Source organism: Ekhidna lutea (assembly GCF_900188325.1).
Classification (GTDB): domain Bacteria; phylum Bacteroidota; class Bacteroidia; order Cytophagales; family Cyclobacteriaceae; genus Ekhidna; species Ekhidna lutea.
In genome coordinates, this window is the sequence record NZ_FZPD01000004.1 from 423186 (window position 1) to 480856 (window position 57671).

Genomic DNA, 57671 nt, shown 5'->3' on the forward strand with positions numbered 1-57671 from the left:
AGACAAAATCAGCAAAGTAGCTGCTGACATTGAACGTGAAGGAGGTATTGTGAAATACATAGTACATGACGTCTCCTCTGAGGAAGGGTGGAAACATATAGCGAAAAGAGCAATCGAAGAGTTCGGTAAAATTGACATTTTGGTCAACAATGCAGGAATTCTCGGTAATGTTATGGTTCCTTTGGAAGAAAGGACAAGTGAGGAATTCAAGAAAGTTCTCGATGTGAATCTTCTTGGTCAGTTTTTAGGTGTCAAAACAGTAGTACCATGGATGAGAAAAATTGGTGGTGGATCAATCATTAATATTTCATCGGTCGGTGGCATTACCGGATCTTCAAATGGTACAGCATATACTGCATCTAAAGGCGGATCCAGAATCTACACCAAGGGTGCGGCCGTAGAGCTTGCTAAAGACAACATACGAGTCAACTCTGTACACCCTGGATATGTAGCTACTCCTATGACTAAGAATATGGAGGGCGCTGATGATTTTGAGAAAGGCGCACTGAGCATTACTCCAATGGGGAGAGGTGCAGAATACAATGAAATAGCCTACGGTGTGCTATATCTGGCATCTGATGAATCTTCATTTATGACAGGTTCAGAGCTAGTGATAGATGGCGGTCTTACCGCACTCTGATTACTCTCTAAAATTGGTTAATAAACCTTGTGGAATCTTTCCTACAGGGTTTATTGATCAATAAAATCCTTCCATAATATTTTCGTATCTTACTACTACACTTGTGATAAATATCACCTCTGGGATTACGAAACACATGCCCATTGTACATAGAGTTCACGAAGGGTATGGCAGACGAATGAAGTTTTTTTAAAAAAAAAGATTAGAAAATAAAAAATTATTGCCATGACAATCAATCAAACTTCATCGATCAATGGCTTTTTTGCTATACTATCAGGATTATTTATTGTAGTGTTTTCAATGGATCCGATTCCAGCTATTAAATATGTGCTTATAATATCCCTTTTTGGATCTTGCATTTTTTCACTGCTTACTACCTATAAGGTCCAAGGGAATAGAATTGGATTTATGGATTATTGGATGACTGCTGCAGTTTCTGTAGTGTACGCATTGGCACTAGTTTTTCATGTAAGAAGTTTGCAAGAATTTATTACAACATCAGCAGGCTTTATATTCCTATATGGTTTAACTCAAATTATTTTCGCTATTCAGGCATTGAAACTCAAGGAACGAGCATACCTCAATATCATGGCCATAAAAGGTATTGGCGGATTATTATGTTTAATTACTTCAGCATTAATTTTCGGTACATCTATTCTGGGTTCCGAATACTCCCTTTTATTCATTGGTATCCTACAAATTATCATAGGGAATAGCTTTATAGATATATCAAAATATTACGAATAAACTTCACAAGGAAGTTCACTCCTCGTAAAATTGCACTCAGTACTTTCTAATAGAGGTAGGCCTTAGAAGTATAACATCGAAGCTATGCAGAGGGAGCGGCACCAATCACTATAGTTTGTACGACCGGTACATAACAAAGGGTGTCAGCCACCTATGTAGCATTCTATCTTTTTTTAATCTCCGTATGTGTGAAGACAGTTCCGCAATAGCTAAAGCCTGATTGGAATCCTGTTGAATTAGCTGCTAAAGATAGCTGACCAATATCGTCATGCAAATTTTCCGAATCTTACAACACCTCTTCTGAATAGTGTTACCTGTTGAGCTAAATAAATTTTGACATTTGTATAAAAAAATGAGATCATGAAAAATAGAACAATTATCATAACAGGAGCCGGAATGGGTCTTGGTTATGCAGCAGCTAAAGAATTAGCGTCAAAAGGAGCCAATCTGGCATTGGTTGATTACAATGAGGAAAGCCTGAGCAAAGTAAAGGCAGAGCTTAATGAATCTTTCCCGGAAAGTAAGATTATCACTGTAGTTGCAGATGTTTCGAACGAAGAGGCAGTTAAGAATTATGTTAATCAAACAGTCAAAGCTTTTGGTAAAATTGACGGCCTTTATAACAATGCAGGAATTGAAGGAAAACAGGCGAGTATCATAGATTATGATATCAATGTCTTCAAAAAGGTAATAGACATCAATCTAATGGGTGTTTATTATGGATTGCGCTATGTTATTCCGGTGATGCAAGAGCATGGATTTGGTCGTATTGTAAACGTAGCATCCGTTGGCGGAATTCGCGGTGTACTAAACCAAATGCCATATGTGGCAAGTAAGCATGCGGTATCTGGCATGACAAAAAATGCCGCCCTCGAATACGGAAAGGATGGAATTCTCACTAATGCAATAGCTCCAGGGGCAATCCTTACCCCAATGGTGGCTGAAGCATTCAAGCAGGTTAACCCTGATGACCCTAAGGCCGCTGAAACCGAGTATGCTCAAAGAAATCCAACAAGACGACTAGGACAGCCGCAAGAAGTAGCCAAGTTGGTTTCATTTCTTTTAAGCGAAGATAACGGATACGTTAGCGGTCAAACCATTGCAATCGATGGGGGTGAATCAAATATTTACGGAAATTCATAACTAATTTGATGGTTGGTCAATTAAGACATGAATCTATCTACCATTTTAAAAAATTTTAATGGACAGAAGTAAATTTCTTAAGTTATTAGCATTAACACCATTAACCGGATTTGCGATGAAGTTGAAAGAATTGGAAAAGATTACAGAATCACTTGCTACAAGTTCAAAGATGCCTGTATTGTTCTTGGGGCATGGCAGCCCCATGAATGCAATTGAGGAAAATGAGTTTGTACAAGGATTTCGAATGGTCTCCGGAGAAATTGAACCTCCGAAGGCCATTCTGTGCATTTCAGCACATTGGGAGACGCAAGGGACGATGGTTACTGCCATGGAGCATCCACCGACGATTCATGATTTTGGTGGATTTCCACAAGAACTGTTTGAAGTTCAATATCCAGCCCCCGGTAGCCCCGAATTGGCAAAGCACACCAAAGATTTGATTACCTCAACTGATGTACAAGAAGATCATAAGTGGGGGCTGGATCACGGGGCTTGGTCCGTAATCAAGCATATGTATCCTAAGGCAAATATTCCGATAGTTCAGATGAGTCTGGATTATACGAAAAATGCACAGTACCACTATGATCTGGCTAAAGAAATTGGTAAGCTAAGAGAACGAGGCATTCTCATTGTCGGCAGTGGTAACATGGTTCATAACCTCCGTCAAATAGACTGGAGGCGGTTAAACGAAAAATATGGACATGATTGGGCGATCGAAGCGAATGACAAAATGAAAAAACTCATTTTGGATGGCAATCACAAAGAGCTCATTGACTATGGCAAGCAGGGTCGGGAGTTTAATCTTTCAATACCTACGCCTGAGCACTATCTTCCTTTATTATATGTGATGGCACTACAGGAAAACAATGAGAATCTCAATATTTTCAATGATGAATCTGTTGCGGGATCTATTTCCATGACTTCAGTGAAAATCGGTTAACAGCATATCATGACAAACCCACCAGATCTATACAATCAAATATTGAAGAAGTCTTTCGACCTTTTTAAAGTGTATGGCCATAAAAGTGTAAGCATGGATGATGTAGCCAGCACACTACATATTAGCAAAAAAACCCTTTATCAATACTTTCAGAGTAAGGATGAACTATTGGCAGCAGGTGTAATGCAATTGATCAAGACCCTAATGGATGACTTTGATCGTATCATGAATTCTGCCGAAAAGCCACTTATAAAACTCTCAAAAATTTATTGGCTTATCCTGGATGAGTTTTATAATATGGAACTGGTGCACATCTACAGCATTAATAAATTCAATTCCAAAGCATTAGAGGAAATAGTCACTTTTCGTAACAAGCTTTATTCTCAATTTACTGCTCCCTTATTATCAGAAGCAATGAATCAGGGTGGTCTGAGAAAGGATTTAAATATTGCACTGTTTGTCAAGACACGTCTGACTAACATAGATCAACACTACCTGAATCTTGCCGGTCAGTCACCCAATTTAAGTTTCAACGAAATTTTCAAACACCTAGTAGTGTATCAGATGTTAGGGGTTATCTCAGAAAAATACAGGAAGGAATACGAGGAAAAGATGGATTCTTGGATAGCTTGAAAAGCAATTAGATTATCGTTGATTGATAATTTCATATTTCAATACGGCACTTTACATTCCAGTGATAGGCTTTTCAAGAATGAGGCAGGGTTTATTGGAATATCATTCTCGTTTCTTGGGGTGGACTATTTAGGCTGCTGGATTGGTCACATTTTCTTGATCTTGGATATGATTCCATTTAAAGGAAATACGCACCAAATTCTAATTTCACACCTCTCATAATCATTCCAATACCCATGATGGCCAGTATCAATCCCATCATTTTTCCAACAACTGTTATCAGATTATTTCCAATTCTTTTTATAATCAAGTCACTCAATGAAAAAGCCACAAAATTCATGTAAGCAATCAAAGCGAAAATTAAAATAACAATGGCTATGTGTATATAGTCACTATCTGTAACGAAGTTCATCCCTGTAACAATTGTACCCGGTCCTGCGAGTAGTGGAATAGCCAATGGAGTAATAGCGATGCTGGTATCAGGTTCAAGGTCTTTCTGATGTTGAATTGAAGACTGCTTTGATTGCAGCATTTCAAATCCTACATAAAACAACAGAATCCCGCCTGTAATTTTAAATGCTGGAATTGTCAAGCCGAAAATCTCAAACACATATTTACCCAACAATACAAAAAATACCACAATCAGAAATGCAGCTCGTGTTGCAATTTTGGCTATTTCTTTTTTCTGTTCCTTATTTCTTCCTTTGACCAATCCTAAAAATGCAGGTACTCCTGAAATTGGATTCATTACTGCAAAAAACCCTGTAAATACAGAAAGAGAAAATGTCAATAGGTTTCCAGACATAACTACTTATTTCTTTGTTCATGAGCCTTTATCATATGAATCCTAATTCTGATAAGATTATGCTTTCATTAGCTCGCCGTAACTGCTCACATTCAATTTATTCAGCTAATCCTGCTTTTAAATTCATTGATAATCCCACCTTTCAAAAGAACGTCTATCTGACGATCACTTAAGGAATGCTTGGTATCGAATGTTAGTTTTTTACCGGATGCTTTGCTGACATTAACTGATATGGGATTTCCATTTCTAATGTCTTCAATGAGGTTATCAAAACTTACAATATCTCCTTGCTCAATCTCTTTGTAATCTTCAAGGTCAATGAACTCAAGGGGTATTATTCCAAAATTCACGAGATTCTGCCAGGCAATCCGGGCGTAAGATCCAGCAATAACTGCAACCTGCCCTAAGTACTTGGGGGCCAGGGCTGCATGTTCTCGACTTGAACCTTGTGCATAGTTTTGACCTGCTACTACTACATGCCCTCCGTATTTTGATTTAGCCTCCATCGCCCTGTCATAAAAGCTATCATCGATTACCGTGTATGAGTACTTACTGATTTCTGGTAGATTACTTCTCAACGGCAATACATCTGCCCCAGCTTTCAAAATTTCGTCAGTCGATATATTGTCACCCATCTTTAGCAAAACAGGCACCTTGTAGCTGTCAGATAATGGTTCAATGATCGGCAAGGTTTTGATATTAGGTCCCTTCACTATTTCAATTTTAGACCCGTCTTCAGGGGGTGCTACTAACATGTCTGTATTAATTATCTCCATGTCTGGATTTTCATATTTTGGATAACTCATGGTGAACAATGATTCTAGATCCCTGGGATCAGTAATTTTTCCAGTCAATGCAGATGCTGCAGCTGTCTCAGGACTACATAAATAAACTTGATCATCTTCCGTCCCCGATCTACTTGGGAAGTTTCTAGGCATTGTTCTTAAGCTTATGGTGTTCGTAGCTGGAGCTTGTCCCATGCCGATACATCCCATACAGCCGGACTGGTGAAACCTTCCTCCCGCCTTGATCAAGTCAGCAAAAGCCCGATTATTTATCATATTCTGAATGATTTGTCTAGAGGTAGGGTTGATGTCAAAAGACACACCACTATTAATGGATCTACCCCTTACAATGGCGGCTGCAATCCAAAAATCACGCAATCCAGGATTTGCAGATGATCCGATGACAACTTGACCAATAGCCCTTCCTGCCACCTCTGTGACTGGAACGACATTGCCTGGACTGGTAGGCAAAGCGATAAGAGGTACAAGTTCATCCAAGATAATCTCTTCATGGAAGTCGTACTCGCAACCTTCATCCGCCACTAATTCCACCCAGTCTTTCTCACGGTCTTGTGACTTCAGAAAACGTTTGGTTTCATCATCACTTGGGAAAACGGTTGTAGTCGCACCCAACTCAGCACCCATGTTGGCAATGACGTGTCGATCCATTGCGCTCAAATGCTTTAAGCCATCTCCATAGTATTCAATAATTTTCCCAACGCCTCCCTTGACATCATGTCTCCTTAACATTTCAAGAATGACATCTTTAGCACTTACCCAGTCAGGTAGCTTTCCAATGAGCTTGACACCCATAACCTTTGGCATCTTTACAAAATAAGGCTGACCGGCTATGGCAGCAGCTACATCCAAACCTCCTGTTCCAATCGCAAGCATCCCTAAAGAGCCTGCAGCACAAGTATGGCTATCTGATCCAACCAACGTTTTCCCGGGTTTCCCAAATCGCTCCATGTGAACCGGATGACTGACACCATTCCCAGGTCTGCTATACCACAACCCAAAACGCTGAGAAGCAGAAAGTAAGAATGAGTGGTCATCCGCATTTTTGTTGTCTGTCTGTAGCAAATTATGGTCTACATATTGGACAGCAACTTCTGTTTTTGCTTTTTTCAAACCCATTGCCTCTAATTCGAGCTGGACTAATGTTCCTGTAGCATCTTGTAGCAATGCCTGATCTATTCTAATTCCTATTTCCTTTCCAGGCACCATTTCTCCATGAAGAAGGTGTTCCCCGATCAATTTTTGGGTGACATTTAATTTGGACATAATGATCTTATTTAAATTCTTTTAATAGTAAGTTAAGTATTTGATTTTCAACAAATTTGGTCTGCGTTTTCAATCCTTTTTGAGAAAAATTATCTCAAATAAGAATTGAGCATCCAAAGGGTTTTTTCAGTTTCAGAAATGTAGTCACTCATTAAGGCTACTGTTCCTTCGTCGTTTGCATTTGAGGCTATTGTAAGTATTTGGCGCTCTTTGTCAATCAAAGTCCCAAAGTTTCTTATGACAATTTCAATACCTTCTTTTCCGTCTACTATGTTTGTTTCTTCTTGAATCTGGGCGTTTTTCAAGTAGTCAGAATAGGCATGAAGTGGCTCACCCTCAAGTGTCAAAATCCGCTCAGCTATTTCATCAATTTTGATAAAGGCATCTTTGTAAAGCTCTTCGAATTTCTGGTGTAACTCGAAGAACTCTTTACCTACAATATTCCAGTGTAGTCCCCTCAAATTCTGATAGAACAATTCATAATCTGCCAACAGAATATTGAGTTCGTTTACCAATTTGTCAGCCTTTACCTTTTCAATTCCAATTAAGTTTTTCATATTTTGGTATTATAATATTGTGTCGAATTTCTTTTGCTAAATCAATTATTAGACTGGGCTCGATACAATAGGCATGCCAACAAAAAAACACTATCTATGTTGCTTAAATGAGGTTATTGAGGTGAGATGAGATGTTTAGACTGGTACTTAATTACCCGGTTGGGTCATTTTGTATCGTCTTTTTGGAGTAACTTTTGACGAAGGGTTTTTCGATTGATTCCTAATATTCTGGCTGCTTCCGTTTTATTATTATTAACAAATTCCAGAACTTTTAAAATATGCTGGTACTCTACTTCCTCTAAAGTTCTAAGTGGGCTTTCTACCTTGGCTTTTCGGGAGGAATTTCGGATGTATTCAGGTAGATGAGATTCTTTAATGATCGCATCTGATAAGACCAATGCTCGTTGTATAATATTCTCCAATTCCCTAATATTTCCAGGCCAGCTATGATTTTCAAGAAGCACACGGACCTTTTCTCCAAGAGGCTCATTCGATTTCCCAAATTCATGTGCGTATTTATCTAAAAAGTGGTTAGCTATCAATCCAATATCATCCTTTCTATCACGGAGAGGTGGAACGTTTATTGAAATTACATTCAACCTATAGTATAGATCTTCCCTGAACGTACCCCCTTGCTGACTCATTTGAAAAAGATCACTATTTGTTGCTGCTATTACCCTTACATCAATTTTTTTCGGATTGTTTTCTCCAACCATCAAAACCTCCTTTTCCTGAATAACTCTTAGCAACTTGGTTTGTACAGATGCAGATGCATTTCCTATTTCGTCTAAAAAAATAGTACCACCATCTGCTGCTTGAAAAAACCCAGTACGTGTCTCATGAGCACCGGTAAATGCTCCTTTTGTATGGCCGAAGAGTTCACTTTCAAGCAAATTTTCAGGGATTGCTCCGCAGTTAACGGCAATAAACGGAGATTTACTGTGACTCCCACTATAGTGAATGGCTCGAGCTACCAACTCTTTACCTGTGCCACTTTCTCCTGTTATTAGTGTGGTTACCCGGCTATTCTTTACTCTTTCAATGAGGTCTATGAGCTCTTGATATGCTGGAGATTGACCAATAATTCCAAAATAGTTTGCCGGCGCTTTGGACTCATCAGTTTTCGAATCTGCTTCCTTTTCACTTCCATATCTGTGCATCAGCACTTTTTCTACTGCTACTTTTAGCTCTTTTGAGGTGAAAGGCTTTACCAGGTATTCCAATGCGCCTGATCGCATAGCTTCTACTGCACCATCCACAGATGGAAATCCTGTGATTACAAGAATGGGTATTGATGGAAATTTTTGTGCGCTATATTTTACCAGTTCCATACCGCCAATACCAGGCATTTGAAGATCGGTGATCAAAAGGTCTACAGCAGAGCTCTCTAAAATATCAATAGCATCAGGCACTGCTGAAGCTTGAAATGTTGGGTAATTCAAAGAAGATAATTGTCTTTGAAGTACTTCTAGCATATCAAAAGAATCATCGACTATCAGTATTCTCTTCCTATTCATTGTTCTTGTCTCAATGGTATATCAACGATAAATGTAGTGCCTTCATTCACCCGGGAATTGACTTGAATTGATCCCTTATGGCTTTTTACGATACCATGAACTACGCTTAATCCAAGTCCCGAACCTTCACCTTTAGGCTTTGTTGAAAAAAATGGTTCAAATATTTTATCTCTGATGGCATCTTCTATTCCATGACCTTGATCAGTGATTGACAGTCTGCATGAGTTCGAATCAGCTTCCAGCTTTATCAGTATTACTTTCTCAGGATTTGATGCGTGAATTGCGTTGATCAGAAGGTTAAAGACTACCTGGGTGTATTGTACAGGATCTACATGTGCATCAATATTATCCTGTGTGGAAGAAAAATCGACCGAAATGTTGGCGTTTCTCAAAGTAATTTTCAGCAAATTCAGTGCTTCTTCTACCAGTTTATTAATAGATACAATGCTCATCTGCTGAGGCATCTCACAAGAAAAGAACATTAGCTTTTTTACGATCTCACGAGAGTGCATAACGGAACTTATAATCTTCTCAACATCCTGATCAATTTGATTGTCTTTGTTCCGTTCCTGAATCAATTGAGAAAAACCTAGAATATTTCCTAAGGGTGTGTTGAGTTCATGTGCAATCCCAGCTGTTATTTCTCCCAAAATGGCTAACCTATCACTATGTTGTAGCCTACTATTCAAAAGCAGCTCACGTTCCTTTTGTTCATTGCGTTGCACAATTCCAGCCACCTCTTGAGCAAGTGTCTTTAAAAGCTTTTGTTCTTCAGATAGAAATGAAGATTGATCGTGATTAGCAGCATCATAATGCATAGCTAAATACCCACGTTTTTTATCCTCTACAACAAGAGGACTATGCTGTGATATACTTTCATTTTGAAGTTGACCAGATGTGTATTGCTTATCGTCAAGGGTGATCTCCGCAATTCCTTCGTCTTGATGTTTCCATGCCCTGGGCAAATAGTTGACGATTGACTGCAACTGATCTTCCAAACTTAAAGAACCATCTACAGCTATATTGGAGATTTCGTATAGGCAGGTAAGCTCTTTTATTCGTTCCTGAAGTGCTTCTATAGGGTTATCACTTGCCATCAATGTGTTTTGTCTAGAAGAATAGTGAATCTAGCCAATTTTCCAATACGACAGTGTGTTTAGCCATTGGGGTCGTTAGATAGAATACGAATCATCTAATTTTAATCAGGAAAATAGAAGAGTTATGATACCGGCAGAGGTTATAGAAAAATACAATCCAACTAAGCTCAAGCTACCAGCAGATACATTCCTTTTTATGGAAGGTGATTTGCCAAGGTTTTATTATCAAATCATCTCCGGTCAAATCAAAATGATAAATATCAATACTGATGGAAAGGAGTTTATGCAAGGACAATTTGGAGGGGGGCAGAGCTTTGGTGAACCTCCGATATTTCATAACGCACCATATCCTGCTTCCGCAAAAACAGTTGGTCCGACTGTTTTATACAAGCTTCATAGAGACAAGTTTTTTCAACTCCTAAAAGAGCACCCTGATTTACACTTGGAATTGACTTCTATTCTTACAAAACGAATGATGTATAAAGCCATGATTATGAAAGAAATGTCTAATCATGATGCCCAGCACCGTATTCTCACATTTATTGATTACCTAAAGAAGGAGTATGGCACTAATAATGAGCCTTTTCTTGTAAACCTCACTCGTCAGCAACTATCCAATCTTCTTGGAATACGGGTAGAAACCGTAATTCGAACCGTAAAGCAACTGGCGGAAAACGGTGAAGTTGAACTAAGGGGCAGAAAAATATTCCGCTAATTATTTCTTAATATGATCCATGTCATAAACTGATGATGGTCCTTGTGATATCCTTGTCATGTGAAAAGAGACATTGAATCGAGAGAAGATGTGGCCAAACTGGTTGAAGCTTTTTATACTAAAGTTCGGCAGCATCAGGACATTGGTCCATTCTTTAATGAGACTATCATTGATTGGCCGGCTCACTTGCAAAAGCTAACAGATTTTTGGGAAACCAACCTTTTCTTCGTCAACGCATATAAAGGCAATCCACTGAAAGCTCACATTGATGTTGACCAAGAATTCAATCACAGCATAGAACAAGCTCATTTTGGAAACTGGCTGGAGCTATGGTTTAGTACAATAGACAACATGTATGAAGGGGAAAATGCCCATCTAGCTAAAGAACGGGCAAGAAACATGTCCCACATCATGTACATCCGAATTTTTCAGGCCAGACAAAATAAAAATATTGCTCTTAACTAAAATTAAAAGGTTATGGAAACTCATATGCATTCATTTTCAGTTCGAAAATCAATTTCAAGGTCTACCTCTAAGTCACCCTTCTCAAAGTTTATTGCGTGGGCTGACCGAATGGATCATGACCGGCTAATCATATTAGTAGCCACTATTCTTATTCAAGGTTGTGTGACAGTTCCTTTTGCCATGTGGTCAATGAATGCTGTTTGGGTATACAATGAATTACAAATGACGATTATTACAATTGGAGCCTTTTCCGTTTTGGTAACGAATCTTGCAGTTATGCCGATGCGTTTTACTATTCCGACTTTCATCATTTGTACAATGGCTCAAATAGGAATTATCGTATTAAATATTATTTATTTGATTTAAAGCAGCATTGGTCTAAGAATCTTGTTACGGAATGTCCGTGACCAAATTATGTCCGTGAGTAGAAAATGAGAAGCTACGATTACCGATTGAAGACAGCATTAAGCATTCAAAAATCGGATCGAATATCTGCTTTTCTTTCCTCCAATCAAACAAGAAATTAGCTCCAGAACCACCTTCTTTATCTAATCTCTCAATTACAATTTCAATCGTTTCCATAGGAGCAACATAAATTGGTGATTTAACATAATTCCGAACCAACTTCCCACTTGTTTCGAAATATTCGGCACTTGTAAGGAAAATTGTATCGTTCCGGTTTGGGTTTTTTATACTTATCGTAGCTCCTAGTGGAATTCTCTCTTTTTCTGTGTTTATATAGATTTCCGAATACACCGAAAGATAGGTTTGTCCGGATGATAAAGAATCAAGATTTGATTGTGTAACCAGCCTGTTTTCCCAATCACTAACACCCAATGGTGGTATTATATCCTTATTCGTTACCTTTTCATTGCATGATCCTAGTACTAGAATTAAATAAATGAGAAAAAATCGCATTCTTAAGGTCATGTGTTTATTAGTTATTGAATCAATTTAATCAAATTGGAATTAGTATCTTAAACTATAAAGTTTGGACATGATGCAAAAATTGTTTCTCTATATTCAGATTATAGGCGCATTCCTGCTGGTTGCCATTCCTCTAATATTCATCTTTAGATTTGGAAACCAGATTTCTAACATATCATCCAGCATCAAGGGCATCCAAAGTAGTCATGAACAGGTAATTGAAACAATTAAATCAGACGCTCTAAATGATATACAAATCATGGCTGGCCAGGAAATCTATGTCCCAGCCTATGCGAGCCTTAAATCTTATGAAGGTGAAAAGGAATTCAATTTTTCCGTAACGCTTAGTATACGAAATACCGATCCAGGTCATTCAATAATTATTTCATCTATAGATTTTTATAATAGTGAGGGTGCTAAGTTTCAGCCATTCATTCAGGAACCATTGATAATAAAACCTATGGCAACCAACGATTTCTACTTGTCAAAATCAGAAAGCTTTGGTGGTAGTGGAGCAAATTTCTATGTAGAATGGGTGGCCGATACATTGGTGAATGAACCGGTAATAGAAGCTATCATGTTAGGGGCTGCACCTCATGGCTACTCTATCGTGAGTCCCGGAAGAGTTGTTAAAAACATATTGCCATAAGAAGTAGTAGGTCTTAAAATATCAATAAAAAAGCGGCTGTTCCAATTGAAACAGCCGCTTTTTAATAAATTTTATCACAATTTAGATTTACGTTTCTTATTTTTCTTCTCTTCCAATTTACGAAGAATCTTTTCTTGTTTAAGTGCTTTAATATCCCTCGTTGGAGATTTTAAACTTTTCTCTCTGGCCATAATCATAAATTTTTAGGTAACAGCCGATATGCCTCATGGACTAACATGCGAAATTCCATACAACGAGTAATGTCGCGTATGCCAACCGGTAATCAGCTTTAAATTAAATATGAAATCAGGATGTAATGAAGCACACTCGTGGGTGCTTCATAGAGAGAGGAAGATGATTTTATCTTTACTGAAATCAGTGTACATTTTATTCAATTTAGAGGTTGAAACAAATTGCTGCTTTCATGATCAATTTAACGTCGTTTAAGTAAATAGGTAAATAGTGATTATTCCTGATTTTATCTGCGATAAATACGGAGATTCATAGAGGATTGTCCTTTTTAGATTACCTCATACTAATTATTTGATTGTTGTAATAGTCGTTACGATCTAGTTTACAATGCTCGAGATATAAATCAAGGGTATCTGAAATTCTCATTATTTTGTTGATAGTTTAATTCAAAAACGTGAACCTAATGCAGGTAAAACAGCCTTGAGCTAGCGGCTGGTAAGCGGCTGCAATGAACGGAACGCAGTGGAGTGGTTTGCGGTCCGTCTGTGCGGCGAGCCCCCGCGAGTGCGAGGGAAGCCTGACAGGTAAAGGCCGATCCCGATAGCTATCGGGAGAGGACGACTGGCAGTGTGGATCAGCTTTGGTTCCCGCAAGGGTCTGCGGGACAGGTGCGGGTTGGTTGTGCGGCTGATCCAGTCTGACCGAGCTTAGCGGGCGAGCATAAACACTGGGCAGTGATGGGCTGGCATGTGGCTGGGCGTTGAAGGGCATAGCTGATTTATGAATTTGGATGGGTAACTAGGAGGCATTCATAAATGGCTATGCAAGGGATGGCCGGAAAGCCTGATGCCAGCACAGAAAAACTGCCCGTGAGGAAGAGGACAGCCAAAACAGGAGGCATGACAGACTACCGCACTAGCGGTACTGTAAGCGACAGGTCTTTACTGCAATCCGTAGGATGATAACAACTCTGCAGTAATGACCTGGAGGTCTGGCGTGACTGCTGAAAGGCAACCGATGACGAACGCCGCTTTACCTGCTTATTTTTTCTTTTTGTAGCTACCTTTTGAATCTGCAGCGATTGCTAACTTCTCACCCTTTACTTTTCCTTGCAAATAGGATTTTATTACCTCCTCTTTCCTTTTGTCAACTCCATCAATGACCTTCTTAGCAGCTTCAATTTTGGCTTCTAATTTTGAAAATTTGGTAACATATTTCTTTTGCTCAGTTAGACTATCTGGGATTGGAATCTCAATAGCCTTCATCTTCGTGGCGTTAATATTTGATTGATTGATTGATTTAGATGCTTGAGATTTAGCATAAGTCTGAAATTGATCCGAATTCATCAAATGATTGACATATTCAGGAATTGCCTTTTTTCTATCAACCTCAATTCGTATTAAGTATGATGCATAACAATAATTGCCATCCAAATTGAACAAGCCAGTCTTTCCTACATGTTCTATCGAGTTGGTACGATTAAAAAGTATATTGCCCTTTGACAATTTGTATTTCTCAAACTCTTCTTTCGGGATATCCACATGTTTCATATTTCCGTTATCGAACATGTATCCCTGGATGATCTCATTCATCCTGAAAATTTTATACCCTTTACCGTGAGTATTCATGCTGTCATTTATCCCATATTGAATTTTTTCACTCAGACTATCTATCGATTTCAAAGGAAAACCTGATGAATATATTGTCAAGTAAATTCCCTCCATTTTTTTAATTGAAGAGGCAATTTCCTTTTCAGCTTGATCCTTCTCAGAATCAATTGACGAGCACGACTTTATAAGCTCCCTCTGAGTTTCTAATGGAGGTAAGGGGATTTTAAAATTCCTGATGTCAGTGGTATTTATTTCTTTGTATTTGGTTCCCGAAGGCACTATTGACAAGATTTCTGACTTCAAGTAGTTTAGGACATAATAAAGATATTCATAATCAATTTTTTGTGGATTGCAGATGAAATTCTTATAACCTTGATTGGTCGCTAATGGAATCTTGTTAATGGAAATTTCACCTATTGTTGCTCGACTTGAAAAAATCACCGAATTAATCGGAAGGAGTTTAGCACTACTATTCTCAAGTCCTTCTTGAGTGATTTTCTTAGTCGTTTCATGTATATACTTCTGCTTGGTATCAACAAGAGTTGCCCAATTAATAGACCCATTATTCCAATAAGATGAAATCTTAGTGTTTGGTGTTCCTCCGCTTTCAACATCAGCCACACTTTCCAATTTAACGAGAGGCCAAACAGTATCTATGTTAACTGAGATACTCGGAATCAATGCAATCGATTTGTTAAAATCAGCTCTTCTAAAATCAATAAGATCAATAAGTGATGAATGAAAAACACTCTCTGAAAGATCTCCCGGTATTAGAGGGTTCAATAAGTTGTAATTGTTAATTATCAACTGATTTATCTTTTCTGGATTGTACTTATCATTCGGGTCATAGAGTGGAGTTGTGATATTATTAAGATTGAAGATATTGCTCAGCACTCGCTTATCCTCATCATCCAAAACCACATTTCCCTCATCCTCGTCATCGCCTTCCAATTTATCCAAAGTGACTCCACCGAGATACTTTATGCCTTCATTTCCCTTCGCCGCGCTCCATTCATAGCCCAAAAATTCTTTCATTTGAGAGGTTGTGTTAGGGCTTTTTACAATGAGAACTTTCTGTGGGTTGGTGTTTGCAAGAACGAAATAGTATACCTTGTCTTTTTCGTTTTCGGTGACGTAACCAAGGAAGCGCTTTTGTAACTCAGCTTCCTTCTCTTCTTTGGACAAATCTTTGAATGACTTCCTTTTCTTTAGGTTTTTGATTTCAGCCCACTTCTCAAATTCTTTTCGGTATTCTATAAATATTTCAGAATTCAATAGAGAGTCATCTGGCTCTCCCTTTAGTAAGGTTTGGTAGTCTTTAAAATCAAACTCCAGGTGTTCACAATATTTTTTGAGCAGGTTCTCATCTTCGAATAGTCCATCCTTGGATTTATCGTAATTGAACCATGCGTTAACCCTATTCATGTAATGATCGGCTGGTGCAGGATTTTCCTTTTTCCTTCTTAAAAAAAGCGTGACTGTATTAGTCCCTGTCTTGCCAAATGTTCCACTTCCAAACTCTGAGATAGCTACGATATCAAAATATTTCAAAAGAATCTCCCGAGTAGCAACATAAATGTTGGTCGATTTGGATGTGCTCTTAGCTTTACCTTTTGAAAGGATGGAAGATGGAACGATAATACTCGCAACACCTCCTGGTTTAAGTAATTGTTTCGCTCTTTCCAGGAAGAAAGTCTCAATACTGTTGTTATTAGGATAGCTCTTCTCTCCAACAGTTTCTATCAAATCGAATTTCTTTCTTTCTACATCAGACAGAGTTTCCAAATAACCCTTTACGCTATAAGGAGGATTAGCCACCAAAACTGAAAAACTCCCGTCCTTAATATTTCGATCATTCATCTCCTTACCAGAGGAAAGTGCATCAGCATATACAATATTGATGTTATCCTGCCCATACATAAAGGCCGATACCTTAGCCACTTTAGATAGCCGGTATTCCTTCTCCACTCCATAAACGTTTTCATAGAAGTCACTTAGCTTGGCTTCCTTTTCTTTCTCGACGATAGGCTTGATTTCTTTTGCATACTCGTTCAAAAAATGACCTGCTCCACAGGCAAAATCAATTACTTTAGGAATTTCATCTCCTTTGGTTATTATTGATTCAAGTGGCAAAGACTTCAGGATAAACTTCACGATAGGCATTGGTGTGAAAAACTGACCCTCCGACTGTTTTACACCCTGATCCAAAAAACCCTCGAACATATCTCCCAAGAACTGATTCTCTTCACTGGCTGATTCACTGTCTGTCTTCAATCTTATGTCTTGAAGCATCTGAACTATCTTCAAAAGGATTGAGGTATTTTGAAAGAACAACTTTTCGTTGTGGACGTCTATGAAACCAAAATCATTGTTATTGAAAAACTTGAGCTCCTTGAAATATTTTTTAATTGTGTCTTTAGTCGCATCAGGATCATTCTTGAAGAAATCAAAAGCCTTGTCTATCTGATCCGTACTTATATAAACTACATCCTCGCCCAGGAATCTTTGCATACCTATTTGATACAATCGTTGGAGCCTGTCAATGAGACTGAATTGATCATCATATGCAATTCCTTTCCAATAGAATTTGAGCTCTTCAGGAAATTCGGTCTCATCCACAATTTTGCATAGAAACAGATTTACTAGCTTATCAAATGCATTTTCCCTCCCTGACACATTATGCTGTCTAAGTATAGTTGCAAACTCATGATACTTGCCCTGGATATCAGTACTCGAAATCGTATTTAGATCTTTGATTGTATACTTTGTTTTTCCAACCTCATACGCCGGGATGTCTTCTTCGAAAATTCCCTTTGTCGCATAGTCTTGACTGTAAGTTTCTTTCCAGGCTTTGAAAATATCTTCAGCATCAAGTCCTTTGGCCTTTTCGTAAGAAAGCGGTGACTTACTGGAAAGCTCATCAAGTAATTTGATGTTGTCTTTGAGTGTGATGAGATAGTAGTAAGGAGCCACTTTTCCATCTATAAAATCAGATGCATACAAACAAATAAACTGTGTGCTTCCAGCTTGCTTTGCATAAGTGACAAGTTGACCTCCATTGGTCAGAGTCTTTTTCCAGGCAGTATCAAACTCCTTACCAGCTGTCTTGCATTCAATAATTAGCAACGACTTTCCAGTATTGTCTTTGATCATTATATCAGCTCGCCCACCACTAGCTCCATGTCCTACTTTCCACCTAGGTTCGAGCTCAATGTGTTCTGGCTTATAACCCTTCTCCAATAACCTGTGAACACATTCAAAAACGACAAAATTTTCATCATCGGAGAAATTGCAAGTTTGGCGTTCGTTGACTTTTAGTCCTTTGTCTTCAGGGTAGATGATTTTTTCATTCTTAAAATCGACCTTTAGAATTACATCTAGTTCCTTAAATTCTTTGATTAGTAAATCGTCAGATTCAGTAAATCCAAGAATCAATAGCGTGTCCTTAAAGTTGTTCTTTGTAATCATCTAGAGTTTTGAAATAATTTCTTCTTTTAACCAATTAAAAGCAGCGTCCTGGTCATATTCAACCCCTGGTCTTATCAATCCTTCCATGTCACCCAGGAAATCTTTATCCTCTTGCTTTTGCTCTATATTTTGAAGGAATTGCTTAGCTGAAGGTGGGTGATCTACTGAAAATTCCATGTACTTGTGATAGCACACAATTAGTTTATCAAGATCCAACTCTGTGTTTTGAGATGCATAATACAAGTCAAATAAATCCCTCCCCTTACGCCGCTGGTACAGTGCCCTAAGTTTGGTTCCAAGTAATTCGTTGATGTCATAGGTTGTGATTTCTGCATTGCCTGAAAACCATGGATTCTCTAACTCAAACGGATATTTTTTCCATCCAACCACAGTAAAATGCTCCCTACAGTTGATCTCAACTTTTAGACGCAACCTAATCTCCGAATACTCGGCATTGAACCGATATAGGATTGTGTTATTATTGGCTTTCTGCTTTACAACTCTGTCCTCGTCAAAAAAAGTTATAGACTCAGCAAGTGCATCAAGAATGGGTTTGATTGGTCCTGGGTTTATCTGAACCAAATCAATATCTTCTGAATAACGAGGAGCCGGATCCAGGTAGAGTTTATGCAATGCTGTACCTCCTCGAAATGCCAGATTCTCTTTGAGGAAATCATTATTGAAAATGTCAACCAATGCCCTACAAATGATCAGGTCTTGTTCAACATCATCCATTGATGTCCACGGAGCATAATCCTTCCATTCTGCAATATGAGATTTAGGTATCATAGGTCGCTTTCGAGTTCAATGTTTGCATCCACCTTCCATCGATTTCCAGTGCTGCCTGCTTTTATCCCTTTCCTTGCGCTAAGCAAGACAGGATAAAAATCTTCATTCTGTAAACGAGTATAGATTGATTCAGCTAGCTGTCCATTCCATCCTTCAGTTTCAAATAAATAGCCCATGCGTTGTAAGACGCTTTTATTGGAGTACCAACTCAGCAGATTATTAAGATCTGATAATTCGATGGATTCCGATAACTCCTCAAGGATTGCCAACATTCTGTTCATTCCACCCAAGTTGTGTTGGTTTTCAATTAAGTCGACCATGGTCAATGCCGGTGATGAAACCATGAAAAATCCTGCGTCCGACTTTCGTTGAATGATATTATTAGCCGGCCAATTGGTGAAATTGAAAAACTTGATTTTGATGTTTCCTTTTGAAATGTCCCTTAAAGCAGGTGGTGTAGTAATCACATAATCCTGCTGCACACGCTGATGAGATGCACCGTAATAAGCGGCTGCTGAATAAAATCCCACGTAATACGCTTTGTCCAGGTAATTGAATAATTTATCAACGTATAGATCGATAGGTATCTTCTTAAAGTGTTGGAAGCTGGGTGGTATAATCACATAAAACCCTTTTCTAAGATTTATTAGTTGATTATCGGAGACCAATCGCGCGAGTTCCTTTTTAATCGAAGAGTCTGGAGCAGCCGTCTTTTCGAGCAATTCTGCCCGTGAAAAAGCATATTGCTCATAAGATTGTAATTCGCGGATAAATGATAAAACAGCTCCCATGGTTAGTTTTCTGTTGCGAAAGGTACCAGAATTTGGAACTGTTCGCAATGAAAGACTAATATTTTTCATCTTCTCTTGTCATAGCATCCACGGTCAAATGAAATCAAATTCATCATCTCTCTCAATCTACTCCTGACTCTTGATCCATACAATTTCTCGATTTCATCACTATCCAGATTGGTGGTGATATGAGTGAGCATCTTATGCGAAATGAAATAGTCGTATCGAGAGAGGAGGATCTCAGTCATCACGTTACAGTCATTGCCGAAATACTTCAGACTGTTCTCAACGCCTAGATCATCAAAGCAGTAATGCTTTGGAATCCACTCGTCTGTTTTGAATTTGAATGACCGGTCGCTGTATTTCTCAATCACCTGGTAACCATTCTGAATGAAGTCATAGGAGATTTTTCGAGTGGATATTATCAGATGTTGATCATGCTGAGAACGAATGAATCGCATGATATTCATGAGTGAGGTTTTGCCACAACCAATCGGACCCATGAGGAGGATGCCTTTGGCAAGATCTATATCGAGGAGGTTGGCGTTTTCCTGGTCGCGAAAAAAATAGGTAAAGAGCTTGAAGATGATCGGATGATCCTCCTCGATCACTTTGAATTTCGGACCATAGATTTTTTTGCCTGTTTTTTCCAGAAAAGAAAGACACTCATCGAAGTAGAATTTATTTGACTTATATGTAATGGTTTTGGGCATATTTAGAACTTATTCAAAGGCCTTATTAAAGATACCGGAACAAGTCCGGAAAATGACGGCCTTTGGGTTAAAGCGGTTGGTCATAATTTTTTTTCAAATTGGAATCACTGTTTACTTGTTTAGACTGTTTATTACTGTTTATATAAGGTCGCAGTACCCTTTCACCACCTTTATCAGTACCCTTATCACTACTATTATCAAAAGTGAACAGGTTAACAGTGCTTCCTTTGAGCGGATTGTAAGAAGGATGATATTGTAAGTAGCCCCAACTGTCCAGGTCTTTCATGCACTTCGTGTAAGTGTTTGTGGATCCAATTTTGGATAACCTCATTACCTCTGATCTAGCTACTGACAATGGATTCCTGAAGCGATTCATATTCCATAACTGGAACAAAGCCAGGTACAAGCTGATGTGACTTGGGTTTAGTCTTTGATCAGCTTGTACTTTGGCGAACCAGTTGTTCATGTGATGGATGTAATTCAAGCGTTATTGAATTTGTTCTCCTCTAGCATTTTCAGGATGTCCTGGTAATCATAGTAGATCACTCCACCAATCTTTGTGTAAGGAAGCGTGCCATTGACACGTAAGTTTTGAAGGGTTCCCGGAGAGATCTTCAACATCTTCCGGAGCTCGCTGGATCTGAGCCACTGCTTAGTTTGAGTATTATCTTCTGATAAGACTTGTCTGATATCCTGGAGAAGTTCCATTTTGAATTCTCTTAGATCATCTGTTGTAATAATTGTTGCTGCCATCATTTGTTTGTTATTGATTTTCGATGGACAAAGCTGTTGTGACTTGTGATCCTTTATTCACAACACAATCCCAAGTTGGGAGAAATAATTATAGGTTTTCCTGCCTGATCTTATCTAATAAGCTGGTTTTCAATTCATCCAATAGTGAATTGGGGTTCTTTTTTAACTTGATATCGGTATAAAGCCGATAGTAATTCCCAACATCGATATTCAAGGCCTTCTCCATAACCGCAAAGGAATGTTTGAGGTCTCCTTTTAGCTTTCCTGCAGCATGGAGGGCATATACAAGCTCAACCAGATCAGTTTTGGAGCCGTGCCAGTCGAGTGTCTTTTGAGATTCCCAACTTGGGTCCAATGTTGGGTTCTTCAAGGCGAACTTCTAATTCTTTAGGAACTGCAGATATCTATCAGCTGCCATCAGGCATGAAAGTGTTGGGTCGGCTGGTGAGCTGAAGTCCGGATCACTCGGATACTCAAAACTTGCATGAAGTTTTGGACTGTAATCCTGCTTGGTAAAATACACATGGTCCAGATGATCAGCTTGCATATTTATGTAGCTCCTGAACTCACAATGTTTCATCATAAATGAGGAGGCTTTCTCCATACACTCGTTGATGAATTGTCCTTTGAGTTTCTTACTTCCTCTTGGGCGCTCTTTGTAGTAGTTCAGCACCTCCAGGTTGAAGTGAAGTTCTGAAACAAACTTGGGCTTTACCGATTTGAAGAAATGTATTTGCTTCTCACTTGTATCAAGTGTTGCATTGAAATAGAGTTTTCTGAGTGTTTTGTTTAGTTCCTGGCAAAGTGTGATTTTGAGTGAGCATTTATCGATAGGTGAATTATTGCTGTTTTTTATTTCCAATAATCGATGCTCTAACTCACTGAGTAAGTCAAAACAAGGGTTATCCAATGTTTTATGTGATTAGGTTGATAATGGTACGTGAAATTAGAAATTCAATCACATAACTTGATACGTTTTGCAGAATAAAAATGCTATTTGTCTGGATTTGTAACGGTTGGGAAGAAACGGTTCTATGCTGAACCTATATCATCTGAATATTTGGAAGAAAAAGGACAGCAGGAGCCGCCCTTTTAACTAACCTAACCTAATCACTAATTCTCAGTTCACTTTTTCAGCGATATATCCTGCCTTTTCCACTGCTGCGATCACATCACTTTCCGATGCTCCAGCAGTTTCCACAGTCAGAATCTTATTTGGGTTCATGATGTCCACTTCCCATTTTTCAATGCCGTCGGCAGCATTGAGGTGTGGAGTCACATTTGCAAGGCAACCGCTGCACTTGATAGTTGTTTTGAATTTTAACGTACTCATTGTCCTTTATTTTGATTTATAATTTTACTTCAAATTTAGTGTTGAGATTCACCGTCCCAATTACAATTTTTCTTCTTTGGTTTACATAATTTCAATTTCTAAAAACTAACAAGAGAGGCTCCCTGGTTTCATATTATTACCTGATGATGTCGGTGCTAAAAACCTGAGGCTGCAATCGTCCCCAGTCGCCAACGATCCCAACCACCGATACTTTACAATCCGGCAATTGATACTCTGCAAATTCTGCCCCTTCGTAAGTTGTCAGTAGTGCAGATCTTCCAGATGTATCGGAAAATCTTTTGCTGCCAAGAAAAGTTGCTAAATTGTTGGCTTCAGGAAAACTGATACCATCAATTCGCACCTTCTTTCCCTCGAATGCTCCGGTATGCAATTGTTCAATGGAAATGGTTTCTGCGGATACCTGTACATATTCATCCATAATGACACCTGAAAGATCATTTATCCCTGTTATAGCTTTCTGATCATTAATCACCTGACCACTACCGTCTTTCAAGTTTAATCTCACACGGGTGCCATAAGCAAGCTTATTGGCGGAGCTGAACATCAATGCAATACCTGCTGTTCCGTCCTGAATGTATGCCACCCGATTATGAAGAACATTGGTCGAGGAAGTGATCACCCCTTCGATGTAGTAGTCTTCACCTAACCAAAAATCTCCTGAAGATTGGTCAAATCGATTTCTTAGCTCTGCAATGGAGTTAACAGAAACTTCAAGGTCGTCATCTTCTTCTATTCGAATCTGCAAAGATGAATTTGAACCTATTGAAATCTGGGTACTACCAACCAGTGTGAATGCCAGCTCATAACTTCCAAGAATTCTGTTATCATTTACAGGCTCCAATTGAAAAGATAAACTAGTTGCTCCAGGCAAAACTTCTAAAGCAATTTCATTTAAAACAACAGCTGGAACTGATTGGTAATTTTTATCATATTCAATACCTGTTGGATGCTGAACGCTAATCCTGATAATATCAGATTGCGTTACGGTTCCGCAAATTGGTATATTAATGGTAGTTGATGCTCCGATTCCTTCTGATAGCACAACATAAGAATCTGTGAAATTTACAACAGCAGTAGAATTTGCTGAATCTAAATCTGGCAGAATTACAAAAGTTGATGTGCTTTCTCCCAATACAAATCCATTAGATGGATTCTCTAGCCAGAATTCAATTCCAAGTGTATTTGTACTTTTAGATTCCAGACGTATAATCATGAATTCTGCATATTCATCCCCATCATCAATATCTAAGGTAAATATCCCATTGCTTACAATTTGATTAAGGATGTAGTCCTGATTGTGTTGAGCATCGCCTCCCAACCGAATGTCTACAGTTCCCTTTTGATTTGATTTCTTGTCCAGACGCACCCGAATCATTGCAAGCTTTTCTATACTGCTAAAAGCAACGGAGTTACTTGCAAATTCAACAGAAGAAACCTGCGTTGGATTTTCATCAACAATTAGTTCCTCTTCCATACAACCTAGCATCCCTACCCCTAGGACAGAGATCGCTATCAACGATTTAAATCGCATATTTATTTGAGTTAAAAAAAATCGAATTAGAGTATCACCACTTCTTTATTATTGATATTACTCTAGGAATTTGATGATTATTTTCCCGAAATGATTACCAATGGCCATCCTGGAAAATCCATCATTTATTTGAGTTAAATCAAATTCTGAGTCAATGACCGGAGCGATTTTTTTATCAGACACCAACCGGATCATCCTAGCAAACTCTTCATCATTGCCCATGGAAGTACCATGAATGGATAATTGTTTCCAGAAGATGGTTGCCGGATTCAATGCCGTTATTTTTCCCGCCGTTCTGCCGAATAGTACTATGCGGCCTCCCGGATTTGCCAGTTGTGTCAAATCAGCAAATCCGTCTCCAGCCGCACTGTCAATGATCACATCAAAACCTCCTGCTTCAGAACGCAATTGTTGACTCCAGTTCTTATCCTTATAGTTGACACCTCCTTTTGCTCCCAAATCAATGGCCTTGGCAATTTTCCGGTCATCACTCGAGGTTACAAATACTTCCGCTCCAGAAGCCAGTGCAAAATTGAGGGCAAACAGTGCCGCACCTCCTCCGATACCTGTAATCAGAACCTTGTTTCCTTGCTGATATTCTCCTCGAGTAAATAGTGCCCTGTAGGCCGTGAGACCCGCCAATGGCAGAGCCGAAGCTTCTTCAAAAGTGAGAAGAGCAGGCTTCAGTGAAATGTATTTTTCCGGCACACTGATGTATTCAGCAAAAGTGCCGCTGGTCGGGTGACCCAAAATTTCATATGTTTCGCCCTGAACCCTTGGATTCGGACCCCAATTAATCGAGGGGTTGATAACGACTTCATCACCTACTGAGAATTGGCTTGCAGATTCACCTAATTTATGAATAACCCCGGCACCATCGGAACCCAAAATGATAGTTTCCTGATTACCCAGACTCCTTTCCTGAAGTGACCAAAGCTCGTGATGATTCAGTGAAGCTGCTTTTAGCTTCACAAGCACACAACCTTCCGTGATTGTTGGTATTGGAATTTCCTTAATTTCAAGCGAATAATTTGTTTGATTGACTATTGCTGCTTTCATGGGCTTTTGTATTGAAGTTTAAGCTTAATAGGAGAGTTTGAGGACGTCTGATTCCGGAAACCCTGAACATAACAATACATAGCCCTGATCCAATTCATCACCCGGTAAAGCATAATTGGTTTTCATGTCCAGTTTACCCGAGAGTAATCTGACTTTGCAAGCCCCACACATAGACTCCAGGCAGGAATGTTTCAATCGAAAACCAGCATCAAAAGCTGACTTTAGTACGGACTGATTTCGATTGGCACTGAAAGTGACCGGTGCTCCATTGAAGTTCTCAATGATTACCTCAGTGAAAGCCTCCTCATAGTCAGCAGCATTTTCCCCAAACCCTGACCCTACAAATGCCTCCGTTTTAATCCTTTCATCCAGCACACCGAGATTGATCAAGGCTTCCTGAGACATTTTCATCATGGAATCAGGTCCGCAAATGAAGGCTTCAGGATTATGCTTCCAATAAGTATCCATATACTTCTGAAAGTCCTTTGGATTCAATCTTCGATAAATTCCATTATCAAGCGTTTCATTATTGTTTTCCGATAGAAAATGAGTCACTTTCAGGCGACTTTCATGTTGCCTTTCGAGTGAATCCAATTGATTTCTGAAAATAATTGAATCAGCATTTCGATTTGCATAAAAGAGGCTGATAATGCTGTCTGGCTCATTTGCGAGAATCGTTTTGAGTATCGAGTAGAGCGGAGTGATCCCACTTCCTCCAGCCACCATCAGTATCTGACGTCCATTTTTAGTGGATGTAGTAAAGCGACCGTTTGGGGTGCTTACTTCAATATTATCTCCGGGTTTGAGTTGGTCTCCCAGATAATTGGAGGCCAATCCCCCTGGCACACGTTTGATGGTAATGCCGGGATTTTCATTGAGATATGGGGAAGTTGAGAAGGAGTATTGCCTCACAACTTCCTCACCTTTGATGTCAAGGAAGAAATTCAAAAACTGACCAGGTTGGTACTTTTCTATCTGTGGATGTCTCTCCAGCACAAGAGTAAAGGCCTCCCTGGTTTCCTGAATGATCTGTTCGATTTTCACCTGCACTTGCATGGCTGTACTGTTTACAGTTTAGAAGCTTTCAATCGAAGACTATTGGCCACTACTGAAACCGAACTGAAAGCCATGGCTGCACCGGCAATCATTGGATCAAGCAAGAATCCATTGAATGGATAGAGCACTCCGGCTGCAATCGGGATACCGATCAGGTTGTAAATGAATGCCCAGAACAGGTTTTGACGAATGCCCATCACGGTTTTAGTGGAAAGATTCAATGCCTTCGGGATAGACATGAGATCTGATGTGATCAGGGTCATCTTTGCCACATCCATGGCAATGTCAGATCCTTTGCCCATAGCGATGCTGACATCTGCTTGTGCGAGGGCATGAGAATCATTGATTCCGTCACCAACCATGGCCACCACTTTTCCCTGAGCCTGTAGCTCTTTGACAAAGTCAGCCTTTTCGGATGGCATCACTTCTGCTTTAAAATGCTTTAATCCTACCTGCTCTGCCACTGCTCCGGCAGTTTGATGATTGTCGCCTGTAAGCATGTAAACATCAATATCCCGATCCTGCAGGGTTTGTATGGCCTTTTTGGAACTGGACTTCACCTGATCTGCTATGGCCAACACCGCAAGTACCTGGTGCTCATTGGCAAAATAGATGACTGTCTTAGCTTCCTGCTGTAACGAGCCGGCATTTTGATTGAGCGTTAGACTTATACTAATGTTGTTTTCAGAAATCAGTTTGCGATTTCCAACATAGTACATGACGTCCCCTGAAACTGCCTTGACACCCCTACCTGTGATGCTTTCAAAAGAGGATACCTCAGCAGCCTCTATGTGGTCTTCTTTCAATTTGTTGACCACTGCTTCTGCTAATGGGTGCTCAGAAACGGCCTCCATTCCCAGGAGAATCTCCGTAGACCTTTGCACATCTGAATCGTGGGTACCCCAAATCATATCTGTCACAACAGGCCGGCCTTCTGTGATGGTGCCGGTTTTGTCCAGGATCACTGCGTTCACTTTATGCGCAAGTTCCAGGCTTTCTGCATCTTTAATTAAGATGTTGTTTTCAGCACCTTTGCCCACTCCTACCATAATTGCAGTTGGAGTAGCTAGGCCTAATGCACACGGACAGGCGATGACCAGCACAGCGACGGAAGTAAGCAGGGCTTGTGTGAACGCATTGTCGCCACCAACCAACATCCATGTGATGAATGTAACAATGGAAATACCTACAACGATTGGCACAAAAATGCCTGCGATTTTGTCTACCAATTTTTGTACTGGTGCCTTACTACCCTGCGCCTCCTGTACCATTTTGATGATCTGAGAAAGGAGCGTTTCTCCACCTACCTTCTCTGCTCGAAACTGGAATGAACTTTTTTGATTGATCGTTCCGGCGAATACTTTGTCGCCAGTTGATTTGGAAACTGCAATGGGTTCACCGGTAATCATGCTTTCATCCACAAAAGACTCCCCTTTGATCACCTCGCCATCCACAGGAATTTTTTCACCCGGTCTGACAATAATGGTATAACCAACCTGAACAGACGAAATTGGAATCTCAACTTCTTCTCCATCAATAAGAGCTTTTAAAGTTTTTGGTTGAAGACCCATCAGCTTTTTGATAGCGGATGAGGTATTGGATTTAGCTTTTTCCTCAAGGAGTTTACCCAATGAAATAAATGTGATAATGACAACAGCCGCCTCATAATAGACATGAGGGTGAATGCCCTTGCTGTGCCAGAATTCAGGAAATAATGTATTGAATAAGCTATATATAAATGCAATTCCGGTACTTAGAGCCACAAGGGTGTCCATATTCGCTTTACCATGTTTTGCCTGCTTGAAGGCATTGATGTAAAAGTTGCGGCCAAACCAAAAAAGGATAGGGATGGTCAGTGTAAGGGATATCCATCGCCCTTCGTTCCACTCCATGAAGAACATCCCTATGATAAAGACCGGTAGCGTGAGCAGTGCCGACCAGATGGTTCGGTTTTTTACGTCCTTATAATGTTTCTGTTGTAGCTCTTCCTGCTTTGCAGATGGGTCTACTTCGTCTACGATCAGGTCGTAACCTATTGCCTGAACTGCCTGACGGAGCATCTCAGATGTCACTGATTTTTCGCGCTCTACCAATACGGAGTTTGTTGCAAAATTTACACTCGCCATGGTGACGCCTGGTGTATTGCTGATCATGGACTCCACACTGGAGGCGCATGCCGCACAGGTCATCCCTGTCACCGGGAAGCTTTCCTTGATAACCTCATTGGTTATATTGGCTGATTTTTCTATTACTGTTTCCATTTTATTTTGATTTACTCTGCAAAGTTCAGATCGACCTCCGGGTTATCTGTTACATAATTACCGATATGGATTGCATCATTTTGCATTGAATTTTGATTTAGAACCTGCGCCTTTGCAGCTTGTATCTCCCTGAAGTGGGAGGGATTCAGGCCTGTGACTTTCTTGAACTGAGTTGAAAGATGATGAACGCTGCTGAATCCTTTTTTGAAAGCAATTTTTGATAAGGATAGATCGGTATATACTAGCAATTCCTTTACAGCTTCCAAACGCTTCTCAATGTGATACTTCTCAATGGACTTACCTTCCATTTGCGAGAATAGTTCACTAAGGGAGTCATAGTGTATGATAAAATGTCTTGCAAGGCTTTCTGAAAGCGACAAATCCGAATCCTTGCCGCTACCTTCCTCAATCCATGTATGAATGAATGCCTTAATTTCTTCCAGGCGTTTTTCTTTTTTGTCTGAAATAAGCTCAAAGCCTAAGTCCGAAAGAATGGACCGAATTTTTACCTTATCGATTTCAGCAATCGGCTTGCAAAATGCGACTTTTCCCAATGAGATGTCCCGAATGAACATTCCGGCCTTATGCAGATTTTCCCTGATGGTATAAATGCAGCGACTGCAAACCATCCCTTTGATATTGACCTGTGTGCTTTCCATCGTACCAATTTTTATCAAAGTTGCGTACGAAAAGCACCGAAAGCGTTACATAATCACCAGGAAGGATTACAAGATTATATGATCTGGTCCAGTGACTTTCTTGACTGGGTATTTTGAATACTTTTCTTGAATTCAGTAGGTGACATTCCGATGACTTTTTTGAATTGATTGGACAGATGAGCCACACTACTAAAACCCATTTTGTAAGCTATTTCTTTCACCGATAATTCATCATAAAATAGAAACTCCTTCACTTTTTCCATCTTCTGACGTATGATGTATTGCTCTAATGTAATACCCGCCATAGACGAAAAAAGACCACTCAAATAGTTGTAATCATAATGGAGCTGATCTGCCAGAAAAGCAGACCATTGGATATGGGTATCGTAAGGATCTTTATGATGGATAGTGTCAATAATCAGGGTTTTGATCTTTTCCTGGAGCCTGACTTTCTTATCATCAATTCGCTCAAAACCATTTTTTTGCAGCAAGTCGTCTAAACGCTTTTGCTGTTCTGTAGTCAATTCGTCATTCAGCTTCACCTCCCCCAGTTCAACAGATAAAGGTTCAACTCCAATCTGATCAAAGGCTTGTTTGACCACCATAATACATCGGGGACAAACCATGTTTTTAATATGTAGCTGAGTGATTTCCAACGTCTTTCAAATTGACACAGTTAAGGTAAATAAATAGGATGAGGATTGCTATTTCAACAACTATCTCCTTTATAAAGTCAATAACAATTCAACTATCAAAATTGTGCAATCAATAGAGGCAATTGTGTAAAGTAGCTCATGAGTGGCTGTCGGAATTTTGTGAAAATAAATTTCACAATTATGTCAAATTCAATGTCATTAAACGCCGGCACGCTCTTCGAGAAAAGATGGGCAGCTTTGGCAGTCTTGTGTACTGCACAGTTTATGGTGATTATGGACACTTCCATTATTGGAGTAGCCCTTCCTGCCATTCAAAGTGCATTAAACTACACCCCATCCGCATTGCAGTGGATCTTCAATGCTTATGTGATTGTATTGGGGGGTATGTTGCTTTTGGGCGGAAAGCTTTCCGACCTGTATGGCTCAAAGAACATCTTTCTTTGGGGTTTTGCTATTCTAACGTTGGCTTCTTTACTCACAGGGTTGGCCTGGTCAGAAACATCTATGAATGTGGGAAGAGCATTGCAAGGACTGGGTTCAGCCCTCATTGCTCCAGCAGCGCTGAACCTGCTTATGAGCATCTTCACTGATCCAAAAGAGCTGGGAAAAGCTTTTGGTTTCTGGGGTGCTTCTGCTGCGGCCGGTGGTTCTGCCGGTGTTTTCCTTGGTGGTGTGCTTACCGAGTACATGTCATGGAGATGGGTGTTTTTCATCAACATCCCTATGGGAATAATTGTCATGCTATTCGGTGCTTCTCTATTGATGAATGGAAGTAAAGTTCGTGGCAAAATCGATTATCTAAGTGCCATTCTGGTAACTGCTGCTACCATGCTGATTGTATACACCCTTGTCATGGTGGAGCAAAATGGGTGGAGTTCTTTAACTACCATTAGCTTGTTTGCGATTGCATTGGTGTTGCTAATCGTTTTCATTGCGATCCAGAAGAATTCTAAATCTCCATTACTTCCATTGAGCATCTTCAAAGCTCCTAATTTGTCTGCTGCCAACCTGGTCATGGCGCTGATGGCAGGTGCATGGATTCCAATGTGGTTTTATCTGAACCTTTATTTACAGCAAACGCTTGGCTACTCCGCGTTTTGGTCAGGTGTGGCACTGTTGCCTATGACCATTGCGATCATGATCCTAATGGTTGGCGTGAGCGGTAAAATGATTGAGCGCTTTGGGGTGAAAAATAACCTTGTTGCCGGACTGATTGTACTAACTGCTTCACTCGTGTGGTTTTCGACAGTATCCGTAGATGGGAATTTCCTTGTGGACGTATTGGGTGCCTCATTACTTGGTGCTATTGGTATGTCACTGGCATACATCCCCGGAACTATGGCCGCCATGTCGGGTGCAAAACCAGAAGAAACCGGATTGGCTTCAGGCCTGGTGAACACCACATATCAGGTGGGGTCTGCTATTGGTTTAGCGATTGTTGTGGCTATTGCCATTGCCATCACCAACGGGTTGTCTATTGACGGAACGGTTTCAAAAGAAGCACTGACTGAAGGTTTTCAGGGTGCATTCCGAACAGCTGCCATTATTGGTGTGCTTGGGACTTTGGTGGCCGTAGTTGGTATTAAATCACCGAAATAATAAGAGAAAAATCTATACAAGGGTCCCTGTTTTAACAAGGGCCCTTCTTTAAAAAAAAACTTAAAGTTTATGAAAAATTCAAGAACTAAAATCTATTTGAACCTACTGTTTGCAGTGATAGTCATTGCGATTCAGAGTTGTTCAAGTGCTAGTGCAGAAGTAAGCAATAATATTGCTGAACCTTTTAAGCTACCTGTCGATGTGAAGGTGGTTTCTGCCACATCAATCGATCAAATTGAAGTTGTTTCGGGCTCTGCTATTTCCAACCGAGAAATAGCGGTGGTCAGTGAAGTATCTCGAAAAATAGTTAATGTGGGTTTCACTGATGGTAGCTATGTTACCAAAGGTCAACTTCTATACAAGCTTGATGATGCTGATCTCATGGCACGACTTAAGCAAGTTGATGCCGACCTTCAGTTGGCAACTATCAACAAAAACCGAATTTCCGCTTTATTGAAGAATGATGCGGTAAGTCAGGAAGAGTTTGACATTGCTAATGCCCGTTTGATCTCCTTACAGGCATCAAAAGATCTTCTACAGGTTGAAATACAAAAGACGCAAATCACAGCTCCATTTTCAGGAATTGCTGGTATTACAAGGGCTTTTACGGGCTCACTTGCCAATCCTGGAATGACCCTTGTGAAACTTCATGAAGTTAACCCGTTAAAAATTGAATTTTCGGTTCCGGAAAAATATTCGTCAGCGGTCAAAACAAGCATGAAGATTTCATTTTCTCTTCCGAATGTTGATGAGCAATTCGACGCGAAAATAACCGCAATTGAATCCGAGATCAATACCCAAACAAGAGCATTAACCGTCCACGCTACCACCGACAACAAGGACGGACAGCTGAAGCCTGGCATGTCAGCACGGGTTTATTATTCAACTTCTTCATCCAATAATCTTGGGATCAAGATACCAACGGAAGCTCTGATTCCAGGTGCTGGCGGGTATTCTGTTTTTGTTGTTAAAGGCGGTGTAGCTAAGTCTACCAGTGTCAAACTAAGCAACCGAAGTGAGTCAGAGGCATTGATCTCTGAAGGACTTGTTGATGGCGATACGGTGATGATTTCCAACCTCCTCAGAACAGGGGAAGGCACACCTGTACAAATAGTTACTTCTAAATAATACGATTATGAGTTTACCTTCATTAAGTATAAGAAAACCCGTTCTGGCCGGCGTATTTTCAGCCGTCATAGTCATTATGGGTTTTGTGGGGTGGAAGTATTTGGGAATCAGGGAATTTCCACTTACTGAACCTCCTGTGATTTCAGTGATCTCTTTTTATCCGGGTGCAAGCCCTGATGTAATTGCATCTAAAATTACCAAGCCACTGGAAGAATCCATTGCAGAAGCAAATGGAGTTCGAACCATATCCTCAGAGTCGAGGGAACAGGTAGGGATTATCTCCATTGAATTCAATCGAAATATTGATCTGGAGGATGCCCTTAATGATGTGCGTGATAAAGTCGCTAAGGCGAAAAATCAACTACCATCAGATCTGGATCCTCCTATTGTGGAAAAATCAAGTTCACCTGATAACCTGGTGGCGTTTCTTGAAGTGGAAAGTGAAACAAAGGACATCAAGGAAGTGAGTCATCTGGCTTCAACAACCATCAAGGAGCGGATTCAATCCATTCCTGGCATTCAGCGGGTTAGCATTGTCGGAGAACATAAATATGCAATGAGATTGCGTTTCGATCCAATCAAACTAACAGCGTATCAATTGACTCCAGAGGATATCAGAGTGGCTTTGATGAGAGAAAACATCGATTTACCTGCGGGTAGAATTGAAGGCCAGAGTAATGAATTAAGCGTTCGCACACTTGGCAGGCTAACAACAGCCGAGGAGTTTAATGAAATGATCATCAAACAAACACCTACCTCCTCTATCAAATTGAAGGACATTGGTTATGCGGAGCTGGGCGAGGTGAATGAGAGAAACGCCATCATTAATGGAACTGATAAGGCAGACCGGATAGGTGTGGGTGTAGCTATTCAAATTCAAAGAGGAGCCAATGCCATTGAAGTAGTGGACGAATTCTACAGACGACTGGATCAATTGAGAACAGAAGTTTCTTCAGAATACAAACTGATCGTAGGATTTGACTTTACAAAGCCCGTACGTGAGTCTGTAAAAGAAGTGGAGGAGACTTTGCTCATTGCATTTGGATTGGTAGTGATCATTATCTTCCTTTTCCTGAGAGATTGGAGGTCAACCATTATTCCAGTTCTCGCCATTCCTGTATCTATTCTTTCTGCATTCTTCATCATGTACATCGCTGGATTTTCAATCAATGTACTCACCCTTCTGGGCCTGGTATTGGCCATTGGTCTTGTAGTGGATGATGCAATTGTGGTTTTGGAGAATATCTATAAAAAAGTAGAGGAAGGCATGGATCCAATTCAGGCGGCATTCGCTGGGTCTAAGGAAATTTACTTCGCCGTAATTTCTACTACCATAACTCTGGCCGCAGTGTTCTTGCCCATCATTTTCATGGGTGGAATCAGTGGTCAACTCTTTAAGGAATTTGCTATCGTAGTATCCGGATCCGTATTGGTCTCCGCCTTTGTAGCTCTTTCATTATCTCCAATGTTGAGTGCTTATTTACTTAAGAAGCAAGATAAGCCAACCTGGTTGTATCGGGTGACTGAGCCATTCTTTGCAGGTCTAAATAATGGGTATGGAAAATTACTCAGTGCATTTATGCAATACAGATTTTTAGCCTGGATTTTTCTCCCTTTAACTGGCGCATTGATCTACTTTTTAGGTACCAAACTTCCTTCAGAATTAGCTCCTCTTGAGGATAGGTCCAATATGATGTTGATCGCAATTGCTCCTGAGGGAGTCTCCTATGACTTCATGAAGAAAAACATGGAAGAAGTAGGACATTATGTGAATGACAATACGGATGGACTGTATCAGACCTATTCGATGGTTGCTATTTCATTTATTCCGGCACCAGCACCGGTGAATGTGGCAGTACAAAGTATTTACTTGAAAGATCCAAAAGATCGCAAGATGTCAGCTCAGGAATTGTATTATCAGTATGGAGCGGCTTCTGGCCAATTCAGAAATATCTTGCTATTCCCATACATGCCACCAACCATCGGCACGAAATACGGTGGCGGTCAACCGGTACAGTATGTGCTTCAGGCTTCAAATCTTGACAGCATCTCGAGTGTACTTCCTGATTTTTTGGCGGCAGCAAGGCAGAGCAACAAACTCATGTTTGTGGATAGTGACCTTAAAATCAATAAACCAGAACTAATGATCAATATTGATCGGGATAAGGCTGCAATGCTGGGAGTTTCCATTCAGGAAGTAGCACGGGCTCTTCAGTTGGCATTTTCAGGTCAGCGATATGGCTATTTCCTAATGAATGACCGACAGTATGAAGTAATAGGTCAGGTGGAGCAAATCAACAGAAATGACATAAGCGATATCCGAGCCATCAACGTTCGGTCCAGCAATGGACAGATGATATCCATAGACAATTTGGTAACCATCGAGGAAGGAATCAGCCCGGCAGCCATTTATCGCTATGACCAGTATACTTCTGCGACTATCTCTGCAGGACTTGCTCAAGGGGTGAGTTTGGATGAAGGTATTCGTGAGATGGAGCGAATAAAAGCTGAAGTATTGGGAGAGAACTTTACGAGCTCATTGGCTGGGCAATCTCGCGACTATATGGAAAGCAAGGGGAGTTTGTCATTCACTTTGATATTGGCTCTGGTGATGATCTATATGATTCTTGCAGCTCAATTTGAGAGTTTACGAGATCCACTCATCATCATGCTTACCGTACCTATGGCGATTGCCGGAGCATTATTGAGTCTGGAATGGTTCGACCAAAGCCTTAATGTATTTAGTCAGATTGGAATAATTACCCTGATAGGATTGATTACGAAAAATGGCATTCTGATCGTTGAGTTTGCCAACCACCTGAAGAGCACAGGGCTCTCCAAATTCGAAGCAGCAAAAGTGGCAGCTGAGCAACGATTCAGACCTATTTTAATGACTTCATTGGCCATGATTTTTGGTGCCATTCCAATCGCACTGACCGCCAATAGCCGTCAGTCACTAGGAATTGTAATCGTTGGTGGTTTAATCTTCGCTGGTATCCTGACGCTATTTATTATCCCTGCCATTTATTCCTATTTGTCTTCATCAAAATTCACTACTGAAGTGGTGGATGAATCTGGGAACATTTAATGACACTATTATGAAAAACATACATAACATATTATCCGGACTTTTGTTGCTTGGACTGGGTTATTCCGGCCAGGCACAAAGGCTCGAGTTAAATTTGAATGAGGCCATTGAGTTAGCGAAAAAGAATAATAAGGAACTCATGGTTCAGAAGCTGGAAAATAGTCTGGCTGAGCAGGCCATAAAAGAAAGCAAGGGTCACTTGCTGCCAACTATTTCCGCAGGTGGTACTTATACCCATTTTATTGATCGGGCAGTCATATTTATGCCCGGATCATTTGTAGGTAGTGAATCTCCGGTGGTAGATGTAGCAGTGGGTGGCAGAAATGCCTGGAGTGCGGCTATCAATCTGAATCAACCGATCCTTTCGGAGGTCACAAGAAAGCAGATTAAATCAGTCAAACTGAATGCTTTGGTGACGAAAGAACAATCCAAAGATTTGGAGTCTATTCTTGTTTTGGATGTTGCCAAAGCCTACTATGAGGTTCTTTTGATTGAGGAGACCATTCTATTGCATCGTCAGAGTCTTGAGCGAAATATTTATGCGCTAAAAGATGCGAAGCAACTTTTTGAACAAGGAAAGGGATTAAAGATTGACACGGTTAGAAGTGCCATCGCAACGGATAATCTGACGACTGAGATCTCATTTTTGGAAAATCTCTATCAAATAGCTTTGATTAAGTTTAAACATAAAATTGGGCTTTCTGATACACAGGAACTAGTCCTTACTGATCGATTGATTTCAGTAAATCAGAAAGACTTTCAGATTAATGAAAAGGAAAAAAGATCGGATTTGCAACAGCAGCAGTGGATAGTTGAACTAAGTAAAAATGGGCTTGAAAAATCGCAAGCTCAGCGACTACCTGTGCTTTCACTAGTTGGGAGTTATCAACTCCAAGCTCAGTCCGATGATATGGATTTCGCTAAATATAATTGGCCAAAAACTACTTATGTAGGACTCCAGCTAAATGTCCCGGTATTCAACGGCGGCAGAACCAATTATCAGGCAGTACAGGCGAAACTGAAATTGCAACAAGCGAAGACGTCTTTGCAGGATCTGGAAGAAAAGGTGGATATCGAAATACGAAGCATGCAAGTTCGTCTTGAAGGAGCAAATGATCGTCTGGAAATGCACCACCGAACATTTTCTGCAGCTGAGCTTCATTACAACATGGTAAAGCAGAGATATCAAGAAGGCTTAAGTAGTCGATTGGAATTAACTGATGCCGATTTGCAATTGTCTCAAGCAAAGCTTAATGTCCTGGGTTCAGTGTACGAGGTGAGTGTTTCGCAACTGGAATTGCAGAAAGCGTTGGGCTTATTGTAAGTGAGTGAAATTAGTTGAGTAAGAGAATAGAGCCAGGATAATTATCCTGGCTCTTTTTTTCATTCAAACCTAATCGCTAAAGAATCAAATAGGCTAACAAGTTATCCCATCTACAAGGTAATGCTTCATAAGCTAAATTGAGAAAGAGAAACCGAATTACCCTCTTCCCCAACATTCGTCCAAGCAAAAAACAACTCGCCATCTATCACCTCCATCTGAGGAAATCCACTTCCCCTTGATGCACTGGTTTCAGAAACTACTACCGGTTTCTCCAATGAACCATCCCTTGATACTTTTCTGAATTTAATAAATGGGGTTTCTCCTTCCAGATCAAGCCAGCTTACATATGCTGATTGATTATCTATCATCACAATATCTACTCTACCTACCGAAACGGAATCGTCCACAATGATTGGCTCCTGAAAAGATTCTCCCGAATCATCCATGAAAGCAACCTTCACTTTTGCAATACCTTCAGCAGCAGTGAACCAGGCCGTAGCTGTTGTATTTTCATAAGCAGCTATTCGAGGGCCATTCACCGGACATCCTGCAATCTTCCAACCATCTGAATTTACCTTCTGAGGTTCAGACCAATCATTTCCAACAAATCTTACAAAGGACATATCGCGCATTTCTTCCTCTGATCGATCTCTGTACACGATGACAGGCCCATTTAGTGTCATTGCACCTCCGGTCTGACAGCAATCACAAACTTTGGAATCTAGTTCCGCCTCTTGTGTTAGATTACCAGTCATATCTAATGTAGCTGTTCTGATCGTCATGGCTCCACCACCTCCGTGGCTGTCATGTGAGTCGTGATCACCACCTCCGGTATTGCGACCGTCCAGCCATGATAGCAGGAAGGTGCCGTCATTTTTGGGTAGCATGGTCACAAACCCATGCTCAGTAGGTGTTCCGTCATTATGAGGAATCACCGGTTGTGACCATTCACCACCCACTGGCTTGTAGACTACATTGACGTCATAAGAGTAGGTTCCAGAAGAACTTTTAGCGGGAAAGTGGGCTATCATGTTGCCCTGATTGTCCACCGCCATCATCGGGTAATCTGCCCAATTGACGAACCAATCGTTACCGGAAGCAATTAATTCCGGTGCACTCCAACTATCTCCACTTAGTATCGAATACTTCAGATCGATCCAACCGGAATCCCTTTTCTCCACCCAGGACATATACAATCTGCTGTCCCCACCCTTGATCAAATAAGGCAAAGAAGCATTGTTTCCAGTCGGGGATTCTATTTGTTTTAGAGCCGTAATCTCCTTTTTTTCTTCCTTGCCCGGCTGGCAGGAAACAAGAGCTATTGAGATAATTGTTAGTATGGTTAATAATTTCATTTCTGATAGGTTTTAAGTTGTTCAATTTGTTCAGGACTGTCCCATTTCCTTGCGCCCACGAGTGTTTCCAATAGCTGTCCGTCTTTACCTATTACGAATGTAGTGGGCAAAGAATAGACACCTAAAGACTCAATGGAAGTTTGAATTTGAGCAAACGTGAGGTCAAAAGGTCGTCTTTCTGTGAATTGTTGAATCTTTTCAAGTGATTCATCCGATGCAAGAAGTAAAACAAAGTCATCAGATAATTCATTTTGCATCTTCACCAAATCAGGCATTTCCTTGATGCAAGGTTTACACCAGGTAGCCCAAAGATTGAGAATGACAATTTTATTTTCGAATTGCTCGGAATCCAACGTCTGACCTTGCAGATCAGTCAGTTTGATTTTGCTAAGAAAAGTCTCTTTTTTGGGTTGACAGGAAACTATCGAGCCAAGAACGAATAATGAAATGACTAGCCTTCTCATTGGTTCTCAATGTCAAATGAAACGCCCGTCTGATCCCATTTAATAGTGATTTGTCCATTCTTATCGCTGATTTCACTGACCTCAAAAGTCAGCGATTCCACGACCTCCTCAAGTTTTTGTACGGGAGCATTTACTCTAACTACATCATTGGTTTCGTCATACTCATCTGCCAAATGCATGTCCCAGTCTTTACTGATAATGATTGTCCATTCTTCTTCTCCAGGAATGGTGAACAATCCATACTTCCCTGCTGGAATTTCTACGCTGTTGATGATTACATCTTTATCAAAAGAAATGGTGGTAGCCTTGTGTGCTCCGGTAGCCCAAACTGTGCCATAACCGACCAATCCTCCAAAGATCATTCGACCTCTTTTGCTGGGTGATCCATAATCAATGTGGACATGGTTGTTCCCAATATTGGACATGGAAGCGGTTCGGGGACTCAGGGGTTTTTTCTTGGTGTCCGCTTTTTTAGCTTCATGCTGGTGTTCAGAATGGTCTTCGGTTTTTTCTTCTTTCTTTTCTGTATTACATGCCACAAGGGTCAGCATGAAAATTGTGATTATTAGATTTTTCATAGTGAATAAGATTATGCTTTAAACAAATAGTTTTATAATTATTCCGATGGCAAGCCAGACATAGCATGCAACAGCGATCCATTTCAATACTCGTTCCATCATGGGACTTTTTGGAGCCATCTCTTTATGATGATGAACATCCTTGCCCTTTACAAATCCATAATGGATCAAAATGCCTGAAATCATGAGGAAGGTAATATTTAGCCAGAATGTATAATCGACTTGAAAGTGTTCCTTCTCGGTGATGTTTACTGATGAAATATCCGGTAGCATACCGAAAACCTCTAACCCGTAGTGAAGAAAAAGTGAAGTGCCAATCAGTGAACTAAAAAGAAGGAATAAAATGAAGAATGACATTTTCCATCCATAGTACTTGGCGTTTATTCTAAGCACGGGAAACACTACCAAGTCACTAAAAATAAATGCTATTACCCCAGCAAAACTCACACCTTTCCCAAACAAAAGAGCAGCAAGAGGTATGTTACCCATCGATCCAATAAAGGTGACAAATGCAGCTATGGGGCCAATAATTACATGCTGAAACAGCGAAAGAAATGAATATGAATCCACCTCCTTTCCTGAGTTAATGAAGAGCGCTTCAAAAAATATATCCGGAACGAAGGCTGATATTATTCCTGCAATGGTAAAGCCAACCGTAACGTCTTTCCAGACCATTTTCCATTCCATTGCATATTGTTGACCCACTTTAGCCCAACTCTCAGTTGATTTGATTTTGTCAGAGAACGGAGTGGAATCTCTGTTATCGTCATCACTCGTCCCTAAGTTCTTACGTGCCTTTTCAATGAGACTACTTGGATTAATCAACTTAATTAATAGCCAGCTACACAAGATAAGTATGATACCACCTACATATTCCCCTACTACAAACTGCCAACCAAGAAAAATGGAAATGATAATTCCCAACTCAATGACGAGATTCGTAGAAGCTAATAGAAAGGCGATGGATGATACAAAACTGGCTCCTTTCTGAAAAAGTGATTTGGTTGTAGCAAGTGCAGAGAAACTGCACGAGCTACTTATGAATCCAAAAAAACTTCCCAGAAAAACACTTTTGGCACTTCCGTCACCCATTGTTTTTTGCATTCTACTTTGAGTGACAAAAATTTGGATCATACCACTAACAGCATAGCCCAAAATGAATGCCCAAAGAGCCATCCAGAAAAAACCAACTGAAGTATATGCAGCTTCCCCCCACTGTGAAAGAAAATCGCTCATATCAAATTGATTTAAAGTTCTTCAGTTACTTTTCCGCACTTCAGCATCTTGTCACCGAAGTATGGATTTCTGATCTGATCTGACATGCTCAACCAGCTGGCTCCTGTATTGTCAAAAGCCATCGGACAGTACTGTACATAAACTCCATCTTCTGAATCATTCGCTTTTAATGAAGCAATGAGGCCATCTGTCACCGTTTTGAAAGCTGTACGCTGTGCTTCAACATCGTCACTGGATGCAATTGTTTTTACTGCATTCACAATGTCAGCATTCCAATTCTCATTGGTTGCAGATTCAGCGAGTTTAGTGGCTGCATCCTTCGCTGCTGAAGCATCCGTTTGAACCAACGCATCTTTTAGTGACATGTAATCAGAAATGCCAGTAGATGCCTCCATAACTTCAGTTTTTGCAGCCTCTTTAGTTTCTGCTTTCTCTTCCTTTTTTGCCGAGCTGCAAGAAGCAATCGCCAATGCAAGCCCTAGAGTCAATAGTGTTGTTTTCATTGTATTTGAGTTTAAAAGTTTAATTAATTGATTCGTTTAAATGTTCTTCTACATTCCCGCAGGTGAGCATGGCATCCCCAAAATAAGGATTCAGTATTTTGTCTGAATCACTCAGCCAGAATGCACCTTGATTGTCCATAGCCATAGGGCAGTACTGACGGTAGCCATCTACTTCTACCTGGAATTTTTTTAGTGAGTGGAACAGCTGATCGCTCAAAGGTGAAAGCATCATTCGAGCTTTTTCCAGATTGGTTTCTTTTCGAATACCTTCTGTTGACTCCTGTAGCACATCCAAATCTTTCATCCATTCCACATGTGCCTCACCCTTTACCAGCTTCATATCCACTTTTTCAATGGCCTTTTGAAGATCTTCAGCTTTCTTGCTTGCTGTTTTCACGTCACTTTCTATGAGTGCATCCTTCACTGGTAGATAGGCTGAAAAGACGGCTTGAAGTTGCTCTTTAAATGCAGGATCACTTTCAAATGTTTGTTCGAATTCATTCACCTGAAGCATATTCATTTGATGATTGCTTTGTGAGGATTCTTGATTCATTCCACCATGATTATGACCTGTCATGGCAGCTCCACCTTCCGGGCTCATCATTGATGGTTTGCCTGCAAGCTGTGCCGCAGCATCAATACTGAACGTTCCATTCACGGCGATTTCCTCACCCGGTTCCAGTCCTTTCTCAATGATGTAAGCGTCTCCCAGAGATGGACCAAGTGTCACTTCACGCATTTTAAAATGCAATCCTTGATCGGAGAATAGTTTCACATAAACCACGGATCGTTTTCCGGTCCACATCACAGCAGATTTAGGTACGGTTAATATATCGGAAGTCTTTCCCAATTGAGCTTTCACCTCACCGGAAGCAAACATCTCCGGCTTCAGCATTTGATCGTTGTTTTTGACGACTACTCTTGCTTTTGTCACACGAGTTTTGGGGTTGATCACAGGATCGATGTAATCAATCTTGCCTTTAAACGTTTGTCCCGGAAGTGAACCAATATTGAATTGAATTGAATCACCTTTATTAATCCAGGACAGGTCACTTTCATACACATCAAATTGCACCCAAACTCTGGATAGATTGGCAATTTCATAAAGGGTCTGCCCTCTGTTGACATAGTCACCGAGATTGACCTTCTTGGTAGTCACATAGCCCGATTGATCCGCCAGTACAGGAAACTGATCCTGAGTCTTTCCCGTTGAGATGATCTGATCTATTTGAGTTTCGGTCAGCTTCCAGTTCTTCAGTTTTTCTCTTGCCGCCCGATATAAATTGGGTTGGCTTTCCCTGATTTTATAAGCCTCAAACAACTCTTCTTGAGAGGTTACCAATTGAGGTGAATAAAGATTGGCGATCGTGCTTCCCTTCGTGACATATTCGCCTGTAAAATTCACAGCAAGCTTTTCTATCCTTCCGGGAAAGTGTGTGGTCTGACTGAAGATTAATCGCTCGTCTTCCTGCACTTTGCCGTTCAAACGAATGGTTTTCATTGCCGATTCACTGCCTACAACTGCCGTAACAACATTGGCTAACTGCATCGCCGTAGGTGACATGCTGATTGCCATTGGATCAATACCTTCTCCGTTATCATCTTCAAGCGGGATGAGATCCATCCCACATATCGGACAAGCGCCTGCTTCATTTTGGCGAATCTGCGGATGCATGGAGCAGGTCCAAACGGTCTCTCCGTTGATGACTTCTGTGTGGGAATGATCCGTTTCGGAACTTCCACCAAAAAAGGCCCATCCAAGCAGCAAACCACCAGCGAGGGTTGCTACAATCACAAGGATTAGTGTTCTTATGGATATATTCATTTCAATATTTTTTAGCTGTCAAATAATTAAGCCTGGCCACTGCAACGTGATAGTCCATCATCGCTGTAGCCTTCATTTTTTTATACTTTAAGAGTTGTTGTTGCGTACGCAATACCTCTTCGAATGCTGTTCCTGAGTTCCCGTAGGCAGAGAGTAAAAGGTTAAGCACCTGTTGTGTCTCTGTAATTTGCTCGTCATAGAGCTTTAGAAGTTCCATTTGTTTTACTCGGTCGAAATCAGCCATTTCATATCCGGATATGAGCTGATTGATTCGATCCTCTTTTTGAAGCGAATAACTATCCTGCATCAGCTGAGCTTCCTTCCTTGCTGATTTGTACTTTCCTCTGAAAATGGGGATTCCTACAGTGACCATAGGCATCAAAGCATTCTGGCCATTGTCAGGAACAGACATGTCTGTTCGTTCACTGACAATCACGTAATCCAAACCCACCCCTAGCTTTGGCAATCCTTGCTTCTCAGCCAAAACTTCTTGTTTCTTGCTTGCCTCTAATCGAATTTCCAACTCGTCTAACACAGGGTTATTAGCTAGCAAGGAATCTCGATTGACTGCCAAATCAGTGACCATTAGGGAATCTGTAACTACCACGTCAGCATACTCTTCTCTATTCAAGAGTTTGTTGAATGAGGTCACCAATGGTTGTTTTTTCTTTCTGAGAATTTCCAAATTGGTCAATGCATCCTTGAGCATGATGTCCACTCTAAGTACATCAACCAAAGTCCCTTGATCATTTTCAAACTTAGTGGTCGCGATGATCTTATATGACTCAAGGATTTCAGCATTCTCACTTTCGAGCTCTATCCACTTATCCAATTCATATAGTGGATAGTAGGCTACAGCAATTTGATAATACAGCTTATTTCTTGCATCCAAAAAGACCTGATACTGCGCTTCCGCATTCAAGGCCGCTACATCTCCACTGGCTTTTAACGTTCCAAACCAGGGAAACATCTGGGTCAATGAGAAACGTGCTCTTTGTGGCCCAACTCGAGTTTCAACCGGAGAGATAAAATATCCAAATGAAAAGGTTGGATCCTGTAGGCTGCTAGCCTGAGGAATTCTTTCCATCGTGGCTTCAAAAGCCTTGTACTTGGCCTGAAGGCCGGGATTCTGCTCGGCAGCCTGAAATTGGTAGTTTTCTAGCGTTTGTGCCTTTGCAAAAGAGATAAGAAGATAGAAGATAGAGGTTAGAACCAGTTTCCAACTTCTGTCATCTAGCAATCTAACCTCTACCTTCCAACCTCTAGTTTCTATTTCTCTAACTTCTAATTTCCAACCTTTAATCACTAAACTACTTTCCATGACTTTTCCAGTTTTTATGTAGTGAAGTCAACATTTTACCAATCTCATCAAGCTCCTTTGATATAGCATTAAAGTCTTCTTGTGTGATATACTTGCATTCCAAGGCAAACTTTAACCAGTTTTCAGTCTCTGAATTGGACCCTAGTGAAGTGATCAAATGTTGTTTAAAAATTGCTTCATAATTTCTCTTAGCCCATCCCTCCGTGATATTAGAACTAACAGATCTTGAGGATCTTACGATTTGTGAGGTAAGAGAATAAACCTCTTCTTTAGGAAAATTTCTTGTCATCCAAAAAATGTCCATCGCCATCTTAAATGATCGGTTATATACTTCTAAGTCTTTATATGATTTTATCATCTGATTCTAGTTTCTAACTTCTCTTGGAAGTATTAATTTCATATTTCTACCTTCTATGTTTATCTGATCGACATGCCCCATCACACTTCTATCTGTATTGATAACATGCATGTGAAGATTACTGTCATGGTGTGTGTAAATTCCTTTCGCTTCTTTGGAATAGAAGCCCAGAATAGTCAGTGGCTCATTTTGAATCGAACCTCTAAATGCACCTTCCTTGTGTTTTGAGATGTCTCCGTTTTTCGGATTAAAATTGATAACATGATAATCCACCGAAGGACTTCCCAATAATATGAACGGAAATGCTTTTGATAAATCCTGGCTTTTCTCAAGTTGAAGTTCGATATCAGAAATGCCTGAAAAATCTACGGTATCCCAAGCAGTGACTGAGGTGTACACAAACAATGTAGCCTTGACAGATTGATCAGTTTGTGTAATCAAAGTGTCATTCTTCAAGTATGACCTAAAAACTTCTCCATCGATTACCAATATCTCACCTGACAAAGAATCCTGTGCTCCTAAACCATAGAGTTCTTTTTTAACTAGCGTGTCCAGGCTAACTCTGGCCTGAAACTCACCTTGATGCATGATTTTTCTCAACTCACCTATGTTTTTAACAATAGGATATTCATTTGGCTTTGAGCAAGCCAATAAGAACAGAGCGATTAATATGAAATACATGTTTCTCATGATTCAAGCTTTTTAAGTTTTCGTTCTTCTCGCATACAATACAGTACCGGCACCACGAAATAGGTGATTGCTGCAACGGCCATTCCTCCAAAGGCTGGGATAGCCATTGGGATCATGATATCTGATCCTCTTCCGGTAGATGTAAGAATTGGAAGCAAGGCAATGATGGTCGTGGCAGAAGTCATCACAGCCGGTCGGATTCTTCGCAACCCTGCTTCTACTACTGCCTCTCGTATTTCAGGAATCGTTTTGGTTCTGTTCCGATCAAAACTTTGATCCAGGTAAGTGCCCATCAACACACCATCGTCTGTGGCTATTCCAAACAAGGCGATGAAGCCTACCCACACGGCGACACTCAGATTGATGGTCTTGATCTGAAAGAGGTCTCTGAAGTCAATCCCCAGTAAAGAGAAGTTAAAAAACCAATCCTGTCCATAAAGCCAGATCATGATAAATCCACCGCTAAATGCCATGGCGATTCCGGTGAAAACCATCAGTGAGGTAGTTGTGGACTTGAATTGGAAATAGAGGATTAGAAATACGATTCCCAGCACAAGCGGGACAATGATAGCCAGTCGCTTTTCTGCGCGTACCTGATTTTCATAGCTACCGGAGAACTTGTAACTGATGCCCGAAGGAACATCTAATTCACCACTATCAATTCGCTGCTGGATTGTTTCCTGAGCATCATTTACTACTTCCACTTCTGCGTAACCATCTCGTTTATCAAAGAGGACATAACCAACAAGGAAAGTCTCTTCACTTTTGATGGCTTGAGGTCCCCTCATATATTCAATGTCTACCAACTGCCCGAGTGGAATTTGTGCTCCTGTCGGAGTTGGGATCAATACCTTGGCTAGTGACTCGGGATCGTCACGGAGCTCTCTAGGATATCTAACTCGTACAGGAAATCGCTCTCGCCCCTCAACTGTCGTGGTGACCTTCATGCCACCTATGGCAGTTTCAATGGTTTGCTGAACATCTTCAATACTGAGTCCATATCGAGCGATCTGTTCCCTGTTAATGTTGAGATGCATGTAAGGTTTTCCAACTATTCTGTCAGCAAAGACAGCTTCTGTCTTCACTGACGGAACTCGTTTAAGGATCTCCTCCAGTTGCAAACCGAAATCTTGTATCGTCTGCAAATCAGGCCCATATACCTTGATTCCCATTGGAGCTCGCATACCCGTTTGAAGCATGACCAACCGGGTTTCGATTGGCTGCAACTTCGGAGCTGAAGTCACGCCAGGTATTTTGGTCACCTTGATTATTTCATTCCAGATATCGTCCGGAGACTGAATTTCCGGTCGCCAGTTACGGAAGTACTTTCCATTGTCATCTTCAATGAGTTGCTTTTCTAAAGATGTTAGAAGTTGGACGTTGGAGAACAGACTGATGGTGTCTTTTCCGTCAAAATACCACTGTTTTTCTCTATCTAATTTCTTCCTACTAACTTCTTTCTTCTGACTTCTAACTTCTCCCCCCTCTAAAACATAATGACCATTCTTATCCACTTCAAACCTCAACCTCCTCCCTCTATCATCCACCTTATACTCCGACTTGTAGTTGATCACATTCTCATACATGGAAATTGGTGCCGGATCCAGTGCTGATTCCACTCTACCCAGTTTACCGACCGTCAGATCCACCTCGGGAATATTGGTTAACAGCATGTCCAGCTGACCTACGACCTTCCGATTATACTCAATGCCTGAATGTGGCATGGAAGTAGGCATAAGCAAGAAACTTCCCTCGTCCAGTGATGGCATAAACTCTTCACCTACTCCAGGAAAGGCATGAGCGAATGTCGACCATACTTTGGAGGACTGAACCTCAACGCCAATCGCCTCAAATCCTTTAGACACAAATCCAAAAACCGAGTTAAACCCTAGCCAGATATTGACTCCTAGCAGGATCAAAAATGCCGGAATGAGCATGAATTTGACCCTATTGGCCAGACACCAATTTAGTATGGACTTGTAGTAGTATTGAAGCAATGTGAATACTCCCAGGATAAGACCGATCAGAAGCGCCACAAAAAGCACGTTTGTAAATACACTTTTTCCGGCTCCAAGAGGCAACCAATATTTACCAAGCAACCAAACCACACCGACAACAGCGAGAATCAACTCAGCCTTGCCAATTAACCCAGTGTACCATTTTTGAGGTCGTTCTTTTCTTTTATACCAAGCTTTGAAGAAAACCAGTGATCCGAAAAGTAGCAACATTATACCACCCCAAATCTGGCCGAATGCTAACCCCACTATCCCTATGAGAATCAAGCCAAGGTTTACGGCTTGTTGCACCTTCTCATTTTTAATTCTGGCTCCAAAGAACCAGTAAGCCAGTGTAGGTAAAATCAATAGTGACACGATGAGTGCCGCAACCAATGCAAAAGTTTTGGTGAAGGCTAATGGGCCAAATAGTTTGCCTTCAGCAGCTTGCATAGTGAACACAGGAATGAAGCTGACAATGGTGGTAGAGACAGCCGCAAGTATGGCAGTTGCTACCTCTGCTGAACCATTGTAAATCGTCGTGATTAATTTTTGATCCGCTGGAGCTTCATCCAGATGTTTGATGATGTTTTCTGAAAGAATAATCCCCAGATCGACCATCGTTCCAATGGCAATGGCGATTCCGGAAAGTGCCACGATGTTGGCATCCACACCAAAATAGCGCATGGCAATGAACACCATGAGCACCGAGATGGGTAAAATACTGGATATCAGAAATGAGGCTCTTAGATTGTACACCATGACAATCACTACCAGAATCGAAATCAGGATTTCCAATGAAAGTGCCTCTTCAAGAGTGCCGAGTGTTTCGTAGATCAACTGAGACCGATCATAGAAAGGCACTATGGTCAGCTGACTCTCCGTCCCATCCGCAAGTGTTTTCTTCGGAAGACCAGGAGCGATCTCCTTAATCTTGTCCTTCAAATTGTTGATGACCTCCAGTGGATTGGCACCATATCTGGCGACCACCACTCCACCTACCACTTCAGCGCCATCCTTATCTAGTATTCCTCTTCGTGTAGCCGGGCCGAGCGATACACGTCCAATGTCTTTAACCCGAACAGGTACATTGTCTTGAACAGAAACAACGGCTTTCTCCAGATCTTCAACAGACTTGATATAGCCCAATCCTCTTACCAGGTATTCGGCCTGATTGATTTCAATGGTTTTAGCACCAACGTCCTTATTGGATTGCTTGACAGCCGTCATGACTCGATGCAGCGGGATGTTATAGGCTAAGAGTGCATCCGGATTTACGTCAATCTGGTATTCCTGAACAAATCCACCGATTGAGGCCACTTCAGACACTCCTTCAGTAGCATTCAATCCGTACTTCACATAGAAATCCTGAACGGTGCGGATCTCATGCAGATCCCATCCTCCGGTAGGATTTCCACTCTTGTCCCTTCCTTCTATGGTGTACCAATAGACTTGCCCAAGAGCGGTAGCATCCGGACCGAGCGTTGGCTGAACACTTTCCGGCAGTAATCCAGATGGAATGGAGTTGAGTTTTTCCAGAATTCGTGAGCGACTCCAGTAAAATTCAATGTCTTCATTGAAGATGATGTAAATGCTGGAAAAGCCGAAGATGGATGAGCTTCGGATGGATTTAACACCCGGGATACCTAAAAGATAGGTCGTCATTGGATAGGAGATCTGATCTTCAATATCCTGTGGTGAACGCCCTTGCCATTGAGTGAATACAATCTGTTGATTCTCTCCAATATCGGGAATGGCATCTACAGGTACAGGATCGGAAGGCAATACACCTACTTTCCAGCCAAATGGAGCTGTTACAATTCCCCAGGCAATGAAGCCAATGAGAATCAAGACCGTTACCAGTCGGTTTTCCAGAAAGTATTTTATTATTTTATTCAGCATTTTTTTGACTTATTGATTTGAAAGAAAGTATAGATGCAGGATCACCTATTGGTGCCTGTAAATACATTCAAATCAATAAATCATATCAAGAATGCCTGATAGAGTACCTGAAAATCCAGGTCAGGTAATGGGGGGGAGCTATCAACCGGAATTGGTTGATTTTGGTTGAACTCAAGGTTAATTTCATAAAGGAAACCAGCCACTGTCGAGGTGACAAAGATTTGTGCTAACTCAGTAGAAATATCTTTCTTGAAAAGCTCATCCGTTTCAAGTGTAACGTATTCGTTTTCACAACAGTCTGGAGCTACAAAGTGCATTTTTTCGTCTTCATGGTCCGGGTGATCCATGGTACCCATACCACAATCCATATGCTCCTGGCCCAGCATGAGCTCACTTTTCATTGCCATGCCCATGCAAAAGTGGGTTCCGTAGGTAAACCCTACGTTACCAAGAAGCAAAACGATAGCAAGCGATATGGATATTATCTTTTTCAACTCAACAAATATACGAAAAGTGAAAAGGAAGGATTTACAGAATTTTAGGAAAGAGTTATATGATTGGAATTAAACCGATTACAACTCTTATCGAAACGTGAAGCGTAATGACCTATAGCGAATGAGTATGTCTCCTCGAGTTACTGTTAAAAATCCGCTTTGCGCTGGATTTTTAAATTATAATGAAAAGTAGAAAGAGTCTAGTTTTCTTGGTTTATTTCGCTTGGATTTGAGTGAAATCTGAAATAATCGTCTACCGATTTAAGTTGATATTCAGAATAAGCTTCTTTTGGTGCGCAGACACCTAAATAGGTATTACCACCAATTTTTTGGAATTTGATACTCGCAGATTCGTCTTCGTGTGAATGGAAATCGGTTTCACGGGTTAGATTATCAACTCCGTAAATTTTATCTACAGAAAAAACCAACTGTTCGCAGTTTGGGCTTTCCATTGATTTATAGACAAACGAACGGTCGGTTGTATCTAAAACAAAAATCAACCCCCCAGGCATTATTTTTCTTAATGCGTCGATTTTTTGGTGCGTATTAAAAATGACCATTTTCTGTCATATCTTTTATTGTTGAAAAACCAGTGGTTTTTATTGGTTCGATGAACACAAATTCAAAATCAAAGATATGATGAGCTAAAATGTAATTACGACATTGTAAACACGGTTCTTTAATTAAGTAAAATCACTATTCATTACGGCTTTAGAAGACCTAAATTCATAGCTTTCTTTATTAGCTCTGCCATGTTTTTAGCGTGGAGTTTTTTCATTATGTTCCCTCTGTGAGCTTCAACTGTACGCTCGCTGATAAATAATTTATCAGCTATTTCCTGACTTTTAAGTCCATCGGAAATATCGTTGAGCACTTCTAGTTCTCGCTTTGTCAGTTGAACACTTTCTACTTTTTTCTTTTCTTTTTTTATCTCTTTATAGGAATTAAGTGCTGTATCGATTACTTCCCGACTAAAAAACTTTCCCCCTTCCAGCACTTTCTCAATAGCAACAAGTATTTCATCTGCCACACTATCTTTTACTACATAGCCGGCAATATTAAAATTTAAACCCTCCATCACATACTCTTCATCCTTATACATACTGAGAATGATGATTCTAAGGTCAGGGTACTTCTCACCAATAAGTTTTGCTGCTTCAAGACCAGTCATTTCCGGCATTGATATATCCATGAGAATAATATCAGGATTTTCCCCATTATCAAGGGCATCAAGTGCTTTTGTTGCCCGATCATATTCACCTATAATGTCAATAGATTGATCTAAATCGATTATGCTTCTTACACCTTTCCTTACAAGTTCATGGTCTTCAACCAGAAATAGTTTAGTCTTTTTCATTCAATAGGTATTTTTAAACTGATAAATGTGCCTTTGCCTTTTTGTGTATCAATGTTACATTCAGCTTTTAAAACTTGAGACCTGAATAAAATGTTTTGAATTCCATGATGAGTTGTATCCATTGTATAGTCTCCAACTTCAAAACCCACACCATCATCTTCTATTGTCATTTGAATATGATCATCAAATCCATACAACTGAATAGAAGCATTGTTCGCTTGTGAGTGCTTAATAATATTGGAGATATTTTCCTGTGTGATTCTATAAATATTGACCTTCAGTTTCATATCAAGGTCAGGTAAGTCCCCCGCTTGAAATGAGAATTGAATCTCACTGGTTTTATCAGCCTGATCAACAATTTTCTTAATGCAAACATCAATGGGAAAATCGCTCAAAAGTGAAGGTAACAGACCATCAGTGACCTTTCTCATTTCGTCTAAAAACTGATCTAACATATCAGTTAGAACCTCCTTGCTATCTCCTTTTTTCACTGCCAACTTGATCATATTAGCTATTTGACCCACGCCATCATGTAAGTCCCTGGCTATTCGTTCTCGCTCCTTTTCCTGACCTTCAATAAATGAAAGCAGTCGGCGATTTTTCATCTCTTCATTTACCTCTCTAATCCTTACTCTCTCGGAAATATCCTTGAAAAAAAACAAAGTGTACTCTTCATCAAGAGATACATTATGTGAGTAAAAGTCACCATAGATGCGTTCATTACCATCCAGCAACAGCTCAAACTCAGACACCTCTTCTTTACCAACAACATTTACTGTTTGCCCACTTTCGTAATCCTTAAAATCAAGAACCTGATTAATATTCTGGTTCATCAACTGTTCAAATGGACGAGCGGTAATATGTTCCACAATCGAATTAGTATATCTTATAATACCTTCTTCATCAAGCAGGAAAATTGCTTTGTCAATTGAATTGATAATGGCTTGAAAAAGCTCGCTATTCTCCTTTATTTTCTTTTCTGCCTGAGCCTTATAGAGGGCCACATCAATATTTGACAATAGTTCGGCTTCATTGAAAGGCTTTACTACATAACCATATGGCAAGCTAAACTTGGCTTTTTCAATTGTAGGTTCATCAGTTAGAGCTGTCAGAAAGATAATTGGAATATCAAGATTTTGTTTTATTTCAAATGCAGCATCAATTCCATCTGAATTGGTCTCCATCATGATGTCCATTAAAATTAGGTCTGGGGTCTGCTCTGAAGCCATCTTTACAGCTTCCTTGCCGGAATAAACAGACACAACTTCATGACTACCAGACTCTAATGCATGTTTTATATGCTGATTTACAATTAGTGAATCTTCTGCAACTAAAATTTTTCCCATGGCTTATTGACGGATTAGTTCTAATTTATATGAAATTGTGAGATATTTCTAATTATAGGTATTAAGAAACGGTTTTTATGAAAAAAGTCTTTATCATATCTAAAAACACTTCCTTCTCTAATTATTTATTTTTATTGATAAATGAGTTGAACCCATCCACTTTTACACTTGCTGCTGAGTTAACAGAAGATTTAGATTTGATGATCATTGATACAGAAAGTATCAATCCGGATGAATTAAAAGAGTATTCAAAAGGAATTCCAATCATATTATTTGCTTTCCAATTAAAACCGCTTTTAATTCAATATACCTCGATTTACGATGTAAATGGAGTCATTTCATTATCTATGGAAGCCGATGAAATTTTAAAAACCTTGCGAGCGGCTCTTGAAGGAGATATGTTTTATAACGAGACTATTATTTCTATGCTTTTTTCAAATAAAGCAAATGATATTGTCAATCGAATTAAATCATTAACAGAAAGAGAGAATGAAATCTTATTGCTTATGATGAAGGATCAAAGCAATGAAGAAATTGCAGAAAGCCTGAATTTGAGTGTACGAACAGTAAATGCTCATAAGGGTAATGTGATGAGGAAAATAGGCTCGAAAACAACCAGCGGATTGATTCAAACATTATTGGAATATTCAGCTCAATTTAGAAACTCGCTCTGAACCCATTTTCTTCATCTATCTCTACTTTACCACCAAGCTGCTTTGAAAAAGTTTTTATTAAGGAGACTCCCAGGCCTGTTTCTTTCTTCAATACATCCGCATTGAGTTTTTCTCCATTATTAAGTACTCTCAAAAAATAATTACCATCGGAGTAACCAAAATGAATGGTAATAGCCCCACTCGTCTTATCACTAAATCCATGTTTAACGGCATTTCCAACCATCTCACTCACCATTAATCCAATAAGTAAAGCTTTTTCAACATCAAGAACGAGATGTTCAGAATGAACTGAGACTTTAAACTTAGCGGCAGACAGCACAATTTGAAGTTCCTTTGCTATATGATTTAAATACTCTGAAATATTAATTTCAGATACATTATGAAACGTATATAGCTTATCGTGAATCACCGCCATTGCCTTAATTCGGTCATTTATCTCATCAAAGACAACCTTTGATTTCTCGCTATCTAGCTCATAAGACTTTAAAGCAAGGATGGATGAAATCAGCTGCATATTGTTTTTGACACGGTGATGCACCTCTTTAATAAGGACATTCTTCTCTTCCAGAGAAGTTTCTAACTGCTTTTGAAGTTTCTTATCAACTGAGATGTCATATACTACCCCAACCATGCCTCTTAATTTTCCTTTATGATCTCGGAGTACCCTTGTAAATGCCCTTAAGTATTTTATTTCACTATCAATTTTTACCTGCACCTCTGATTCCAAAAAATTTATCCCACCCTTTATCATACCAAGACTTGTGTCAATCAATTGCTGATCATCTTCAATAAAATGATCTTTCAATTCATTTATTGAGAGAGGCTTTTTTGTATTGGTAAAGATGGAATACATCTGATCTTCCCAAAATATTTCTCCTGATTCACTATCATACTCCCACACCCCAATGTTTGCAATCTCGGTAGCTAGTAAAATTCGATCCGTTAACCGACGAATTTTTTGCTCTGCATTTTTTTGCTCCGTGATATCCTGTACAGTCCCGATCATTCGAGTCACTTTACCATTATCGAAAAACATTTTTCCACGACCGGAAATCCATTTCAATTTTTTTGTCTTTAAGTGATTGATCCTATAGATGTGGAAAAAATCTTTCCCTTCAGCAATGCAGCTCTCTAATTTTTTAGCAAATTCAGCTAAATCCTCAGGGTGAATAAGTTCTTGAATAATAGATACATGCCGATGAGAATCATCAAAACCCATCATTGCAATCATTTCCTCTGATGGGTCAAATGCACCTGTCGTTGGATCATATTCGTAATTAGCGATTTTGGATATTCGCTGAGACTCAAGTAATTTAAACTGACTTTCCTGTAGCTTTCGTTCAGCTTCTTTCAGGTCAGTAACATCGAGCATTCCCGTTATTGATCTTTCAAAATTTCCTTCCTCATCATATTCCGCAACGGCAGAAAGTATCACATCTATTTCATCCCCGGATTTCCTACGGTACTTATACTCAACGTTTTTTACATAGCCATCCTTAAACAGTTTTTTGAGATTGGTGGCAATATCAATCATGGAGGATTCTGATATGAAATCGACAGGCGTTTTACCGATCACTTCATTTCGTTCATATCCCATTTTTTCTAACCAGAAATCACTCACGCTTATTATTTCTAATTTCTCATTTATAGAGTGCATCATTACTGGAGCCTTGTTATAGATGTTTCTATATTTTCTGAGCGATTTTTCCAATGCCATTTCTATCTCCTTCCTGGTGTTAATATTTTGCCAGGTTATTACAGCTCCAAATGGATCACTTAATGGTGTGGCTCTTAGGTTATACCACTTGCCATCTGCCAGTTTCATCTCTTGATCAATCACACTTGCCTGCTGCTTCATCAAGAGCGTAAGACTCTCTTTTAAGTAATTTTCTTCTCCAAAGTATTCAGTAAACTCAAAGACAGACTTACCTACTTCCAATTTAGAATATGGTTGACCTTTTATATAGGTCGTCAGGTTTTTATTGACATTGATGATTGTTCCCTTATCATCCACCACAAGTATAGCCTCATCAAGTGCATCAAGAATGCCTTGTTTTAGCCCCTCCTCCCTTTTAATATTTTCTTCTGCCTGAACCCTGTCGGTTATATCCTCAGTGATGTAAACCACATTTTCAAGTTTGCCATCTGAATCAAATAACGGATAATATTTAATCTTAAAATTTCTATCAACTTCCGCATGTTCCAGGGAAATCGATGTTGTCACTTCTCCACTCTCACCTTGAAACGCCTTTTTAATTTCGTCTACTTGTTTATCTTTTGTGAAAAGATCATTCTGGAAAATGTTAAACTGATTAATGTAATCTTTTAGGTTGATAAGCCAATACTCCTCGCATTTGGCATTGGCCGCAATCAGTGTGCCCTCTTTATTATAAATAGTAATAGCATATGGTGCTTCGGTGATAAGTTGGCGGTACTGTTGCTCCCGTTCTTTTAATAAAATTCTAGCATTTTTTTGTTCTGTGATGTCCAACATTAGCCCTCTAAGGCTTGTGGGTTTTCCATCCACCTTGACGACTTCAACCAAATCTCTGATCCAAATAAGTCTTCCGTCTTTATGCCTAATCCTGTATTCAAGTTGATAACTGCTAACATCAGATGCTTTGTGTTTCTCATAAGCTAATACATGTTCTTTATCATCATCATAAATTCTTGATTGCCAAAACCCCTCTTCCATCCATTTCTTTTCAGGGTAACCAAAGATTTCTTCAACCTTGGGACTCATGTAGGAAAATGTCTTAGTGGCTAAATCGGATTCCCACACCACCGCATTGATATTCTCAATTAAGATTTTAAAACGCTCTGACTCTTTCTCTGAAATTCTATCCTTCTCAATTTTCTGTGTTATATCAGCAAAATTTGAAACGCCACCAATCAACTGATCGCTATCATCATAAATCGGTGCAGCATTTACTGAAAACCATTTTCTTTTGCCTTTCACAAAGGTTCCCTGAATTGATGTAGTAACCTTCTTATTTTGATTTAACACTTTGTAAAGGGCATGTTCTTCTACCATCATTGGCTCTTCATTCCGACTAAATTGGTCCCACTCAAAATCTAAATAATGAACCCCAATGAGTTGAGATTTTTTGATCCCCAGCAAGCTGAAAGCAGACTGATTTGCGTAAGTAACCATACCATCAATGTTCACCTGAATGACACCAAAGGGCATACTTTCCAATACACTTTCATGAGTTATTTGAGTCTTCTTAGCCAAATTGTTATGTAACTGATGTGAATTTCGAATGAACCTAAATTTATTGATATAGTATGTAACTAGAAGTGCAAATTGTATTCTTCTTAAGAAATAGTCATTTTAACTAAATCAATATCCTCACTATTACCAAGTAAGAAAGAAGCAACAAAATCGTCTCTTTGTAAAAGATAATTTTCTACTCTTATTCAAGTTAGACATTAATAATTGACGAAGATGAGATGTGAAAAAATTACTAAGACATTCCAGGGTTTAAATTTTAACTAAAATTCCCCAGTAACAATACAATGCGTTCAGCAGTGTGATTAGGTGATTAGGTGTCTCGAGAGAGGCACCTTTTTTTGTGTCAACAAACTTTATTTAGATTGATTCTAAATAATTACATTTGCGCAAAATCAAACACTATGAGATACATAAAGCTTATAATTCTTACTCTAACAATAGCCTGCACAGGCACAAAAGAAAATAAGGAGGAACGTTCAGCGGAGAAGGTTTTAAATGTCTATTCACATCGTCACTATGATGCAGACAAGCAAGCATTTGAGAAATTTACTAATGAGACTGGTATTAAAATAAACCTGGTTAAGGCAGGAGCAGATGAGTTGATTAGCAGATTGGAGATGGAGGGTGAAAACTCACCTGCGGATGTGCTTATTACAGTAGATGCTGCAAAGCTGAACAGAGCTAAAAACATGGGTCTATTACAGTCAGTAGAAGCCAACACTAATAACAAAAATGGATTTATTGATGCTGATAAGACCTGGTATGCAATCACATACCGAGCACGGGTGGTGGCTTATGATAAGGAAGACGTAGATGTATCTGAGCTTTCAACCTATGAAGACCTGGCGAGTGACAAGTGGAATGATAGGATTTTAATCCGATCTTCAAGCAGCTCCTACAATCAATCATTGCTTTCATCGATCATTCATGAAAATGGAACAGAGGCAGCTAGCGAGTGGGCAAAAGGAATGGTTGAGAATATGGCTCGTGAGCCAAAAGGTGGGGACCGGGATCAGATCAAAGCTATTGCATCCGGAGTTGGTGATATTGCAGTAGTAAACACCTATTACGTAGGATTGCTTCTCAACTCAGATAACCCTGAAGAAGTGAAAGCAGGACAAAGTGTTGGTATCTATTTCCCAAATCAAGAAGGTCGAGGTGGTCATATAAACATTAGTGGTGTTGGTGTAACCAAAAATGCTCCTAATAAAGAAAATGCAATTAAGTTCATCGAGTTTTTGACGAGCGAAGAAATACAAAAATTTTACGCTGCTACTTCTTTTGAGTACCCTGTACACAAAAATGTTAAAGCTGATTCTACTGTTGCAGCTTGGGGAGACTTCAAGATAGACAATCTTGAATATGCAGAAAATCCAGAGCTGTTGAATGAGGTTATTAAAATAT

General features: G+C 40.0%; 50 protein-coding genes and 1 pseudogene (3 of these 51 running past the window's edge). 16 read left to right on the plus strand and 35 right to left on the minus strand.

Going from position 1 to position 57671, the window contains the following annotated elements:
- From CHB71_RS13030 to CHB71_RS13050, 5 genes are all read left to right on the plus strand, one after another.
- On the plus strand, positions 1 to 640 hold the 3' portion of the coding sequence (locus tag CHB71_RS13030) for an SDR family NAD(P)-dependent oxidoreductase (protein WP_089357357.1). The gene continues 119 nt to the left of window position 1, outside the view; 640 of the gene's 759 nt are visible here — the last part of the coding sequence; its start codon lies beyond the left edge, outside the window; the stop codon is at positions 638 to 640.
- Between the two features lie 225 nt (positions 641 to 865).
- The gene (locus tag CHB71_RS13035) at positions 866 to 1387 is read left to right on the plus strand and encodes a hypothetical protein (protein ID WP_089357358.1); all 522 of its coding nucleotides are present in this window, start codon (positions 866 to 868) and stop codon (positions 1385 to 1387) included.
- Between the two features lie 360 nt (positions 1388 to 1747).
- On the plus strand, positions 1748 to 2530 hold the full coding sequence (locus tag CHB71_RS13040) for a glucose 1-dehydrogenase (protein WP_089357359.1): 783 nt from the start codon (positions 1748 to 1750) through the stop codon (positions 2528 to 2530).
- Positions 2531 to 2588: 58 nt separating this feature from the next.
- Positions 2589 to 3470 carry a 4,5-DOPA-extradiol-dioxygenase gene (gene ygiD, locus CHB71_RS13045; protein WP_245811275.1) on the plus strand — a complete coding sequence of 294 codons (882 nt, stop codon included), beginning with the start codon at positions 2589 to 2591 and terminating at the stop codon, positions 3468 to 3470.
- A 9-nt stretch (positions 3471 to 3479) separates the two neighbouring features.
- Positions 3480 to 4103 (plus strand): TetR/AcrR family transcriptional regulator, encoded by a 624-nt coding sequence (locus CHB71_RS13050; RefSeq protein ID WP_089357360.1) that lies wholly within the window; start codon positions 3480 to 3482, stop codon positions 4101 to 4103.
- Between the two features lie 178 nt (positions 4104 to 4281).
- Here CHB71_RS13050 and CHB71_RS13055 read toward each other — a convergent pair whose 3' ends face one another.
- The 5 genes from CHB71_RS13055 to CHB71_RS13075 form a co-directional block, all read right to left on the minus strand.
- On the minus strand, positions 4282 to 4908 hold the full coding sequence (locus CHB71_RS13055; protein WP_089357361.1) for a MarC family protein: 627 nt from the start codon (positions 4906 to 4908) through the stop codon (positions 4282 to 4284).
- 101 nt (positions 4909 to 5009) lie between these two features.
- Complete coding sequence (locus tag CHB71_RS13060; protein WP_089357362.1) at positions 5010 to 6977, minus strand: aconitate hydratase; 1968 nt, start codon at positions 6975 to 6977, stop codon at positions 5010 to 5012.
- 89 nt (positions 6978 to 7066) lie between these two features.
- Complete coding sequence (locus tag CHB71_RS13065) at positions 7067 to 7534, minus strand: Dps family protein (RefSeq protein WP_089357363.1); 468 nt, start codon at positions 7532 to 7534, stop codon at positions 7067 to 7069.
- A 164-nt stretch (positions 7535 to 7698) separates the two neighbouring features.
- Positions 7699 to 9051 carry a sigma-54-dependent transcriptional regulator gene (locus tag CHB71_RS13070; RefSeq protein ID WP_089357364.1) on the minus strand — a complete coding sequence of 451 codons (1353 nt, stop codon included), beginning with the start codon at positions 9049 to 9051 and terminating at the stop codon, positions 7699 to 7701.
- The gene (locus CHB71_RS13075; RefSeq protein WP_089357365.1) at positions 9048 to 10148 is read right to left on the minus strand and encodes a sensor histidine kinase; all 1101 of its coding nucleotides are present in this window, start codon (positions 10146 to 10148) and stop codon (positions 9048 to 9050) included. The genes CHB71_RS13070 and CHB71_RS13075 overlap by 4 nt, the downstream gene beginning before the upstream one ends.
- Before the next feature lie 124 nt (positions 10149 to 10272).
- Between CHB71_RS13075 and CHB71_RS13080 the strand changes: the two genes are divergently transcribed.
- From CHB71_RS13080 to CHB71_RS13090, 3 genes are read left to right on the plus strand one after another with little or no spacing between them, the layout of a single operon-like run.
- The gene (locus CHB71_RS13080; RefSeq protein ID WP_089357366.1) at positions 10273 to 10863 is read left to right on the plus strand and encodes a Crp/Fnr family transcriptional regulator; all 591 of its coding nucleotides are present in this window, start codon (positions 10273 to 10275) and stop codon (positions 10861 to 10863) included.
- A 60-nt stretch (positions 10864 to 10923) separates the two neighbouring features.
- Positions 10924 to 11328 carry a group III truncated hemoglobin gene (locus tag CHB71_RS13085; protein WP_089357367.1) on the plus strand — a complete coding sequence of 135 codons (405 nt, stop codon included), beginning with the start codon at positions 10924 to 10926 and terminating at the stop codon, positions 11326 to 11328.
- Positions 11329 to 11340: 12 nt separating this feature from the next.
- Complete coding sequence (locus tag CHB71_RS13090) at positions 11341 to 11694, plus strand: hypothetical protein (RefSeq protein ID WP_144017420.1); 354 nt, start codon at positions 11341 to 11343, stop codon at positions 11692 to 11694.
- 24 nt (positions 11695 to 11718) lie between these two features.
- Here the strand turns inward: CHB71_RS13090 and CHB71_RS13095 are convergent, their stop codons facing one another.
- On the minus strand, positions 11719 to 12246 hold the full coding sequence (locus CHB71_RS13095; protein WP_179213417.1) for a DUF3124 domain-containing protein: 528 nt from the start codon (positions 12244 to 12246) through the stop codon (positions 11719 to 11721).
- A 79-nt stretch (positions 12247 to 12325) separates the two neighbouring features.
- Here CHB71_RS13095 and CHB71_RS13100 point away from each other — a divergent pair, with 79 nt between their 5' ends.
- Positions 12326 to 12904: a DUF3124 domain-containing protein gene (locus CHB71_RS13100; protein ID WP_089357370.1), complete on the plus strand. Its 579-nt coding sequence runs from the start codon at positions 12326 to 12328 to the stop codon at positions 12902 to 12904.
- 1232 nt (positions 12905 to 14136) lie between these two features.
- Here CHB71_RS13100 and CHB71_RS13105 read toward each other — a convergent pair.
- The 14 genes and pseudogenes from CHB71_RS13105 to CHB71_RS13175 all read right to left on the minus strand — a co-directional run bounded on the left by CHB71_RS13105 (position 14137) and on the right by CHB71_RS13175 (position 29745).
- Positions 14137 to 18174 (minus strand): restriction endonuclease subunit S, encoded by a 4038-nt coding sequence (locus tag CHB71_RS13105; RefSeq protein WP_089357371.1) that lies wholly within the window; start codon positions 18172 to 18174, stop codon positions 14137 to 14139.
- Positions 18175 to 18963: a nucleotidyl transferase AbiEii/AbiGii toxin family protein gene (locus tag CHB71_RS13110; RefSeq protein WP_089357372.1), complete on the minus strand. Its 789-nt coding sequence runs from the start codon at positions 18961 to 18963 to the stop codon at positions 18175 to 18177.
- On the minus strand, positions 18960 to 19823 hold the full coding sequence (locus CHB71_RS13115; protein ID WP_221406727.1) for a type IV toxin-antitoxin system AbiEi family antitoxin domain-containing protein: 864 nt from the start codon (positions 19821 to 19823) through the stop codon (positions 18960 to 18962). The genes CHB71_RS13110 and CHB71_RS13115 overlap by 4 nt, the downstream gene beginning before the upstream one ends.
- Positions 19820 to 20467, minus strand: coding sequence for a P-loop NTPase family protein (locus tag CHB71_RS13120; protein WP_089357373.1), 648 nt, complete (start codon positions 20465 to 20467; stop codon positions 19820 to 19822). Before CHB71_RS13120 ends, CHB71_RS13115 begins: the two co-directional genes overlap by 4 nt.
- A 67-nt stretch (positions 20468 to 20534) precedes the next feature.
- A complete protein-coding gene (locus CHB71_RS13125) occupies positions 20535 to 20933 on the minus strand; it encodes a hypothetical protein (RefSeq protein ID WP_089357374.1) in 399 nt (132 codons plus the stop codon).
- A gap of 14 nt (positions 20934 to 20947) precedes the next feature.
- Entirely contained in the window at positions 20948 to 21223 is a 276-nt protein-coding gene (locus CHB71_RS13130) for a helix-turn-helix domain-containing protein (protein WP_317043984.1), read from the minus strand.
- A gap of 85 nt (positions 21224 to 21308) precedes the next feature.
- A pseudogene (locus CHB71_RS19025) lies at positions 21309 to 22130 on the minus strand (RteC domain-containing protein).
- 210 nt (positions 22131 to 22340) lie between these two features.
- On the minus strand, positions 22341 to 22553 hold the full coding sequence (locus CHB71_RS13145; RefSeq protein WP_089357377.1) for a heavy-metal-associated domain-containing protein: 213 nt from the start codon (positions 22551 to 22553) through the stop codon (positions 22341 to 22343).
- 136 nt (positions 22554 to 22689) lie between these two features.
- Positions 22690 to 24105 carry a DUF5689 domain-containing protein gene (locus CHB71_RS13150; RefSeq protein WP_144017421.1) on the minus strand — a complete coding sequence of 472 codons (1416 nt, stop codon included), beginning with the start codon at positions 24103 to 24105 and terminating at the stop codon, positions 22690 to 22692.
- A gap of 57 nt (positions 24106 to 24162) precedes the next feature.
- On the minus strand, positions 24163 to 25164 hold the full coding sequence (locus CHB71_RS13155; RefSeq protein WP_089357379.1) for a zinc-binding dehydrogenase: 1002 nt from the start codon (positions 25162 to 25164) through the stop codon (positions 24163 to 24165).
- 24 nt (positions 25165 to 25188) lie between these two features.
- Positions 25189 to 26220 (minus strand): ferredoxin--NADP reductase, encoded by a 1032-nt coding sequence (locus CHB71_RS13160; RefSeq protein ID WP_089357380.1) that lies wholly within the window; start codon positions 26218 to 26220, stop codon positions 25189 to 25191.
- 11 nt (positions 26221 to 26231) lie between these two features.
- A complete protein-coding gene (locus CHB71_RS13165; RefSeq protein ID WP_089357381.1) occupies positions 26232 to 28481 on the minus strand; it encodes a heavy metal translocating P-type ATPase in 2250 nt (749 codons plus the stop codon).
- Positions 28482 to 28492: 11 nt separating this feature from the next.
- A complete protein-coding gene (locus CHB71_RS13170; RefSeq protein ID WP_089357382.1) occupies positions 28493 to 29140 on the minus strand; it encodes a helix-turn-helix domain-containing protein in 648 nt (215 codons plus the stop codon).
- Between the two features lie 74 nt (positions 29141 to 29214).
- Positions 29215 to 29745 (minus strand): helix-turn-helix domain-containing protein, encoded by a 531-nt coding sequence (locus tag CHB71_RS13175; RefSeq protein WP_245811277.1) that lies wholly within the window; start codon positions 29743 to 29745, stop codon positions 29215 to 29217.
- Between the two features lie 231 nt (positions 29746 to 29976).
- Here CHB71_RS13175 and CHB71_RS13180 point away from each other — a divergent pair, with 231 nt between their 5' ends.
- The 4 genes from CHB71_RS13180 to CHB71_RS13195 all read left to right on the plus strand — a co-directional run bounded on the left by CHB71_RS13180 (position 29977) and on the right by CHB71_RS13195 (position 36935).
- The gene (locus CHB71_RS13180) at positions 29977 to 31395 is read left to right on the plus strand and encodes an MFS transporter (RefSeq protein ID WP_089357383.1); all 1419 of its coding nucleotides are present in this window, start codon (positions 29977 to 29979) and stop codon (positions 31393 to 31395) included.
- A gap of 69 nt (positions 31396 to 31464) precedes the next feature.
- Positions 31465 to 32523: an efflux RND transporter periplasmic adaptor subunit gene (locus tag CHB71_RS13185; protein ID WP_089357384.1), complete on the plus strand. Its 1059-nt coding sequence runs from the start codon at positions 31465 to 31467 to the stop codon at positions 32521 to 32523.
- A gap of 7 nt (positions 32524 to 32530) precedes the next feature.
- Positions 32531 to 35611: an efflux RND transporter permease subunit gene (locus tag CHB71_RS13190; RefSeq protein WP_089357385.1), complete on the plus strand. Its 3081-nt coding sequence runs from the start codon at positions 32531 to 32533 to the stop codon at positions 35609 to 35611.
- A gap of 10 nt (positions 35612 to 35621) precedes the next feature.
- Positions 35622 to 36935, plus strand: coding sequence for a TolC family protein (locus tag CHB71_RS13195; RefSeq protein WP_179213418.1), 1314 nt, complete (start codon positions 35622 to 35624; stop codon positions 36933 to 36935).
- 125 nt (positions 36936 to 37060) lie between these two features.
- Here CHB71_RS13195 and CHB71_RS13200 read toward each other — a convergent pair whose 3' ends face one another.
- The 14 genes from CHB71_RS13200 to CHB71_RS13265 all read right to left on the minus strand — a co-directional run bounded on the left by CHB71_RS13200 (position 37061) and on the right by CHB71_RS13265 (position 52358).
- On the minus strand, positions 37061 to 38290 hold the full coding sequence (locus CHB71_RS13200; RefSeq protein WP_089357387.1) for a hypothetical protein: 1230 nt from the start codon (positions 38288 to 38290) through the stop codon (positions 37061 to 37063).
- Complete coding sequence (locus CHB71_RS13205) at positions 38287 to 38754, minus strand: TlpA family protein disulfide reductase (RefSeq protein ID WP_089357388.1); 468 nt, start codon at positions 38752 to 38754, stop codon at positions 38287 to 38289. The genes CHB71_RS13200 and CHB71_RS13205 overlap by 4 nt, the downstream gene beginning before the upstream one ends.
- Complete coding sequence (locus CHB71_RS13210) at positions 38751 to 39332, minus strand: DUF2911 domain-containing protein (RefSeq protein WP_089357389.1); 582 nt, start codon at positions 39330 to 39332, stop codon at positions 38751 to 38753. Before CHB71_RS13210 ends, CHB71_RS13205 begins: the two co-directional genes overlap by 4 nt.
- Before the next feature lie 18 nt (positions 39333 to 39350).
- Positions 39351 to 40568 (minus strand): permease, encoded by a 1218-nt coding sequence (locus CHB71_RS13215; RefSeq protein WP_089357390.1) that lies wholly within the window; start codon positions 40566 to 40568, stop codon positions 39351 to 39353.
- Positions 40569 to 40579: 11 nt separating this feature from the next.
- Positions 40580 to 41071 carry a DUF3347 domain-containing protein gene (locus tag CHB71_RS13220; protein WP_089357391.1) on the minus strand — a complete coding sequence of 164 codons (492 nt, stop codon included), beginning with the start codon at positions 41069 to 41071 and terminating at the stop codon, positions 40580 to 40582.
- Between the two features lie 19 nt (positions 41072 to 41090).
- Entirely contained in the window at positions 41091 to 42896 is a 1806-nt protein-coding gene (locus CHB71_RS13225; RefSeq protein WP_089357392.1) for an efflux RND transporter periplasmic adaptor subunit, read from the minus strand.
- Position 42897: 1 nt separating this feature from the next.
- Positions 42898 to 44217 (minus strand): TolC family protein, encoded by a 1320-nt coding sequence (locus CHB71_RS13230; RefSeq protein WP_089357393.1) that lies wholly within the window; start codon positions 44215 to 44217, stop codon positions 42898 to 42900.
- Positions 44207 to 44575, minus strand: a complete 369-nt coding sequence (locus tag CHB71_RS13235; protein ID WP_089357394.1) for a four helix bundle protein — start codon at positions 44573 to 44575, stop codon at positions 44207 to 44209. Before CHB71_RS13235 ends, CHB71_RS13230 begins: the two co-directional genes overlap by 11 nt.
- Positions 44576 to 44581: 6 nt before the next feature.
- Complete coding sequence (locus CHB71_RS13240) at positions 44582 to 45256, minus strand: acetolactate decarboxylase (protein WP_221406728.1); 675 nt, start codon at positions 45254 to 45256, stop codon at positions 44582 to 44584.
- A 5-nt stretch (positions 45257 to 45261) separates the two neighbouring features.
- Entirely contained in the window at positions 45262 to 49161 is a 3900-nt protein-coding gene (locus CHB71_RS13245; protein WP_089357396.1) for an efflux RND transporter permease subunit, read from the minus strand.
- Positions 49162 to 49241: 80 nt separating this feature from the next.
- Positions 49242 to 49655: an HYC_CC_PP family protein gene (locus CHB71_RS13250; protein WP_144017422.1), complete on the minus strand. Its 414-nt coding sequence runs from the start codon at positions 49653 to 49655 to the stop codon at positions 49242 to 49244.
- 200 nt (positions 49656 to 49855) lie between these two features.
- The gene (locus CHB71_RS13255) at positions 49856 to 50215 is read right to left on the minus strand and encodes a hypothetical protein (RefSeq protein ID WP_089357398.1); all 360 of its coding nucleotides are present in this window, start codon (positions 50213 to 50215) and stop codon (positions 49856 to 49858) included.
- Between the two features lie 143 nt (positions 50216 to 50358).
- Positions 50359 to 51012 (minus strand): response regulator, encoded by a 654-nt coding sequence (locus tag CHB71_RS13260; protein WP_089357399.1) that lies wholly within the window; start codon positions 51010 to 51012, stop codon positions 50359 to 50361.
- A complete protein-coding gene (locus tag CHB71_RS13265) occupies positions 51009 to 52358 on the minus strand; it encodes a response regulator (protein WP_089357400.1) in 1350 nt (449 codons plus the stop codon). Before CHB71_RS13265 ends, CHB71_RS13260 begins: the two co-directional genes overlap by 4 nt.
- A 77-nt stretch (positions 52359 to 52435) precedes the next feature.
- Here CHB71_RS13265 and CHB71_RS13270 point away from each other — a divergent pair, with 77 nt between their 5' ends.
- Complete coding sequence (locus CHB71_RS13270) at positions 52436 to 53032, plus strand: LuxR C-terminal-related transcriptional regulator (RefSeq protein WP_089357401.1); 597 nt, start codon at positions 52436 to 52438, stop codon at positions 53030 to 53032.
- Here the strand turns inward: CHB71_RS13270 and CHB71_RS13275 are convergent.
- Entirely contained in the window at positions 53016 to 56267 is a 3252-nt protein-coding gene (locus CHB71_RS13275) for a PAS domain S-box protein (RefSeq protein WP_144017423.1), read from the minus strand. The two genes, CHB71_RS13270 and CHB71_RS13275, sit on opposite strands and share 17 nt — an antisense overlap.
- Positions 56268 to 56668: 401 nt before the next feature.
- Here CHB71_RS13275 and CHB71_RS13280 point away from each other — a divergent pair, with 401 nt between their 5' ends.
- Positions 56669 to 57671 carry the 5' portion of an extracellular solute-binding protein gene (locus CHB71_RS13280; RefSeq protein WP_089357403.1) on the plus strand. 23 nt of this gene lie beyond the right edge of the window, so only the first 1003 of its 1026 coding nucleotides appear in the window; its start codon is at positions 56669 to 56671; its stop codon lies beyond the right edge, outside the window.
- On the plus strand, positions 57654 to 57671 hold the beginning of the coding sequence (locus tag CHB71_RS13285; RefSeq protein WP_089357404.1) for an ABC transporter permease. It continues 1578 nt past the right edge of the window; 18 of the gene's 1596 nt are visible here — the first part of the coding sequence; the start codon lies at positions 57654 to 57656; the stop codon falls past the right edge of the window. The genes CHB71_RS13280 and CHB71_RS13285 overlap by 41 nt, the downstream gene beginning before the upstream one ends.

Bases quoted from the DNA above. Each gene is read 5' to 3' on its own strand.
- CHB71_RS13035 (WP_089357358.1), top strand. From the start codon at position 866: ATGACAATCAATCAAACTTCATCGATCAATGGCTTTTTTGCTATACTA.
- CHB71_RS13040 (WP_089357359.1), top strand. From the start codon at position 1,748: ATGAAAAATAGAACAATTATCATAACAGGAGCCGGAATGGGTCTTGGT.
- ygiD (WP_245811275.1), top strand. From the start codon at position 2,589: ATGGACAGAAGTAAATTTCTTAAGTTATTAGCATTAACACCATTAACC.
- CHB71_RS13050 (WP_089357360.1), top strand. From the start codon at position 3,480: ATGACAAACCCACCAGATCTATACAATCAAATATTGAAGAAGTCTTTC.
- CHB71_RS13055 (WP_089357361.1), bottom strand. From the start codon at position 4,908: ATGTCTGGAAACCTATTGACATTTTCTCTTTCTGTATTTACAGGGTTT.
- CHB71_RS13060 (WP_089357362.1), bottom strand. From the start codon at position 6,977: ATGTCCAAATTAAATGTCACCCAAAAATTGATCGGGGAACACCTTCTT.
- CHB71_RS13065 (WP_089357363.1), bottom strand. From the start codon at position 7,534: ATGAAAAACTTAATTGGAATTGAAAAGGTAAAGGCTGACAAATTGGTA.
- CHB71_RS13070 (WP_089357364.1), bottom strand. From the start codon at position 9,051: ATGAATAGGAAGAGAATACTGATAGTCGATGATTCTTTTGATATGCTA.
- CHB71_RS13075 (WP_089357365.1), bottom strand. From the start codon at position 10,148: ATGGCAAGTGATAACCCTATAGAAGCACTTCAGGAACGAATAAAAGAG.
- CHB71_RS13080 (WP_089357366.1), top strand. From the start codon at position 10,273: ATGATACCGGCAGAGGTTATAGAAAAATACAATCCAACTAAGCTCAAG.
- CHB71_RS13090 (WP_144017420.1), top strand. From the start codon at position 11,341: ATGGAAACTCATATGCATTCATTTTCAGTTCGAAAATCAATTTCAAGG.
- CHB71_RS13095 (WP_179213417.1), bottom strand. From the start codon at position 12,246: ATGCGATTTTTTCTCATTTATTTAATTCTAGTACTAGGATCATGCAAT.
- CHB71_RS13100 (WP_089357370.1), top strand. From the start codon at position 12,326: ATGATGCAAAAATTGTTTCTCTATATTCAGATTATAGGCGCATTCCTG.
- CHB71_RS13105 (WP_089357371.1), bottom strand. From the start codon at position 18,174: ATGATTACAAAGAACAACTTTAAGGACACGCTATTGATTCTTGGATTT.
- CHB71_RS13110 (WP_089357372.1), bottom strand. From the start codon at position 18,963: ATGATACCTAAATCTCATATTGCAGAATGGAAGGATTATGCTCCGTGG.
- CHB71_RS13115 (WP_221406727.1), bottom strand. From the start codon at position 19,823: ATGAAAAATATTAGTCTTTCATTGCGAACAGTTCCAAATTCTGGTACC.
- CHB71_RS13120 (WP_089357373.1), bottom strand. From the start codon at position 20,467: ATGCCCAAAACCATTACATATAAGTCAAATAAATTCTACTTCGATGAG.
- CHB71_RS13125 (WP_089357374.1), bottom strand. From the start codon at position 20,933: ATGAACAACTGGTTCGCCAAAGTACAAGCTGATCAAAGACTAAACCCA.
- CHB71_RS13130 (WP_317043984.1), bottom strand. From the start codon at position 21,223: ATGATGGCAGCAACAATTATTACAACAGATGATCTAAGAGAATTCAAA.
- CHB71_RS13145 (WP_089357377.1), bottom strand. From the start codon at position 22,553: ATGAGTACGTTAAAATTCAAAACAACTATCAAGTGCAGCGGTTGCCTT.
- CHB71_RS13150 (WP_144017421.1), bottom strand. From the start codon at position 24,105: ATGCGATTTAAATCGTTGATAGCGATCTCTGTCCTAGGGGTAGGGATG.
- CHB71_RS13155 (WP_089357379.1), bottom strand. From the start codon at position 25,164: ATGAAAGCAGCAATAGTCAATCAAACAAATTATTCGCTTGAAATTAAG.
- CHB71_RS13160 (WP_089357380.1), bottom strand. From the start codon at position 26,220: ATGCAAGTGCAGGTGAAAATCGAACAGATCATTCAGGAAACCAGGGAG.
- CHB71_RS13165 (WP_089357381.1), bottom strand. From the start codon at position 28,481: ATGGAAACAGTAATAGAAAAATCAGCCAATATAACCAATGAGGTTATC.
- CHB71_RS13170 (WP_089357382.1), bottom strand. From the start codon at position 29,140: ATGGAAAGCACACAGGTCAATATCAAAGGGATGGTTTGCAGTCGCTGC.
- CHB71_RS13175 (WP_245811277.1), bottom strand. From the start codon at position 29,745: ATGGTGGTCAAACAAGCCTTTGATCAGATTGGAGTTGAACCTTTATCT.
- CHB71_RS13180 (WP_089357383.1), top strand. From the start codon at position 29,977: ATGTCAAATTCAATGTCATTAAACGCCGGCACGCTCTTCGAGAAAAGA.
- CHB71_RS13185 (WP_089357384.1), top strand. From the start codon at position 31,465: ATGAAAAATTCAAGAACTAAAATCTATTTGAACCTACTGTTTGCAGTG.
- CHB71_RS13190 (WP_089357385.1), top strand. From the start codon at position 32,531: ATGAGTTTACCTTCATTAAGTATAAGAAAACCCGTTCTGGCCGGCGTA.
- CHB71_RS13195 (WP_179213418.1), top strand. From the start codon at position 35,622: ATGAAAAACATACATAACATATTATCCGGACTTTTGTTGCTTGGACTG.
- CHB71_RS13200 (WP_089357387.1), bottom strand. From the start codon at position 38,290: ATGAAATTATTAACCATACTAACAATTATCTCAATAGCTCTTGTTTCC.
- CHB71_RS13205 (WP_089357388.1), bottom strand. From the start codon at position 38,754: ATGAGAAGGCTAGTCATTTCATTATTCGTTCTTGGCTCGATAGTTTCC.
- CHB71_RS13210 (WP_089357389.1), bottom strand. From the start codon at position 39,332: ATGAAAAATCTAATAATCACAATTTTCATGCTGACCCTTGTGGCATGT.
- CHB71_RS13215 (WP_089357390.1), bottom strand. From the start codon at position 40,568: ATGAGCGATTTTCTTTCACAGTGGGGGGAAGCTGCATATACTTCAGTT.
- CHB71_RS13220 (WP_089357391.1), bottom strand. From the start codon at position 41,071: ATGAAAACAACACTATTGACTCTAGGGCTTGCATTGGCGATTGCTTCT.
- CHB71_RS13225 (WP_089357392.1), bottom strand. From the start codon at position 42,896: ATGAATATATCCATAAGAACACTAATCCTTGTGATTGTAGCAACCCTC.
- CHB71_RS13230 (WP_089357393.1), bottom strand. From the start codon at position 44,217: ATGGAAAGTAGTTTAGTGATTAAAGGTTGGAAATTAGAAGTTAGAGAA.
- CHB71_RS13235 (WP_089357394.1), bottom strand. From the start codon at position 44,575: ATGATAAAATCATATAAAGACTTAGAAGTATATAACCGATCATTTAAG.
- CHB71_RS13240 (WP_221406728.1), bottom strand. From the start codon at position 45,256: ATGTATTTCATATTAATCGCTCTGTTCTTATTGGCTTGCTCAAAGCCA.
- CHB71_RS13245 (WP_089357396.1), bottom strand. From the start codon at position 49,161: ATGCTGAATAAAATAATAAAATACTTTCTGGAAAACCGACTGGTAACG.
- CHB71_RS13255 (WP_089357398.1), bottom strand. From the start codon at position 50,215: ATGGTCATTTTTAATACGCACCAAAAAATCGACGCATTAAGAAAAATA.
- CHB71_RS13260 (WP_089357399.1), bottom strand. From the start codon at position 51,012: ATGAAAAAGACTAAACTATTTCTGGTTGAAGACCATGAACTTGTAAGG.
- CHB71_RS13265 (WP_089357400.1), bottom strand. From the start codon at position 52,358: ATGGGAAAAATTTTAGTTGCAGAAGATTCACTAATTGTAAATCAGCAT.
- CHB71_RS13270 (WP_089357401.1), top strand. From the start codon at position 52,436: ATGAAAAAAGTCTTTATCATATCTAAAAACACTTCCTTCTCTAATTAT.